The organism is Micromonospora sp. DT47, assembly GCF_049844475.1.
GTDB lineage: Bacteria > Actinomycetota > Actinomycetes > Mycobacteriales > Micromonosporaceae > Micromonospora.
On the sequence record NZ_JBNCLC010000017.1, the window covers coordinates 55,984 to 113,654 of the forward strand.

Sequence of the window (57,671 nt, forward strand, 5' to 3'; positions counted from 1 at the left end):
TCGTTGAGGCCTGATGCTGTGGGCCTGCGAGTTCGGCTCTGTTGCGTTGAGGGTTGGCATGATCGAGGCAGGCTTGAGTTGCCCTGTGTCAACCCCTGGGTCAGGCGGCCGTTGGTTGGTCTTGGTTGAGGAGGGTTTGGAGGGCGCCGTGGGCGGCTGGGTCGTAGGGGACGTTGTCCTGCCAGCAGCGCCAGATGATGTGTGCCCAGGCGCGGGCGAGGATGCGCACGGCGTGGGGGTGGTCACAGCCGCGGGCGATTGCTTTGGCGTACAGATCGGCGGCCCAGGGATTGGCGCGACGGGAGTCGCCGACGAAGTCGCACAGGGCGTCACGCAGCTGTTTGTCGGCACCCCAGCGGAATGTGACGGCTTTGACCTTGCCCGACTGTCGGGTCGAGGGCGCGACCCCGGCCAGGCAGGTCAACGATTCGCGGGTGGGGAACCGTCCGCGGGCATCGCCGATCTCGGCGAGCAGCCGGGCGGCCCGAACGCTGCCGGAGCGGGGCAGGGACGTGAAGATCGCCGCGTCGGGATGAGCGTCGAGTTGTTCGCCGATGCTGGTGGCCAGGATCTGGATTTGGGCTCCCAGGGTCCGCAGGACGGCGACCAGCGCCGTGGTGGTGCCGGCGTGGATGCCGGCGGGCTCGCCGGTGACGCCGCGGGGTGCGGCCAGCAGCCGGGCGTGCAGTACGGCTGGGTCGACGCCCCCGCTGTAGGAGACCGAGCACAGCCAGACGGCCAGCCGCTTGGGCGAGAGCCAGTCCGCGGCCTCCTGGGTGGTGAAGCGTCCCAGGAAGGTCAGGGTGATCGCCGAGTCGATGTCGGCGAACAGCGTTGCGGCGGCGGGGAACACGATCTGCAGGTGGGCCCGCAGCTGGTTGGCCGCGGCGACCCGGTGGGTGACCAGGTCCCGGCGGGCCCGCACGCTGCCGCGCAGCGCGGTGGTCTGCTCGCTGTCATAGAGCATGGGCCGCAGGCGTCGCACGTCGGTACGGACCACGTCGGCCAGGACGTAGGCGTCGAACCGGTCGTCCTTGTTCCCGGCCGATCCGTACCGGCTGCGCAGGTTCTTCACCTGCCCGGGCGGGATCACGAAGACCACCAGCCCGGCCCGCATCAGGGTGTCGACGACGGGGCCGTCGCCGCGTTCGATGCCGACCTGCTCGACCCCGGCTCGCAGCAGCCGGGCGGCCATCCGCTTCAGCCCGGCCGCGTCGTGCGGCACGGTGAACCGGTTCAAGACCTCCCCTTGATCGCCGACCACACAGACCGCGTGGTCGTCCTTGGCCCAGTCCACCCCCGCCGTGACACGCATGGCAGTGGGGTTGGGGACGATACTCACAGTTGCCTCCTCGCTGTTGCATCAGTGGGAAGACACCCGGTGGTCCCGGGACACCGCAGCCGGTCGCTCACTGATCGGCGCTCATTGGCGCATAGCCCTGTAGCCAGTCCGGGTGTCCTGGGCCGCCGGGCCTCGCAGAACTCAAGCTGGACCTCGAAGGTCGAGCAGTGATGGCGATGGCCCGGCGGGGACCAGGGGTGCACCCGAACCCTCCCACTCAGCGATCAAACGGGCGACTCGGATACAGGGATGGTGCACCAGTGAGCAGTGAAGTCATCGACCCGCTCGCGCCCGTGGCTGCCTCCGAAGTCGGCGTTCGCCGGGTTCCGGTTCCCGCCAGAGGTGATCGTGATCGCGGTCCGCTGGTATCTGCGGTTCAACCTGTCGTATCGGGACGTTGAGGAGCTGCTGCTCGAACGCGGCGTGGAGGTCGACCACGTCACCGTCTACCGGTGGGCACAGCGGTTCACCCCGCTGCTGGCCGACGCCGCCCGACTCTGCCGCCACTCGCCGGGTGACCGGTGGCATGTCGATGAGACCTACGTCAGGGTCAACGGGGTGTGGCGGTACGTGTACCGGGCGGTCGACCAGTACGGGCAGGTCATCGACGTGCTGGTCTCGGCCCGCCGGGACGCCGACGCGGCCCGACGGTTCTTCCGACAAGCACTATCGGCGTTGAAGGTGACACCCAGCGAGGTCGTCACCGACGCCGCCGCGGTCTACCCCGGCGTGCTGGATGAGCTGGTCCCGCAGGCATGGCACCACGTCGAACGGTACGCCAATAATCCGATCGAAGACGATCACGGCCAGCTGAAACACCGGTTGAGACCGATGCGCGGACTACGAACGGACAAGACAGCACAGGTGATCATCGCCGGACACGCATTCATGCAGAACCTGCGCCGCGGACACTACGAACTCGCCGTCGACGTCCCGCCGGCAACGCGCGTGTCTGCGGCGTTCACCGACCTCGCCCTGGCCATCTGACCGCGGACCCGACGCCGGTTCAACACGTCCGCCGACCTCACAACGCAACGGCGCCGTCCCGCGACCGCCCAAGCCGGAGCGACCAACCCACCCGCCGCGTAGAAGAATCCCAAGGCCAGGTGTGCGGCCAGACCGAGCCATCCAACCACCCGTGTCGTCTGCATCCGTCCATATTGCGGATTCGGCAGGCGCCCCCCACTTCACCCACGCCGCTGGGCCTACCGGCTCAGGTGCCGTCGTGTGTGGGTCAGAGGCGACCACCGGCAGCGGTGTCGGAGATGCGCTGGGCAAGGTAGATCGGCACGATCGAGAGCACGATCAGCACCGCCGCGACGACGTTGATGACCGGCGCCTGGTTGGGCCGAAAGAGGTTGTTGAAGATCCAGATGGGCAGGGTCTGGACGCCCGGACCGGCCGTGAACGTCGTCACGATGATCTCGTCGAAGGAGAGCGCGAACGCCAGCAGCCCGCCGGCGAACAGCGCAGAGCGCAGCAGCGGGAACGTCACGTAACGGAACGTCTGGAAGGTGTCCGCACCGAGGTCTGAACTCGCCTCCTCCAGGTTGCCCCCCAGCCGGCGCAGCCGGGCCAGCACGTTGTTGTAGACCACCACGACACAGAACGTCGCGTGCCCGACGATCACCGAGAGCAGCCCCTTGCCGACCCCGAGTGGCTCGATCGTCGAGCGGAAGGCGGTGTCCAGCGCGATTCCCGTGACGATCCCGGGCAGGGCGATCGGCAGCACCACGAGCAGCGACACGGCGTCGCGCCCGAAGAACCGGTAGCGCTGTACCGCGAATGCGACCAGCGTGCCGAGCAGCAGCGCGACGGCCGTCGCGCCCAGGCCGGCCTTCACCGACGTCCACAGCGCCTCGCGGGCGCCCGCGTTCTCCCAGGCCCGCACCCACCACTCGGTGGTCCAGCGCGGCGGCGGCCAGGCGAAGGTGCGGTCGGCGTTGAACGAGTTGACCAGCACGATGGCCAGCGGCACGTAGACGAAGGCCAGGCCCACCGCCATGGCTCCGCGCAGCAGCCAGCGCGCTCCGCGCGACAGCGTCACAACTCCTCCAACGCGCCGGACCGGCGCACCGCGACCAGATAGATGACCATGATGAGTACGGGGATCGTGGCGAGCGCCGCCGAAAACGGCAGGTTGTTCGCCGCGCCGATGTTGGCATACACCAGGTTGCCGATGAGCTGCGTCTTGCCGCCCACGATCTGCACCGTGATGTAGTCGCCGAGGGACAGTGAGAACGTGAAGATCGAGCCGGCGATCACCGACGGCACGATCATCGGCAGCACCACCGAGCGGAAGGTGCGCCCGCCCCGGCCGCCGAGGTCCGCCGACGCCTCCAGCAGCGAATCCGGCATCCGTTCCAGCCCGGCGTAGATGGGCAGGATCATGTACGGCAGCCACAGATAGCTCAGCACGAGGACGGTCGCGAGCAGTCCGTACCCGGGGCCGTTGCCGGCGCCCCCGAAGAGCCAATCCACCGGGCCGCCGTTGGCGAGCATCACCCGCCAGGCGTACGCCTTGACCAGGTAGCTCGCCCACAGCGGGGTGAGGATCGCGATGACCAGCAACTGGCGGCTGCGCGGGGAGGCGACCTTCGCCATGAAGAACGCCATTGGCAGCGCGATGAGCGCGTCGATGACGGTGACGGCGGCGGCGACGCCGAGGCTGCGCAGGGTGACCGTGCGGTAGACCTCTTCGGTCAGGATGGTGCGGAAGTTCGCGAACGTCGGCTCGCGGACCAGGTCGCCGGTGAAGGTGTTGACCGTCCACAGCGCGGAGACGAAGAGCACGGCCAGCGAGCCGAGGTACGCCACGAGCAGCCAGAACAGCGGCGCCGCGAGCAGCGCCGCGAGGCGTACCCCGGCGTGGCGGTGCAGCCAGGAGGAGAGCCGGCGCACCGGCCCGCGGGCGATGGTGTCTTCGCCCGCCGGCCGGTCCACCGTGGAGAGAGCGGTCACGTGTCTCAGCCCTTGATCGTGGTCCAGGCCTGGGTCCAGGCCGCGTAGTCCTTGCACTTGACGTCGGTACGGCCGTCGAGGCACTGCTCCACCGGAGTGCTCCAGAACCAGACCTTGTCGAAGTACGCCTCGTCGGCGGCGTGGAACGTGGTGCAGTGGTTCTTGTCCGCGGTCTTGTCGCAGGAGAGCTTGTTGGCCGGGGCCTCGCCGAACCACTCCGCCACCGCGGCGTTCGCCACCGGGTCGATGATGTGGTTCATCCAGAGGTAGCCGCAGTTCGGGTGCTTGGCCTTGGCGGCGATCATCCAGGTGTCGGACCAGCCGGTCGCGCCCTCGGAGGGCAGGACCGCCTCGACGGGGGCGTTATCGGCCTTGGCCAGGTTGACGATGACCTGCCACGCGGTGCCGACGACGGAGTTGCCGGACTTGAAGGCCTGCACCTCCTTGGTGTAGTCCGACCAGTACTCACCGATCAGCTCGTTCTGCTTCTTGAGCAGATCCACGGCCGCGGCGAACTGCTTGTCGTCCAGCGCGTACGGGTTCTTGATACCCAGCTCCGGCTGGTGCTTCATCAGGTAGAGCGCCGCGTCGGCGATGTAGATCGGCGAGTCGTACGCCGTCACCTTGCCCTTGAACGGCGAGTTCGGGTCGAACACCGCGCTCCAGGACGTCGGCGCCGGGGTGACCTTGTCGGTGCGGTACATGAGCACGTTCGCGCCGCGGCCGTGCGGGACGCCGTACGCCACCCCGTCGACCGAGTTCCACTGCTTGAGCTTCAGGCCGTCGAAGACGTCCTTGTAATTGGCGACCAGGTCGGTGTTGACCGGGGCGACCTCACCGCCGTAGATCAGCCGCAGCGAGGCGTCGCCGGAGGCCGAGACCACGTCGTAGTCGCCGGTCTTCATCAGCGTCACCATCTCGTCGGAGGTGCCGGCGACCTTCACGTTGACCTTGCAACCGGTCTGCTTCTCGAAGCCGGTGACCCAGTCGACCTTCGGATCCGTGGAGCCGTTCTCGACGTACCCGGCCCAGGCGACGATGTTGACCTGGCCCTCGCCGGCGCCGAGCGACGCCAGCTTGTCGATCTTCGGCGGTTTGATGCCACCGGGGCCGGAGCCGCCGGCGGCGCCGCCGCCGTCGCCGCATCCGGCCAGCACGAGCAGACCGGCCGCGGCGAGCGCGGTGAAGACTCGAGTGGTGCGCATCTGCGCTCTCCTTCTGGTTATCAATAGGGGGTGTTTCACCGGGAGTTGACCGGAACCGCAACGACGTGCTCGGCCCGCCAGGTCAGCCGGATCGGCTTGCCACGCAGGGCCGCCACGTCGACCGGGGAGGTCTGCTGGTTCTGCTGCATCGCGACGACGCGCGCCCCGGCGTCGAGGTCGACGACGAAGCGGGTGGCCGCTCCCGCGTAGATCACCTCGACGACCTGGCCCGCCGCGCTGATCTCCTCGGCCGACGCGGGCGCACCGCCGAGTCGGATCTTCTCCGGGCGTACGGAGAACACGCCGTCGCGCCCGAGCACGGCGCGGGCGGTCTCGCCCTCGAACAGGTTGGAGGTGCCCACGAAGCCGGCGACGAACGGGGTGCCCGGGCGCTCGTACACCTCGGCCGGCGTGTCGACCTGCTCGATCCGGCCCTGGTTGAACACCGCCACCCGGTCGCTCATCGTCAGCGCCTCCTGCTGGTCGTGCGTGACGAAGACGAAGGTGATGCCGACCTCGCGCTGGATCGCCTTCAACTCGACCTGCATCTCCTCGCGCAGCTTCAGGTCCAGCGCGCCGAACGGTTCGTCGAGCAGCAACACGGCCGGGCGGTTGACCAGGGCGCGGGCCAGCGCAACCCGCTGGCGCTGCCCGCCAGACAGCGCGCTGGGCCGGCGCTCGCCGTACCCCTCGAGGCGGACCGTCCGCAGCGCCGCCGCTGCGCGCTCACGGCGCTCGGCGCGCGCTACCTTGCGCACGCGCAGGCCGTACTCCACGTTCTGCTGCACCGTCATGTGCGGGAAGAGGGCGTAGTCCTGGAAGACGGTGTTGACGTCGCGGTCGAACGGGGCGAGCCGGGTGACATCACGCCCGGCGAGCAGGACGCTGCCGGCGGTCGGCAGTTCGAATCCGGCGATCATCCGCAGCACGGTCGTCTTGCCCGAGCCGGACGGCCCGAGCATGGAGAAGAACTCGCCGTCGGCGATCTCCAGGTCGATGCCGGCGACGGCCTCCACGGCGTCGAACGACTTGCGCAGACCGGTCAGGCGGATCGCGGGTTCCGACACGACGACAGGCTCCAACTCTTCAACGGATCATGGTCACGCCAGCCGCAACGGCTACGGATTCCTTAGCGGAAGAGTAGAACTTCAACGGATACCGCAGTCAAGGGGTTGTGGCCGGATCGTTGAGTTGCCGCCCTCACCGGAGACGCGACCTCGAAAAGAACGACTGGTCAAGGGTCGCGGAGCCACGGCCAGCGCGTCCGCACCGGCGGCCGGAGGACCAGGCTGCGTCGGCACGCTGGAGGCGGCCGGGGATTCGACCGGGGGCGCCGGCTCACGGGACTGTCCCGCCGTAATGCGAGCGGTTAGGCTCTCACCTCCCCGAGAGTGCCGGCCCGGCGGAGGCCCCGTGGACAGCGTCGTCATCTTCGACCCGGACACCTACACGCAGCGCGTGCCGCACGAGGAGTTCGTGCGCCTGCGTGAGGCGGCGCCGGTCTCCTGGGTCGACGAGCCCGCCGTCGGCCCGTGGCCGGCCGGCCCGGGCTTCCGGGCGGTATGGCGGCATGGCGGCACGCCGAGGTCAAGGCGGTGCTGCGCAATCCGAAGGCGTTCAGCTCGTACCTGGGCGCCACCCAGATCCGCGACCCCGCGACCCCGGCCGACCTGGCCTACGTCCGCCGGATGATGCTCAACATGGACCCGCCCGAGCACTCCCGGCTGCGCCGCCTGCTCGCCCGGGCATTCACCCTGTACCGTGCCAAAATTGTGTTGCAGACTATGAGCTGCGGATTTGTGAGCGGATCAAGCGGCCCTGTGATACTCGTTGATGAGGCCACCAAGGATGCGGCGCCGGCGGATCGGCTTGTCGATCGCGACGACCGCGCCGGGGTCGTAGTCGGGTGGATGCTGCTCCAGGCCCTGGTGTGGCCGGTGCCGGTCGAAGTGGTCCTCATAGTCGCGGAGCACCGTGCGGGCGTGCTGTTCGTTGTAGATCAACATCCGGTCGGTGCACTCGGTCCGGACGCTGCGCACGAAGCGTTCCGCGAACGCGTTCGCCCGGGGTGTGCGTGGCGGGGTCTTCACCACGTCGATGTCTTCGGCGGCGAACACGGCGTCGAAGGACGCGGTGAACTTGGCGTCGCGGTCGCGCACCAGAAACCGGAACCGTGTCACACGCTCGCCGAGGTTCATCACCAGGTTGCGGGCCTGCTGGGTAGCCCAGTCCGCGGTCGGGTGGGCGGTGACGCCGATGATGTGCACCCGCCGGGTCGTGATCTCCATGACGAACAGCACATACAACCGTCGCAGCGTGATGGTGTCGATGTGGAAGAAGTCGGTAGCCAGCAGTCCGGACGCCTGCGCGCGTAGGAACGTCCGCCAACTGGTGTCGCTCTCACGCGGGGCGGGACCGACCCTCGATCGGGCGAGGATGCGGCGGATGGTCCCGGCGCCGATGCGGTGGCCAAGGCCGACGAGTTCGCCTTGGATGCGCCGGTGTCCCCAGCCGGGGTTCTCTTTGGCTAGGCGCAGGACCAGGTCACGGACGTCGTCGCTGATCGGTGGTCGTCCGGGCCGGTTCGGGTAGGTCCAGTGCCGGCGGACCAGCCGGCGGTGCCAGGCCAGCAGGGTGACCGGGGCGACGATCCGATGCTTCCACAGTTCCCGCGGCAGCGCCCGGACCAGCGCGGACAACACCGCCCGTTCCGGCCACGACAGCCGCGGCCGACCAAGTTTTGGCACGGTACAGGGACACCTTCGTCGCCGGGACGAAGTTCGACCTGCCCGCGCACGCCCGCTGACCCGGAGGCCGGCCCCAGCGTCGTGGCCGGCCTCCGACCGACCCCCGCCGGTCGCCGCTGTCCGCGCAGCGGCGGCCGGCGGGCCTCATTCCGGCCCGCGCCAGTCACCCCGGGCCGCTACGGAAAGAACGCTGTCCCCGATAGACGATCCACGCTGTTGGGAGGACAACCAGTGGACAGCCGCGCCGAATGGGGCGCCCGCCCGCCGGAATCACGCTCCAGCGTGCCCTGGTCCAAGCGCACAGTCTTCATTGGGCCACTACTCCGCCGCGAGCGGCGGGCGGAGATCCCCGACCGGTTCCCCGATGCAGACCCCGCGCCAGGCCGGGGCTGGAGCGACATCGGCTACAACACCCAGAGAGGGATCAACTCGGTCACCGGCCTGCTTTACGAGGGCCGCGGGTGGACCGCTCTTGGCGCGCACTGCGCCGGGCACAACGAGGCCATCGGCGTCTGCATCATCGGCAAGGACCAGCCGGCAGCCAGGACGTCTCCGACGCCGCCCGCCGCGCCTTCAAGTGGCTTTACAAAGGGGGCCAACGACTGCAAGGGCAAGCGGCTCATGCTGCTCGGTCACCGCGATCGCGGGAACGCCTCCTGCCCCAGTGACGAGATCTACGCCTGGCTGCACGTGGCCTGCCCATCGTCGGATCCACCCCCGCGCCGCAGCCGAGCCCCCGACCGATGGGGGGCTGCACCAACAGCGGATTGTCCAGCGCCGCCACCTCGGCACACGCCAGTCGACGAGGGCGGCCCCATAGAGGGGAAGACACCAAGGGATCCCCGCACCCGAGACCGGTCAGGTCCGGGCGTTGAAGCGCCTGACGGTTCTTCGCTGAGCGTCGATTTCTCGGTGTGTCGGAGAGTGTCTAGGCGGTCACGCCAGGCACAATCGCAGGCCTTGGCGTGGACGAAGGTGCTCCCATCGGAGGTGCCCATTGTTGCGGGGGGACCGCGCAGATCTGCGCTCGTCCCGTTGACCGTCGCCACTCCCCCGCGGCGGTAGGCGTCTGCCCTGGCATCTGCCACCCGGTGCTCATGCCTTCATGCAAGCACGGCGACCGGACTCCGTCCGGATCCGTGATCGGGCCGGTCCGTCGGCCCGAGGCACGCCTGATTGCTTCGGGGACAGCGTCAGACCTCCCACTCCGCGGCTGGGTCATCCAGCTTCTGACGAAGGGCGACAGGGTCGTGCAGGTCCGCGAACGGGCTCTTCAGGGCGAGGGTGGTGATGCTGGAGAGGATCACTCCGACGGCGTCGGGCTTGTTGGCGAGGGCGTCGTCGAGGCGAGTGAAGAGTTCGTCGAAGTTCTTCTCGCGCTCGTCGAACGTCTTGTCGAGGTAGGTGAGGAAGAGGTCGCGTCGGGCGTTGATTTCGGCGATCTTGACCTCGGCCTCGGCCTCGATCTGGACCCTCTTGGTGGTCTCCTCCTCGTGGACCTGAATCCACTCCTTGGTCAGCTTGACGATCTCGTCCAGCAGGGTCGCTGCAGTCAGGGGTCCGGCCGCCTTGCCGACCACGTTCGCGATGATAGGGGCGCTGGTCAGGGGGTTGGTGGTCATGCTGCGTTCCTCTCGATGATGGTGAGCGACTCGTCGGAGAGGTCGCCGTTCTGGTTCAGGAGCGGGGCGGACAGGACTTGGCCGATCTCGGCCATGAGCAGGGCGGTCTGCTGGAAGAGTTCGAGGTCGCGGTCCGGGTCGAAGTCGAGCTTCGAGAGCTTCTTGAGGGACGACGTGGCACGCTGGTCGAGGCGGTCGAGGACCGATCGGAGTTCGTCGGTGCGCCGGCGCAGGCGCTTCATCAGATCGATCTGGAGGTCGATCTCGGCTTCCGCGACCTTCACGTCGACCTTGTACTTCTTGGCCTGCGTGAGGGCCTTCTCGCCTTGGATGGCGAGTGTGATGCCGCCGATCAGGAGCGCCGGGGCGATGGCGACGCCGGTGAGGACCATGCCGCCGGCCGCTACACCACCGCCGCCCGCGGCGAGCGTGCCGCCACCAAGCCAGGCCAGGGTGGCGCCTTCGGCGGCGGCCCCGGACAAGGTGGAGATTGCGGTGCCTGTTCCGGCGACCGCCAGCGCGCGCACACCGCTGAGCGCGGCCTGCTGAGCCACCACCGCCGACACAGCTGCACCCACCCCGCCCTGGAGCAGCCGGCCCTGATCCACGAGCTTGCGCAGGGCCGGAAGGTCAAGCTTGGCGACCCGGACGCCGTCCACCACGCTCCGGTTCAATCTCTTGATCTTCCGCTCGTTCGCCTCCAGCCAGGCGACCCAGTCGGCGAGGGTGGTGGTCTGCACCTCGAGTTGGCGCCGACCGTAGGTGGCGAGGTGGTCACCGGTCGCCTTCTCCTGCTTGGTGTGTCGCGCCAGTGCCGCCTCGTAGCGCGACTTGGCGCGACCGGCGATCTTCTTGGCCTCGGCCATGTCACTGGCTCCGACGGCACCGGCGGTGACCCCGCCTACGCCCGCGGCGATCAGCGCGATGGCGACTGGAATGAGTGGAAGTGGCATGGGAACCCCCGTGGTTAGGGCAGCGGGTGCTGCGTCGGCACCATGATCCGCATGACTGAGTCTAAGGCCACACCTGATTGACGCGGGGGTGTAGCTAGGTCAATGACGCGGGGGTGTGCAGTAGTTCGGCAAGTTCGGCACGGGTCTGTTGCGTTGCCCGTGTCGAGGGATCGAGGCAGGCTTGACGGGTGCAGCGGTCGAGTCCTCGTCCTCCCTGGTCGCCGCCGAAGTCGGCGTTCACCGGGTTCCGGTTCCCCGCAGAGGTGATCGTCGTCGCGGTCCGCTGGTACCTGCGGTACAACCTCTCCTACCGGGACGTGGAGGAACTCCTGGCTGAGCGTGGTGTCGAGGTTGACCACGTCAGCGTCTTCCGATGGGTGCAACGGTTCACCCCGCTGCTGGCCGACGCCGCCCGGTTCGCTCGCCACTCCCCGGGTGATCGGTGGTTCGTCGACGAGACGTATGTGAAGGTCAACGGGGTGTGGCGGTATGTCTACCGGGCGATCGACCAGCACGGGCAGGTCATCGACGTGCTCGTCTCGGCCCGCCGTGATGCCGCCGCAGCCCGGCGGTTCTTCCAGCGGGCGCTGCAGATGCTGAAGGTGACGCCTACCGAGGTGGTCACCGACGCCGCGCCGGTCTACCCCGCCGTGCTCGACGACCTGATCCCCTCGGCCTGGCACCACGTCGAGCAGCATGCCAACAATCCGATCGAGGCCGACCACAGCCAGCTCAAGCACCGGTTACGACCGATGCGCGGGCTCCGGACCGACCAGACCGCACAAGTGATCATCGCCGGACACGCATTCATCCAGAACCTCCGCCGCGGACACTACGAACTCGGGCTCGACAGTCAGCCCAAGCTCCGAGTCGCTTCGGCGTTCAGTGAACTCGCTCGGGTCGTCTGACGCGGACCCGACCCGGGCGTAACGCGCCTCCCCATCAGATAATGCAACGGCGCCCTCGGAATCGATGTTGGAAGGATCGTCGAGCAGCGGTGAGCGGAGGCGTACAGCAGGGCAAGCATGTCCGGTGAGGACGGTCATCTGGACTCTGCCAGGCGATGAGCGCCTCACCCAAATGACCTGGGCGCAGGACTCTGGCTGCTCAGGCTCCCGGATCGAATGGGTGCCGACATCATTGTATTGATCATGGTGAGCCGAACCAGTGAGATCACCCTGGCCTTCGGCACGCTGCCCACTCGCCGGGTTCACCCGAGGTCAGAACTGCTCCGGCATCGGGTTGTTGTGCTGGCGGCCGCTACGCGGCGCAGGAGATAGCGGACGGTCCCGGCGCCCCCTGCTCCCAAATTGCTCCCAATTTAAGGGGCAACAGCCGGGAAGCCCGTTACCGGTGGCTCCGGCGACGGGCTTCCTACCTGCATATATTTATGGTGGGCGATACTGGGATCGAACCAGTGACCTCTTCGGTGTGAACCAGGTCGCTGCAACGACTCTGACCTGCGGAAACGAGAACCCGCAGCCAGGGGTGGGTGCAGTTGAGTGCTGTTCGGTGCGGTTGAGTGCCGTTCGGGACCGTTCAGGGCACGCTACTGCTCCCAATCTGCCCCCCCACTCCGAAGCTGACACAGAGCTGCTGGCGGTCGGCCGTGGTCTCGGGCGAAGACGCCTCGACCCGCAGGCTCGCCTGGTGTCCCTCCCTGGTGCGCATCTGGAACAAGGCCGGCCGCGCCGGGTCGCCCGGCCGGAGGTTCCGGGTCGGTTCGCGTCACCGTCAACACCAGGTCCGCTAGTGCTCTGACCACAATCGTTGGCCGGGTTGGTTATGCGGCTCGGCTGGCGGGTTGGCCCCAGCGGCGGTGTCGTTCGCTGCGGATCTTGGCGCGGTGGCGGCGTTGGGCGGCCAGGACGTCGGGGTGGCGGGCGTTGGCGTTGCGCCAGCGCAGGTAGGCGTGCAGGCCGCGGGCCAGGACGGTGTGGTTGGGGTGGTCCGAGCCGGCGATGACGAAGGTGCGCAGCGGCCCGAAGTGCGCCTCGATCGGGTTGGCCCAGGAGGCGTAGGTCGGGGTGAAGCACAACTCGACCTTGTTCCGGGCCGCCCACTGTCGGATCGCGAAGCCCTTATGCGCGGACAGGTTGTCCAAGATGATGTAGATGGGGGCGCCGTCAGGGCGGGCGGCCCGGATCGACTTGAGTGCGGCGAGGGTGTTCGCGGCCGATTTCTGTCTGCGGACCACACCCCAGAGGGTGTCGTCGCCGATCGAGTAGCAGCCGTGGAACTGCCGCACGCCGTGCAGCTTGTGGTAGTTCGCCGGGAGCCTGCGTGGGCGGCTCTTGGGCTGCCAGCCGACGCCGCCGTGCGGGCGGATCGTCAGCGGCCCGAACTCATCGAACGCGAACGTGCGGTGTGGGAAGTGCTCGATCACGTGCTCGATACGGGCCAGCTTCTGCTCCCGCTGGGGGTCTGTGGACTCCTTCCACGTCTTCGTGCGTTGGAAGGTGATCTGGTGGCGGCGCAGCACCTGCCGCAGTCGTTCCCGCCCGATGATCACCCTCCGATCGGGGTTGTCAGCGAGGTATTCGGCGAGCTTGCGCACGCTCCAGCAGGTGAACGGCCGTCCCAGCTTGGCGGGACGGGTGTTGGCCGTCGCGACGATGAACGCCTCGTCGTCGCTACTGATTCGGCGGGGACGGCCACCCGCCCACTGAGGGTCCAGGCTGGCCATGCCCATCTCGTTGAACCGGTGGATCACCTGCCGAACGGAGTCTTCGTCGGCCTGCACGAGCCGGGCAATGACCGGCACACTGTTGCCGCCAGCTGAGGCGAGCACGACCATCGCCCGCCGCAGCCGCACGACCGAGCCGGTGCCCCGACGCACCAGACGTTGCAGCCGTTGACCCTCTTGATCACTTAATCGACGTACCCGAACCGGCTCTGCCACCCCGACAGCCTGACGGCCTCACGCCGGCCCAGCCCTTCACTCAGGCCGGCGTGTCACCAACACCGCCAACGTTTGTGGTCAGAGCACTAGCGGCGCCAGATCCATGCGTGCGCACAGGTCGAGGCCGACGGCCGTGCAGGAGGCCCCGACGGCGGACGAAGAGCCGGCTGACGCAACTGTCGACGACTCAGTCGTGGGTGCGGCAACCGGTGGACCCTCGTCGCGGTCGCAGCCGCACCGTCTTCGACGACTAGCTCCAACGTCGTTCAGTTAGGGCGTGGTGGGTGGTGTCAAGGTCCGTTGTCGAGGATGTTGATGCTGCCATTCCCCTCGTAGCGTGGAGGCCAGAGCTTGAGGAATAGAGGTTCATGGCTGAGACGAGACGCCAGTTCGATCCGGAGTTCCGGGCGGGCGCGGTGCGCATCGTGCGCGAGACGGGTAAGTCGATCGCCCAGGTCGCGCGTGACCTGGGGATCAACGACGGGACGTTGGCGAACTGGGTGAAGAAGGACCGCGAGACTCGCGGTGAGGCCGCTGCCGGGCAGTTGTCGGAGGACGAGCGAGCGGAGCTGGCCCGGCTGCGGCGGGAGAACGCGGAGCTGGCGATGGAGCGTGATGTCCTCAAGCGATCCGTGGTCCTGTGGGTCAAGGAAGCGACGGGCCGGTGAGTGTGGCCGGGTTCATCGCTTCCCAGAGGACCGAGCATGACGTGCCGCACGCGGTGGCCTGCCGGGCGTTGGGGGTGTCCGAGTCGTGGTTCTACAAATGGCGCGACCGGCCGCCAACGCCCCGCGATGACCGGCGTGCCCGGCTGGCAGCCGCGGTCACGAAGGTCTTCGACGACTCGGGCGGCACCTACGGCAGCCCGCGCATCGGGATCGAGCTGCGCGAGCAGGGCTGGCAGGTCTCCGACAACACGATCGCGCAGCTCATGGCCGAGTTCGGCCTGGCCGCCCGTATCAAGCGCCGCCGGCGGAGCCTGACCCGCCAGGGCAAACGTCCGGCCGCACCGGACCTGGTCAAGCGGGTGTTCACCGCGCCGGCGCCGGACGTCGCCTGGTGCGGCGACATGACCGAGATCCGCACCGACGAGGGCAAGCTCTATCTGGCCACCGTCATCGACCTGTACTCGCGTCGGATTCTCGGCTACGCGATGGGCGCCCACCACGACGCCGGGCTGGTCGTCGCAGCGCTGAACATGGCCGCCGTCACCCGCGGCGGCAGCGTCGAAGGGGTGATCTTTCATAGCGATAGGGGCAGCGAGTACACCTCGGCCGACTTTGCCCGGGCCTGCGCCCGATGGAAGGTACGCCAGTCGATGGGCCGGGTCGGGTCGTGCTTCGACAACGCCGTCGCCGAGGCCACCTTCTCCACCATCAAGGTCGAGTACGTGCACCGCCGCCACTTCCGCACCCGCACCGAGGCCCGCCTGAAGATCGCGACCTGGATCACCGACTTCTACAACCGGCGACGCCGGCACTCCGTCTGCGACTGGCGATCCCCCATCGACTACGAACGATCAACCACCCGCGCCCTGGAAGCCCAGGCCGCATAACGGAGCTCTCCACGATTCCAGGGGATTGACAGAGCTCCGCTGCCTTTCACTCCAAGACACGCCTTGACAGCCAACCCAACCGCCCAACTGAACGGCGTTGCGACTAGCTCACCGGTGGCTTCGTCGCGTACGCCGTCGGAACCAACCGATACTCTCGCCGCCTACACTAAAGGCGGTGTCTTTCAACCCGAGCGGATCGCAGATCCGCTCGCGCAAGGCATGTCAGCACTGCACCTGGCACGCCGCCCGTGCTGCTAGGTGCTGCTGCGGTCGGTGCGAGACCTTGACCTGATCGCTCCCGCAGTGGCCCTCAGCTCGATCGCTCCACGTCCGTTGTCTCGCCCGCAGAACCGTTCTCTGCCTGCGCCTGCATGATCATGCCGTAGTAGGGCAGGACCACCAGTCGCAGGCACAACCACCACGCGTAGACCGCTCCCGCACTCCACGACTGGGGGTCGTTGAGCAGCCCGTGCGCCAAGTGGTTGCGCAGGTTCGGGCCGAGCTGTTCGCACAGCAGAGCACGCAGTTCTAGGGTGAGATCAGGTCCCAGCAGCTGAGACGACTCCGGCATCTCAAGCAGGGTGTTGAGCCCCTTCTCCGTCTCGACGCCGTTCTCGTCCACGAAGAGCGTGAAGATCCCGTGGGCCTTCAGGTTGCCGCGCACCAGCTGCTCTACCTGGGGCACGAGCACGGAGATAGCCGACGGGAAGTCACCGGAAAGTCCATGCCATAACCCGCGAGCCCAGAGACCGACATGTCCATCAGGGACGACCGGCGATTCGTAGCAGATGTCTGCGAGGAATCCGGTGCTGAAGCGGTGTTCGAGCATCAGCACCTCCAGAGCAGGGTAGATAAGTGCCTTGACGTGGAGGTCAATCCTCCACGTGAACGACCGGACCACCTCGGCGAAGACTGCCTCGTCGGGCGGCTCGCCCACACCGAGTCCCGCCCGAGCAGCGACCCTGCGTGCATCCGTGCTGAAAGTCGAGATTCCGAGCAGACCCGACAAGCTCCCCTGCATGCGCTCTCGTTCGTCGGCCATCGCCTTTGTGGCGTCGATCAGCGGAGTGATTCCTGCGAGACTCACGAGTGCTTCGATTGCCTCCTTCCCGGACACCACCTTGCGCGCGTCCTCGACATAGCGGGTGATGTCGATCGGGTCCGACTGGATGAGCATCATCTCCTCCAGCGAGAGCTCTCGGATGTCAGCGAGCCGGTCCCGCAGCTGCTGGAGTTGCCCGTCGAGATCGCGCGCGGAGCGGTACTTCCGGGGAAGACCACGTATGGTCGCGATGGCCTTCTCGATAAACGTGCCGACAACGAGCGCGCCCCTGTCCTGGGCTAGTCGCTCGTCCGCCTCGTCGATGTACGCCTGGGCGACGCGCTCGATGCACTCATTGGCAAGGTTTGTTTCGCCCGCCCGCGAGAACCAGATACAGGCGTGGCGCTCGTACGCGCGCCTGAGCCGTTGGTTCCCCGCGACAGTAGCGGCAAGCGACACGAAGTGGTCGGCCAGATCCCGAGCGCCCGCCTGATCAACGGACCTGGCTTCACGCAGCAGGTCCGAAATCTGGGTCAGCATGAATCCCGCAGAGCCGTCCTTGGCAAGCAGAAACTCGGCCAGCTCGGTCGTCATCTCCTTGACAGTTTGGCGGCCGGCCTTGCCCCGACGCAGCGACAGCTCAAGCGCCCGTCGCCAGCCGTCACGACCCGCATCAAGCCAGGCATCGCGCTCAAGCGGCACCGAGCGATACGCATCCACCGCCTTGGACAGCAGGTCCATATTGCGCCGGTTGCCGTAGGACCATGCGATGTCAGCGACCCTGGCCTTCAGGGCCGGCTCCTCGATGAGGGGCACGAAGCGGGCCAGCAACTCGAGCTCCGGCTCGCTCAAGTCGTCCGGGACGAACGATCGGCGATTCCCGATCTGCATGGCGGGCACGTACGGCTCCGTCCAGTTGTCGGGAGCCAGCATCGGGGACGCGGCCTTCGCCAGCACGTCCAGCACGCGCGTCCTGAGGCTGTCCTCTCCTGCCTCTGCCTGCACTCCAGCCCTCAGGCGGGCGAGGTTGAGCGAAATCGTCTCCGGGGAATCGTGTCCGCGTGACAGGCCGTTCTCATCTACCAGCGCGGGGGCCCACCACGATGGGTCGATCGACTCCACCTCGACCCCTCCGTCCGAGGCTGCGCTCGTCACCTGTTTCCTCCATGCTCTCGCCTACACGGGTCCCTAGTGACTTCCCCGGATCGATCCTCCAGCAGCGCTGGCCCTGACGCACCTGGCTTCCTGGCCCGTCCTGGGTCGTCCGCCCGTGCCGCTGGTCGGGTGGTGAGAGCTCGCCGAGCGTGCCGCGTCCGGCCCTGCTGATGTGAGGTCGTTTGATCTTGGCATAACCCGGCCACTCGCGTTTGATCGCCGGCAAGGCTTTGATGAAAGCCCATTGAGTCTCGTGCTGGACTGCATGACGATCGGCGTGTGACAGACGAGTTTGCGATTTACGAGCAGGTGCTCCCGATGGGATGGATCGGCGATCGCCCGGACGATCATCGCCTCGCCAGGCAGATCGGGACGGCCATGCCGGACTCGTGGCAGCAGGTTGTCGTTGATCGGAAGCTGCGCTGTGGCGTCACCGTGACGATCGAGCGACGCGGGTTCACCGTGTACAACGTGCGCGGCTGGCCGACCGGCATGCCGAACTACGACCCTGGCTGGTATCGCACGGCCGGACGGGCCGCGGAGGCCGAGCTGCCCGCTCTCGTGCAGCGTTTGCGACTGGTGAACGCTCATTTGTCGTTGCTGCATTGCGCGGCCATGTTCCATGACAACGAGTCGCCGTCGGTCCTCCGTGTCCGGGCTAGCGACCTGTATCGGTACGAGCGCAGCGACGACGGTGTGGATGGGAGGTGGTTTGTGCGTGGTCAGGCACAGCGGCCGGTTATCGGGCCATCGGAGGGCACTCGCGACAACGCTTCGCTGGGACTAGCGGTCGCCGAGACCTCGCTCGACTGGCTTGACGCGGTCGTGGCAAACGACGCTCTAGTGGACTTCGATCGCCTGAACCAGGCGCAGGACGCACTCGGAACGCATGACTTCAGTACAGCCCTCGGGGCCTTATGGCAGATCTGTGAATCTCGACTCCACAAGCTGGCGCTCCAGGCCCAGCTCAGAGTGAACCCCCGAATCAGGGTCAGTGACCTTTGCAAGCTGCTGGAGCGGCACCAGCTTCTTGCGACTGACCTGAAGAGTCGGCTCGATTCCGTAAGAGAGGAGCGAAACGGGCTTATCCACCGTGGCGTCGAGCCCAGTACGCAAACGGCCGAAGAGTGCCTTGATCTTGCCACCGAGTTACTCAAGGCCGTCGTTCCCAACCTGGCCGCGCGCGCCCCGCACCACCTGTTTCTCCTGTAGCTGGCACCGCCCGCGCTGCAGCGCGGGCGGTCGCCTACCGCCCCCGCTGCCGCAGCTCGTCGATACCGAGCAAGTCCGCGACGATCTGCCGGACCGGCTCATGGTGCCGCCGCCTCGCGTGCACATACATTCGGGCCTGGCCGCGGATCCTCACCCGCCGGTCCCGGGGGCGAGACGAACCCGTGAACGGCACGCGTTATGACTCAGCCCTGATGACCGGCACCGATACTGGCAGCAGTCCACCCAGGACCACCACCGCGAGCCTCACCGATGCGTTACACGATGGCTTGACTTGATGGGTGACACTCCGCCGAGTGCTGGTGGAGATGAGCGTGACCGAGCAGCGGTATCGGGCCGTGTTGGAGGTTCAGGCCGGGCTTGCGGTGGCGGAGGTGGCCGACCGGTTCGGCGTGTCGGCAGGCGGTGCATCGATGGCTGCGCTGGTATGCCGAGGAGGGCTTGGACGGATTGCGGGATCGCTCGCACCGGCCCCGGGGCACCCGGCTCAGACGCCGGCCGAGGTGGAGTCGGCGATCTGCGAGCTGCGCCGCAACCATCCTCGGTGAAGTCAGCGGCGGCTGGATTTCGAGCTGGGCCCCGCAACTGTCCCGGTCCGGTCTCATCGTTGAGCACCATCTACCGAGTGCTGGCCAGGCACCGACTGATCGATCCGGTGGCTCCCTGCAGGGCAGAAAGATTGACGCCGAGTTACTCTCGAAAGATTGCCGGGATTGAGCCGGTGTTCGGTACTGATGAGAGAAGGGCCGGAGGTTGATTTACGAGAGAGCCCTGCACGGCGGTGTAGTAGACGGTCAGCTTCCACACCGTCGACCGTCTCCATGTCAGCCGCAGTTAGGTGGGAATATGCACAATTGCGCGAATCGAGTCGACGACGACAAATAGCGCTGGCAAATCGATCTCCGACTCGCTTAGCTCATCAATGTCGGCTAGAGCTCGAGCGATCGATTCCATCTTTGCATCTTCCCACGCGGCCACGTCCCCTCGTGGATCGCTAGATGGCAGGGCTGAGAGAAGCACATCCACGGCAAGGGCGGCGAGCACCGCATACAGGTCAAAACGCAGCGCCATCCGCGCGAGTGCCTGCCAGCGGTCCTCCCGCGGCAAGAGAGAAATTTGCGACTGCAAGCGGTTAATGCGGAAACGCTCGGACAGTACAAAATACACCCTTGCAGCCGCCCAAATGCCACGCCCCGTATACCTGGCGATTTCAACAATGTCAAGTAACGCAAAGCCATGAATGACGTGGGCGGCCGCCTTGGCGAACCGGAGGGGTAACCCCTTCTGCCTCAGCGAGTCGGCGTGGGCGGCGATTGACTCCCGCTCGCTGCCGTAAAACAGGTCGCTCAACTCGGATAGTAGACTGGTCACGTCCTGGCGCAAACGGGTAATCTCGGCAGGTACGTCTATCGGCCAGCGGCGATAACTGATCATCCATCGCACGGCGCGGTCCAGCAAGTATCGGCTCTCGATGTAAATGGACGTCTGCACCTTGGTCGGTATTTGGCCGTCCAGCCCCTCCACCGCGGCCCACAGTCCCGGGATGTTGAACACCTCGCGCGAGGCCACGTACGCTCGCATGACGTCAGCGGGCGTTGCGCCGGTCTCCTCAACGGTCCTGTAGACAAAGGATACGCCGCCTCGGCTTACAATCTCATTGACCAGCGCGGTCGTGACGGTCTCGCGGCGGAGTCGATGTTGGCCCATGCTGTGGGCAAACCGCTCCCGCAGCGGGGTTGGGAAGTAGTCGGCCAGCACCTCTTCCGTCCATTCTTCGTCGGCCAGCCCCTCGGCCAAGATCTCCCGCCTCAGGACGATCTTGACGTACGCGAGCACCACGGCGAACTCCGGCGCGGTGAGCCCGGACTCGGTCCGGATCGCGAGTTCCTCGTCCGGAGGGAGCGCCTCCAGCGCGCGGTCGAGGTGCCCGGAGCGCTCCAGCTCGTTGATCATGCGCCGGTGCACCGGCAGCAACGCCATCGCTTGTGCTTGCTCGAGAGTCAGCGCGCGGGCCTGGTCGTAGTTGTCCCGCAGCACCAGCTCGGCGACCTCGTCGGTCATCTGGGCGAGCAGTTCGTCCCGGGCCGGGACGGTCAGCTCGCCGTCGGCGACCGCCGTGTTGAGCAGGATCTTGATGTTCACCTCGTGGTCGGAGCAGTCCACGCCGGCCGCGTTGTCGATGAAGTCGGTGTAGATCCGTCCGCCCGCCAGGGCGTACTCGATCCGGCCGAGCTGGGTGAAGCCCAGGTTGCCGCCCTCGCCGACCACCCGGCAGCGCAGGCTCTTGCCGTCCACCCGGATGGCGTCGTTGGACTTGTCCCCGACCTCGGCGTTGGTCTGCGTCGACGCCTTCACGTAGGTGCCGATGCCGCCGTTCCAGAACAGGTCGACCGGCGCGGTGAGGATCGCCTTCATCAGCTCCTGCGGGGAGAGCTGCTCCACCTCGTCGTCCAGGCCGAGCGCCGTCCGCACCTGGGGGCTGATCGGGATCGACTTGGCGGTACGCGGGTACACGCCGCCGCCGGCCGAGATCTGCTCACGGTTGTAGTCCTCCCAGGACGACCGGGGCAGGTCGAACAGCCGCTTCCGCTCGGCGTACGAGGTGGCGGCGTCCGGCTCGGGGTCGAGGAAGATGTGCCGGTGGTCGAAGGCGGCCACCAGCCGGATGTGCTCCGACAGGAGCATGCCGTTGCCGAACACGTCACCGGACATGTCGCCGACGCCGACCACGGTGAAGTCCTGGGTCTGGGTGTCGTGGCCCAGCTCGCGGAAGTGCCGCTTGACCGACTCCCAGGCACCGCGGGCGGTGATGCCCATCTTCTTGTGGTCGTACCCGGCGGAGCCGCCGGAGGCGAACGCGTCGCCCAGCCAGAACTGGTGCGCCGCCGAGATCTCGTTGGCGATGTCGGAGAACGTGGCGGTGCCCTTGTCCGCCGCGACCACCAGGTACGGGTCGTCGGCGTCGTGCCGGACCACGTCCTCTGGCGGGACGATCTCGCCGGAGACGATGTTGTCGGTGACGTCGAGCAGCGCCGAGACGAACTGTTTGTAGCAGGCGACCGCCTCGTCGCGGTCCCCCGGCTTCTGCTTGAGCACGAAGCCGCCCTTGGCGCCCACCGGCACGATCACGGCGTTCTTGACCATCTGCGCCTTGACCAGACCCAGCACCTCGGTGCGGAAGTCCCCCCGCCGGTCGGACCAGCGCAGCCCGCCCCGGGCCACCGGCCCGAACCGCAGGTGCACGCCCTCGAACCGCGCCGAGTAGACGAAGACCTCGAACTTGGGCCGCGGCGCCGGCAGCTCCGGGATAGCCTGCGGGTCCAGCTTGAACGCCACGTACGACTTGGGCCGCCCGCCGACCGGCTTCTGGTAGAGGCTGGTGCGCAGGGTGGCCTGGATCAACGTCAGGTACGACCGCAGGATCCGGTCCTGGTCGAGGCTGGCTACCTCGTCCAGCGCCTCCCCGATCGCGGCCACCAGTTCCGCGCTGCGCTGCCGGCGCTCGTCCAGGCTGGCCGTCCCCGGGGCGAACCGGGTCTCGAAGAGGTCCACCAGCAGGCGGGTCACGGCCGGGTAGGCGATGAACGTCTGCTCCATGTAGTCCTGGGAGAAGATCGTCCCCGCCTGCCGCAGGTACTTCGCGTACGCGCGCAGCACCACCACCTGCCGCCAGGTGAGACCGGCGCGCAGCACCAGTGCGTTGAAGCCGTCCACCTCGGCCTCGCCCCGCCAGGCGGCGGCGAAGGCGTTCTCCACGTGCGGGCGTACGTCGGCCAGATCCTGGTGCCCCTCCGGCAGGCGCAGCCCGAAGTCGTAGAGGAAGACGCGGCCATCGACGCGTTCCACCTCGTACGGAAGCGCGTCGACCACCCAGACGCCGAGCGAGTGCATCACCGGCATCACCGCGGTGAGCATCATCGGCTCGCCATACCGGTAGACCTTGAACCGCACGCCCATCGCCTCAGCCTGGTCCTCGCCGTCCTGGCTGGGCAGGCGGGGAGCCATCTGTTTACGGAACAGGTGCATCTCCATCTGGCCGGGCTCCTCCAGCAGCTCCAGCTTGGCCAGGTCCTTCATCGCCTCGTACGGCGTGTGCCCGTCCTTGTAGCCCTCCGGGAAGGCGTCGGCGTACCGGCTGAACAGGTGCTTGGCCTGCTCGTCGCCGAGCTTGCGCTCCAGCACCAGCCGGTAGTCGTCGTCCCAGAGCCGGGTGGCGTCCGCCAACTCCTCGGCGAGCAGGTCGGCGTCGACCTCACCGGGCGGCTGGGTCGGGTCGGTCCGGACGATGAAGTGCACCCGGGCCAGCATGGATTCCGTGACCCGGGTGGTGTAGTCGACTCCGACGCCGTTCAGCTCCCGGAGCAGGATGTCCTGTATGCGCAGCCGGTTCTGGGTGGTGAACCGGTCCCGGGGCAGGTAGATCAGGCAGGAGATGAACCGCCCGTACGCGTCCCGGCGCAGGAAGACCCGCAGCTGCCGGCGACCGGCCATCCGCAGCACGCCGACCGCGGCGTGGTACAGGTCGTCGGTCTTGATCTGGAACAGCTCGTCCCGGGGGTAGGTCTCCAGGATCTGCAGCAGGTCCTTACCGGAGTGGCTGCGCTGGGACAGGCCGGAGCGGCCCAGCACCTCGGCGACCTTGCGCCGGACCACCGGCAGCTCCCGGACACTGGTCCGGTACGCCGCGGTGGAGAAGAGCCCCAGGAAGCGGCACTCCCCGACCACGTCGCCGGCCTCGTTGAAGATCTTGAACCCGATGTAGTCCAGGTACGCCGACCGGTGCACGGTCGCCCGGGAGTTCGCCTTAGTGATGATCAGCAGCCGCTTCTCCATCACCTTCTCGTGCGCCTCGGGCGTCATCGACGACAACGTCCGGGCCTCCGGCGAGTCCGAGCGGAGGATACCCAGCCCCGTGCCAAGGACCGCCTCCAGCGCCTGGCCGCCGTCCGCGCCATCGGCGTCGACCAGCCGGTACTCCCGGTAGCCGAGGAAGGTGAAGTGGTCGCGGGCCAGCCAGCGCAGCAGCTCCACCGAGTCGGTGATGTCCTTCTCCGGCACCGGCGGCCGGTTGTCCGAGGTCCGGGCGGCGGCCAGCTCGTCGGCCAGCGCCAGGGCGCGCTGGCGCATCTTCGGCCAGTCCTCCACGGCCTCACGCACGTCGGTCAGGACCCGCTGCAGCTCCTTGCGGAGCTCCTCCCGCTCGGCCGGGTCGCGGACCGGGTCGATCTCGATCCGCATCCAGCTCTCGACCAGGTCACCGGCGATCGCGTCGTCCGGCTCCACGTCGGCGGAGACCTCGGTCAGCCGCCCGAGCGGCTCCCGCCGCACCACGACCAGCGGGTGCACCAGCAGGTGCACGTCGAGGTGGTGGGCGTTGAGCAGCGCGGTCACCGAGTCGACCAGGAACGGCATGTCGTCGGTGACGATCTCGATCACGGAGTGGTGCTGCTCGGCGTCCGGCTCGTGGATACGCAGCTTCAGCTCGCCCGGCACCCGCTGCTGGGCCAGCGCGCGGTGCGCCCGGGCCGCGTCCAGCATCTCCTCGGCGGTGAACCCGATCAGCTCCTCGTCCGGCGCGAAACGCCAGAAACGACCCACCAGGGTCGCCGCGTCGTGATCGTCGCCAGCCAGCGCCACCGCCTGGGCCACCAGGCGCTCCGCGTTGGGTACCGGCTCGTCGAGCTCGGCGTCCTCCGTGTCGCCCAGCGCCGGTGTGGGCAGGCCCAGGTCGTAGAGGGTGTCGAGACCCGAACCGGCCATTCCGGTCACGCCTGTGTCGCGGGGACCGAAACCGTCCGCGTCGGTCGCCGTGTCGAAGCTGTCGTCCCGGCTGGTGTCAGCCTGGATGGCGGGTCCCGGTTTGATGGCCGGACGCCGATCCATCGGTCTCCCCTCAATCCGTCACGTTCTGGGTCGCCGCCCGCTGAATCAACTCCTTCAGCCGAAGGGGTCGTATCCCCCCGGCCGGGCGTAGCCAAAACACCGAGCAGCTCACCACAACCTCATCTAGGGCCGTGACTTCCTACCGCTCCCACTCAAGACGCACCACAATGGATGACTCCGCGCCAGCTTTAGCCAGCGCACCAACCAATGTGCCCGTCTCACCAGTGATCTTTAACCCGAACTCAACACCGACGCGCTTCGGCGTGTCCGGAAGCCCTGCACGAACCGACTCGATCACCCATTTGCTGACTCTGGCCACTTGTTCCTGCAGGTCGCACCATGCCACTTTCTGCCCACGCCAAGCTATATCACCCTCGACCGGCACCTCAATTTCCACGTAGAGAATTTCACCATCGGGCAGCGCTACCTCGACCAAATCCCCGGCACTCATCGATTCATGACCTCTCTTTGCAATGACGTATTTGCCCTACCCGCAAGAGTGCGAATTTCGCGCAGGAGCACGATAAGCTTTGGTAAGTCCCTCCTGGAGTTGTCCAGCTCTCCTAGCAGCCTATTTGCCCGCGCAATCATTTCAGCGTTGGCAGTTTCCCACTCCAGCACACGGTCGTGGGCGGACTTTCCGAGGTCGCTGGAAGAAAGGACTTCGACGGTAACAGCCGCTACCACCCTATACAGCTGCCTCTGAAGCGCCATCCGCGCTCGGGCCTGCCAACCGTCGTCATGTGGCAAGGCCGAAATAACCCGGCGCAGCCAGCCTGCTCTGAACCGCGACGAGAGTGCTAGGTAGACATCCGCAACCTCAGCGATATCCCTCCCCGTTCTAGCCGTCACATCAACAATGTCGAGCACTCCGAACTCCACCTTTGCACGTGCTATCCGCTCAGCGAGCTCCGATGGCAGTCCCGCCTCCACGCGCGTTGCTATATCAGCACGCAGTCTATTTCCTGCGCCGGGCATGGAGTCCAATAAAAGCAACAGGCGTGTCACCGTTGGGCCGAGGCTATGCACCTCGCTCGCCACATCAATAGGCAAGTGTCTGGAGGCTAGAAGCCAACGCACAGACCAGTCAAGGAGTTCGCGCAACTCAAGAAGCGATACCCTCCGGGCTTCCTCGGAGATGCCCTCCAGCGCATCAATGGACTGCCACAACTCGGTAAGCCCAAAGGCATCGCGTGCGGTGACGTAAGCACGCAGGACTTCGGCGGCACTCGCCTTCGTCTCCTCCATTGCACGGAAGAAAAACGTGATACCAGCACGGTTGACAGCTTCGTTTGTCAGCTCGGTCGCCACGATTTCACGACGCATCGGGTGATCCGCGATCAACTGAGCGAGCTGCGAGCGAAGCGGGAGAGGGAAGTACTGACTAAGAACCACACTGGTCCAGTCTTCCTCTGGAAGTGTTGAGCCAAGGATCTCCCGAGCAACCATAATCTTGACATGGGCAAGCAGAACGGATAACTCCGGCATAGTTAAGCCAAGTCCCACCGAGGCCCGTTCAGCTAACTCTGCGTCGTCCGCCATACCCTCCACGGAGCGGTCGATTTGCCCCCGTCGCTCGAGGTCGGTCACCATTCGTCGATGCACGGGCAGCATCATCCGGCTCCGAAACGCAGATGCATTTAGGGCAACCACTTGATCCCTGCTGTCACGGAGCACCATCGCAGCGATCTCGCCGGCGACACCCGCCAGGAGTACTCCGCGCTCGTCGCGCGTCAGCGCTTCCTCCTTTACGGCGGTACTCAGCAATATTCTAACGTTGACCTCTCTATCGAAGAAGCCCACACCGCCGGAACCATCGACGAAATCGGCGGTTACGCTGCCGCCCCGCCTTGCGTACTCGACCCTTCCACGCGGCGTCAATCCCTGGGTACCCGCCTCGCAAACAACTTTGCAGGCGACATCCCTGCCATCGACGTGTAGATGTTCGTTACCCACGTCTCCGCCAAGAGTCTCGCTAGACCCCTTAACATATGTCCCGATACCTCCATACCATAAAAGGTCGACTCGCGCCCTGAGGATCGCCCGTATCATCTCTGCTGGCGAAATTTCCTCCGTCGACCGGCCCTTCTCGGTAGACGACTCCTCGCCTATGGGCGACGCGATACCCAAGGCCTCCCGGGCCTCAAACGAGAGGGGTATGGAGTTCGAACTCTGCGGCCACACCCCGCCCCCTTTGGAAATGAGGTTGCGATTATAGTCCGTCCACGATGAGTGTGGTAGATCAAAAAGCCGCTTGCGCTCAAGGTAAGACACTTCAGCATTGGGGGACGGGTCAAGAAAGATATGCCTATGATCAAATGCGGCGATCAGCCGAATATGCTTAGACAAAAGCATACCGTTGCCGAAGACATCTCCCGACATGTCGCCGACTCCCACTGCGGTGAAGTCTTGGGCTTGAGAGTCGATGCCCGCGACTTTCAGGCGTAGCTTGACGCTCTCCCAAGCTCCTCGTGCTGTGATGCCTAGAGCCTTGTAGTCGTATCCACCCGACCCACCTGCTGAGAAGGCAGCTCCTAACCACGTAGCGTACGTCGCCCCCATGATGTTGGCGGTATCACCAAAGGACGTTACACCCCTCCCAGGAGAAAGGGGCCGACGAGCGGCTGGGAATACATTCCGTACCGCTGCGTCTCCCCCTATAGTCGACGCTAAAATTTCGTCTGCGACGCTCCCGAAGATGAGGGGGTTGTAGCTGGCAAGCCGTGCGATCAGCGCATACGCTCGATCCGCCACGTCTTGCGCAGTATAAGGGCGATCCGCAATATCTTGTGGGGCGTAGGTAGGGTCGGTCAGACCGGCCACCCTACTAAGAACAGTCACGACATGAGCGGCTTGGGCGCTATCCAACTCACCTAGGAGTCGGACTACCTCATCTGCTGCCCGATGTGCACTCGGGTGCGCCATGATGACGGCTGCCACGAGCCTCTCGCCCACTCGGTCCGGAATGAGCGGGCTCCAATATCGACCCTCATCTCCGGGATACAGATGAGCTAACGTTGTCGCAAGGTGCTCTGCGGCACAGGGCAGATGTTCTCCTTCGCCCGGTAACCGGGCTATTGCTTTTTCTGCTGATAGCGCATCCGCGTTGGGATATAATGTGGGAAGCGCCAATAAACGGTCGCTAAGCCTGTCGACTTCGGAAAATTGAACACCCGCCTTCGCAGCGGCCGCACGGCGCCAGTACTCCCGCTCGTGCTCAAGCAGGGTATCTAGCGGATCACCAGCAGCAAAGGCTTTGTCACTTTCGTTCAGCACACGTACGAGTGCCGCCGCATGGAGGTCCAGTGCTCGCCGGTGACCCTTGGCCACGGTCTTTAGCGCCTCAGGTATGGCTCGGTTCTCTGCCTGATCGTCTGCCAGCACGTGAAAGCGAAAACTACGATAGGCTGCTAGCGCTATACGTACAGGGTCCTCGCTGCCGATGTCGCTCAGCGCTAACGCCCTTGGCTCAATAACGTCTGCGACTGAGGGCGCTGCTGCCAGCGTCTTCCACCATTTCCCGGCGGTTCTCGCGAGCAACAGGACTCGTACATATTGACCATTGCTTCGGTTGAGTAAACCAATTAGGCGCTTGACGGCGTCGACACTCGTTTCTGCATAGTCTATAGCGCAAAAGACGGAGTTGCCGGCCCGTAGCATAGTAGGTAGCGAATGAATGAATGACGCCACATCTTCATCGTTCCGCGCGACCCCGGCTATCCACCCGTGACCAAACAGCGTAGCCGCCAATTCCAGCGATAGACGTGTCTTGCCTACCCCTCCGGGAGCGCACAGTAGCCGCACCGGCCGAATGTCCGGCTCATCGCTCAAGCACCACTGGCTGAGCAGTTTTTTGAACTCTGGCGATGGCACGAACGGCACCACATGATTGCGGGGGTTCAACCACCATGACGGACGACGGGCCTGCCTGTGATCAGTTACTTCAACTGGGTCGCCGTCGCGGAAAACGTCTCGAGTGAACTCCTGGCGACGGGTCGCCGCGTCGCGCCATCTGCTGCCTAGGGGGTGCGCTGCCCTATTAGCCGCTATGACAGCTGGAAGTTCGTGGGTCAATGAGTCAACTCCGATGACCCATCCCCCGACTACTTGTCGCCGTTGGGGGTCGATCTTTGCCTTCACGAGAGCCGTTACACGGCCCGTAGCCATGTCGAGGACTGGCCCGCCACTCATCCCGCTGCTAAGGTCGTCGCCGCCTACACGCCAGCAGTCTCCGTCCCGCCCGACGAACTCCAAGTGGACTTCAGATAGGGTCGGCGTATCGTAATCGGCGTCCGATGCACGTGGGACAACCCAGCGATTAAAACCGAGCGCCATGACAGTAGCGCCGCGCTGGGGGGGGGTTTCGGCTAACCACACCGAGGGATGATCGGATTTATCGGCCAATTCGAGCAAAGCGAGATCTGGAAGCAAATGATAGCGATGGCCTCCAGAATCCGGTGGAATCACAATGGGCTCGGGTTTAATCGGGTAATCGGCGCCGGCCCACCGGATCACGATATCGCTTCCACACGCCCGCACCACGTGGCCGCAGGTCAGGACGCGGCCTGGAGCCACAAAGAATCCAGTTCCGAACGACGCCTCACGATCGCCGGTGCCGCAGATTTGTACGACGCATTCGCGAAGCAGACCTATCACGTCAGCCATACGTCCGGCCTCTGCACAGGCAACCAGCTAAAGTCGGGCACGTGTCGCCTCCCAGCTGCTCCAGGCCGTGATCAAATTTCCCCGGCCAGCTTCTTGCGTTGACGTCGCGTCCGTACCTACTGCCTAGCGGAGATGTGAGCAGCCGTCAATGCGCCTGCGAATGTTTGATCGCGCGGCCATGCAAGGCCGCCTGACTGGCCGAGGTTCTGCGCCCGCATCGTATGAACCTTCGGGTAGCGCACTGGTAGTCCTGACTTTTTAACGGGCAGAAGGGGACTCACTCACCGCCCAGCCACTGCTGAGGCGGCGCTCAAGGCGGCCTAATACTCCAACGTCACTTGATCTTTGGGCCTGACCCGCTTTGACGGCGGCCGATCAAGCACCGGAGTCATTTACATGAGCCACGGGGCACGCTCGGTGCCGACAACCCCCGCCGCGGTCGCCGAGGGTCGCCCCGTAGCTGGGTGCGGTGATCGCGTCAGGCGCGGAGCCTCGCCATCACGACTACGCGCCAGGGTTGACAACCTTTGTTGTCGAGCGGACCCTGAAGGTGAGCTACCTGGCGAGAGGAGTCGCACCATGCGGGATCTGACACCGGACGAGCACCAGGAGCTGCGGCGGGAGCTTGGTGCTGTTGCCGCCGATTGGGCGCGGCGGCTGACGGCCGCCGGCCCCGATGCCCGGGCCATAGGCGACCACGAGTCGGGGGACGAGCAGCGGATGCTGGCCGCCCACCTGGCGCGCATGGCGGCAGGCGAACAGATGCGCCGCCTGCTCGCTGACCTCGTGTCCGACAGCGCGGAGGAAGCGGTGCAGTGCGGTGCCGGCTATCCCGAGCTAGGCGCGGCGGTAGGTGCCAGCCGGCAAGCGGCACGAAAGCGTTGGCCCCACCTGTCGATCTCGAAGAAGCGTGCCGGCGGGTGGAAGCAGCCGCCCGGGGGCCTCGGTTCCCAGGCCGGCGAGAGTTACCTGGGATACCCGAAGGGAGTAGCCTAGTATTCCAACTGACTTGATCTTTCGGCCGGCGTTGTGTCCGAATCTGCGCTGATAGTGGGAGCGCCGGGCTCGGGCTTGGGATGTTCGTCGCCAGATCGACCAGTGCAGGGTGTGCGCAGGTGGTAGCGGTGTGGCGAGGACGAGGGCGTTGAGGAGTCGGCGGATTTCGGCGACGGTCAACGCGATGATCTCCGGATCGGCGTCAGACGGCACTGTTGCGTTTCCAGATCGCTGGGCGCGGTGATGCTCAGGTCTGGGCTGGGATCAGATCGCCCGGGCGAGCTCGGTGAACGCCGCGGCCACCCGCAGAGCGGGCGGGGCGTCGATACCGAGTTCGTAGTGGCCGCGGCGGAGGTTCTGCATGAAGGCGTGCCCGGCGATGACCACTTGGGCCGTCCGGTCGCTGCGTAGCCCGCGCATCGGCCGCAGTCGGTGTTTAAGCTGGCTGTGATCGGCCTCGATCGGGTTGTTGGCGTACTGCTCCACGTGATGCCACGCCTGCGGGATCAGCTCGTCCAGCACGCCGGGGTAGACCGCAGCGGCGTCGGTGACCACCTCGGTGGGGGTTACCTTCAACACCGACAGCGCCCGCCGGAAAATCCGCCGGGCCGCGCCGGCGTTACGGCGGGCCGAGACGAGCACGTCGATGACCTGCCCATACTGGTCTATCGCGCGGTAGACGTACCGCCACACACCGTTGACCTTGACATACGTCTCGTCGATGAACCATCGGTCACCCGGTGAGTGACGGCAGAACCGTGCCCCGTCGGCCAGCAATGGAGTGAACCGCTGCACCCACCGGTAGACCGTGACGTGGTCTACCTCGATGCCGCGTTCGGCCAGCAGTTCCTCTACGTCGCGATAGGACAGGTTGAACCGCAGGTACCAGCGGACCGCGACGATGATTACCTCTGGCGGGAATCGGAACCCCGCGAACGCAGACTTCGGCGGCAGCCACGGACGAGGACGGGTGGACGACTTCACAGCCCAAGTCTGCCTCGATCTTGCCAACGCTCAACGCAACAGAGTCCTCCCGAGCCCTCGCGGATGTGCAGCCGAGTTCCCGGCGCCCATCGCAAGGCACGGATGATCGTGCGGTCGGCGATTCGGCCACTGCTGTCGATGGCAGCCAGGCCGTACACCATCGTGCCGGCGCGCGGCGACGGCAGGACCGGCAGCGGCAACGGCGGGCGGCGAGGAGCACCACCACGTGACCGACGGTGGCCCGGCTCCCCGTCGGCCAGCCTGACGGGAGGGATGACTGGAGCCACGGAACGATCAGCCACGACAATCGCCCCCGATCGAGACAGGGTCGATCGAGGGAGTCGCTGCGCTGAGATTGGCGTGGTCAAGCGTGCTTGACCACCAGTACGCGAAACACAGCATGGATGCTGCAATTTGGTGTCCGAGGGGCGACACGCACTGAAGCCCCACGGATGACGATGAGCGTGACTCTGAAGCTCGCACGGGTCTAGCCGCGAGGGTGGCCTCTTCGGGTCCCCGAAGAGGCCACCGAGCAGGACGCCCTGGTCAGGGCGGCGCCACTGAGACCAATCTTCCAGATAGACGGACGACCCGGCAAGGCATTCGGCGCGCTGCACAGCCCCGTCGACCTCACCGCGATCATTCCCGCGCCGCGCCTGATATTGAGCGGACCGGAGCGCGTGGCCGACGGCGATCGTCTCACCCACCGCAGCCAATCGCCGGGCGAGGGCCAACGTGCGTCACGCCACCCGGCGGTAGACCGGAATCTCGTCTATCGGGACCCTTCGGTGCACCTCGACGGGCCCACTGTGCCGCTCGCCCGTGAAGTAGTCCTCCCACTCCCCCGGTGGCAGCCACACGGGCCATGTCGTGACGCCGGGTTCGGTGACCGGGGCGACGAGCAGGTCGTCGCCGAGCTGCCATTGCTGCGGCCAGTCCCAGACCCGCTTGTCGTCCGGGTGGTCGAAGAAGAGCGGCCGCATCAGTGGTTTGCCGGTCTGGACCGACCGCTGCGCCTGCTCCACCAGGTACGGCACGAGCTCCTCACGCAGCCGGGCGAAGCGCCGGAAGACCTCCAGCACCCGCGGCTCATTGGTGCGCTCGGCGATGTTCCAGGGCGTACGGTCCACCGAGGGGTCGCGATGGTGGTTGAACTCGGAATGGTACTGCATGATCGGGGCGAAACAGGCCGCTGCGGCGGAGCGTAGGTACAGCTCGGCGTCGGGGATGTCGCCGGAGAAGCCGGCCAGGTCCCAGCCCCAGAAGAAGATGCCGCCGACACCGGCGGTCAGTCCGGCGGTGATCGACGCCCGGTAGGCCTCCCATGTGGAGTCCTCGTCGCCGGCCCAGTGTGCGGGGAAGGCGGCGGATCCGGTGAAGCCAGCCCGGCTGAACGTCACGCCGTCAATGCCGGCCGAGCGCATGAGGTCGTGGTAGGCCGCTGCGTAGCGTACGGGGAAGAGGTTGTTGCTCTCGTCGCCGCGTGATCCGTCGAAGTAGCGCAGGTCGTGGCCCCAGGGGTGCTCGCCGCCGTCGGTCTTGAAGCCGTCGACGCCGAGCTCCTCGACCAGGTAGCGGCGCTTCTCCAGCCACCACCGTCGGGCCTCCGGGTTGGTCCAGTCCGGCAGGAGTGCGCCGGGAAACCACCAGCCGCGGTTGTGGTGCGGTGACCCGTCCGCCTCCCGGACCGCGTAGCCGCGCTCGGCCATAGTGGCCAGGTCGGCGGCGATCTGGCCGTCCTCGCCCCGGTCGGTCGGGACCAGCGGGATCTGCCAGAGCAGCACCTTCACGCCGGCCTCGTGGAGCTCGTCGATCATCGCCTTCGGGTCGGGCCAGGCCCCGTCGGCTGGGAACTCGAAGTCGGCGAGGCGGTGCGGTGCGCCGTCGGGATGCACCTGGTAGCGCGCGTCGCGGAAGGCCACGAAGGTCGACTCGTCGCTCCAGGCCTCGATGACGACGGCGCCGACCGGGATGTCCTCGGCGAGACTGCGGCGCACCTCGGCCAGCACGCGGGCCTGGGTGTTCCACTCGTTCCCGCTCATCCACGGCCGGAACACCCAGGCCGGCGGTACCGGTGGCTGCCCGGTGTCGGAGAGGAAGTCACGCACGACGGCGGCGGGCTCGCCGGTGTAGAGCCGCAACGGCAGCGCGGGCTTCGCGGGGTCGATCTCGGCCTCGACGAGGATGCGGTCCGGCCGGGAGGCGCCGACGTCGTACCAGGTCCGCCGGCTGGTCACGACGTGGAAGCCCCAGCCCGCCTCTCCCCCGACGACCACCGCGAACGGCATGGGCAGGTAGGTGCGGTGTCCCTGCCGCTTGTACTGCTCGAACACCGTCGCGTCCAGCACCTGGCCGCGCTGGTCGAGCGCGTGGTACCGCTCACCGAAACCCACCACGTGTTCGCCGTCGGCCAACCGCAGCGCGAACCGCACCCGCCGGGGTCCGTCGCTGCCGGTCAACCACTCGACGCTGCCCGGGTCGAGGACGCCCGCGGCGCCGGGGTCGCGCACGTCGAGCCGCCCGCCGTCGCGCTGCCAGACCAGCGTTCGCACGGGAAAGATCCCCGTCCGGACCTCACGGCCCGCCGCGGTCCGGCCGACGATGGCGTACCCGTCGTCCCGGCCCGCCGTCGCCCGAACGACCCACGGCGTGCGACCGCCGGTGTCCGGGACGGCCGAGGCGGCAGAGGCGAGGTGACCTGCCGAGCCGATCGGCGGCGCGGCGGGCGCACCGAAGTCGAGTGTTACCGTCGCGGGGTCGACCCGCTCCGCGAGCACCTGCGTGCCGTCGCCGAACTCGAACCGGACCTCGGTCACCTGCGGGTCGGTGAGCACCCGGATCTCGTACTCCTCGCCCCGCAGCGGGTGCACCGGCACCCGCTGGTCGAGGTCGTACCGGTAGGGGTGCCCGGTGCCGGCCGGGCGGTGGCTGATCAGGGACTCAATCACAGTCCGACCTCCAGAGCGAGCGTGACGAACATGGCGTGCGACCACAGCAGGGGCGTGGCGACGCGCCCCCATCGCTCGGTCCACTCGGCGATGTACTCGGGGTATTGGGTATTGCCGCTGACCTGCTCGGGCAGGTGGCCGTCGGGGGTGGCCTGGGCGGCGATCCAGTCCAGTCGGCGAAGGGCCTCTTCCGGTCGGCCGGTGCGCGCCTCGTGCCAGCCCAACCAGGCGGTGAGGATCAGCCACTCCCCGCCGCCGTAGAAGGTGTCCCCCAGGTACCGGTAGACGCCGCCGCGCAGCAGCTCGCCGCGTACCTGCTGATAGGTGCGTTGGGCGACCGGGCCATGCGGGTCGACCACTTCGAAGGGGGTGAGGCAGGCCAGGAGGCTGCCATCGACGGCAGTGCCACCAAGCCATTTGGTGAGGTGTCCGTCGGCTATGCCCTCGCTCGCGAGAAGCGCTTCGAGGGCGCTGACGCTGGCTGTGGCAGCGCGGGCGCGTTCGGCGTCGAGCAACGGCTTTCCGTGCTCGTTACGAGCGTGGAGCACGGCACGGAGCCCGGCCAGCACCGAGCCAACGGTGGCCACGTGCCGGTGCTCGGCGTGCTCCTCCCACCAGTCGTAGCAGGGTCGGTCGCCGAATGCGACGAGATAGTCCACGCTGGACGCGATTGCTGGACGGTACGCATCCAGCGGCCGTCCGTGCCGTGCCGTGTGCGCCATGAGGACCCACAGCCACGTGCCGTACCCGTCCAGCTGGAAGTTCCACCAAGGTTCGTCACCATCGCCGCCATCAAGGGTGTAGCGGGTCGGGAGCATCTCGTCGGCGCTGATCTCCTCGCCGCGGCCGGCGCGGGCCACGAGGTCGGAGATCCGCCCGGCCCGGGCATCGATCACCGCGGCGCACCAACGCAGGAACCGGTCGGCGCTGTCCACCCGATCGGCCCGGCTCATCGCGTCAGCGATGAACGCGCCGTCGCGCAGCCAGCTGTACTGGTAGACGGGATAGTTCGGGCTGGCCGGGTAGGCACCGGACGGATGCTGGTTGGCCTCGATGAGGGTGAGGCTGGACTCGACCAGCGTGCGCAGGTCGGACCGTGCGGCGGTCGGCACGGGGGCTCCTCCAGGAGGGGTCGGTAGGTGGGGTGCCGGGGTGCGGGTGCGGCCGCGTGCGGAACGGCCGCACCCCGCTCGTGTCGACTACTTGATGAGGGCGCTGACGGCGGCAGCCGCCTCGTCGAGAGCCTGCTGCGGCGTAGCCTGGCCGGAGGCCGCCTTCTCCAGCGCCTGGGTGACGATGTCCTGCATCTTCGACTGCTGCGCATCGATTACCGGCGGAAGCGCAATGTCCGACAGCGCGTCGAAGACCGCCTTACGATTGGCCGGGGGTGTCTTCTTCAGGTAGCTGTCGAACGCGGCCTGGTCGTTGACCGCCGGCAGTTCCCAGTTGGAGGCGAGCCGGGTCTCCACGGCCTTTTCAGAGGTGCCGAGGAACCGGGCCCACTTCCAGGCCGCGGTGGCCTTCTTGCTCTTCGCGGATACCGCCGTGGCGTTCATGAACACTGCGTTCGCCTTCTGAGTGTTACCGGCCTCGGTGACGATGTCGAAGTCCAGACCGGCGGTGCCGGCGAGCTTCGAGATCTGCCAGATGCCGTTGTGCCACATGGCGAGCTTGCCGGAGGTGAACAGGGCGGTGTCGTAGTCGGCCTTGCCGCCGATCTCGGCGACGGTGGGCTGCACCGTGCCGGGCTTGCCGAGCAGCCACTGTGCCGCCTCGAGGCCCTTAGCGTCGTTGAACGTCGCCTTCTTGCCGTCCTCGGAGAGGAACGAGCCGCCGTTCTGCGCGAGCGCCTTGTAGAACTCGTGGAAGGTGACCGGCTGGTAGTCGCCGTAGACGCCCTTGGCCTTGTTGGTCAGCTTCGCCGCCGCCGCCTGCTCGTCGGCCCAGGTCCAGTCCGCCGTGGGGTAGGCGACGCCCGCGGCGTCGAAGAGCTTCTTGTTGTAGAACAGCACCACGTCGGAGAACGTCGACGGCACCGCGTAGAGCTTGCCCTTGAATTGGAATGCCTCGCGCGCCTTCGGGTAGAGCCGGTTCGCGTCGTAGTCCTTGTCGGCCTTGGCCTTCTCGTCGAGCGGCAGCAGCGCGCCGGCCCGGGCGTACGTCACGAAGTTCTCGTAGTTGAGGTCGAAGGTGTCCGGTGCGTTGCCGCCGGCGATCGCCGTCTGCAGCTTCGTGAAGTAGTCGTCGTACGCGGCTGTCTGCACCTGCACGGTGAGGCCTGGGTTCTGCTTCTCGAACTCGGCCTTGATCGCGTCGAGGTCCTTCAGGTGGTCCGGGGCGGCGGAGAAGGTGAAGTAGGTGATGGTGCCGCTGGCGTCGTCGTCGGCGCCTCCGCCGGAGGCGCCCTGCCCGCATGCGGCGAGCAGGCTCACCGCGGTGAAGGCTCCGGCGGCGGCTGTCAGGAAGCGTCTTCTGGTGGTCATCGGATCTCTCCTCGGTGTGGGGGTGCGGGGAGTCAGGACTTGATTCCGGTGAAGGTGATGCCGCGCACGACGTAGCGCTGGGCAACGACGTAGAGCGCGAGGATCGGGAGGACGGACATGCTCGAGCCGGCCATGACCACGTTCCAGGCGGTGCTGTACCGGCCCTGCAGCAGGGACAGGCCGACCGGCAGGGTCATGTGCGCCTCTGTCTGTGCGATGACCAGCGGCCACAGGAACGCGTTCCAACTGGACATGAAGGCGAAGACGGCGAAGGTGGCCAGCGCCGGGGCCACCAGCGGCAGCAGCACCTGGGCGAAGACCCGCAGGTGCCCGGCCCCGTCGACGTACGCGGCCTCGTCCAGCTCCTTCGGCAGTGCCATGAAGGCTTGCCGGAGCATGAACACCCCGAAGCTGGAGACGACGGTGGGAAGCAGCAGCCCGGCGTAGCTGTCGACCAGCCCGAGGTGGCGCATCTCGATGAACAGCGGGACGATGATCACCTGCATCGGGATCATCATCGTGGCGAGGTAGAGCACGAACACCGCATTGCTGCCTCGGAACCGAAGCCGGCTGAAGGCGTAGGCGGCGGTCGCGCTGGTCAGGAGTTGCAGCAGCGTGGACACCACCGCGACGCCGACGCTGTTGGCGGCGAAGCGCCAGAACGAAAAGGCCTCGCTCAGCCGCCCGTACGGCTCCACCGTCGGCGGGTCGGGCACCAGGGGCGCGTCGACGCGGGCGAGCTGAGCGTCGCCCGTGAGCGAGGTGATCAGCATCCACGCGAACGGGCCGATCATCGCCACCGCGCCGAGCGTCAGCGCGACATACCGCAGGACATTCTTACTCATAGTGCACCCACCTGCGCTGCAGTCGGAGCTGGACGAGGGTGACCAGGAGGATCACCGCGAAGAGCACCATGCTCATCGCCGAGGCGTAACCCACCCGCCCGTACGAGAAGGCGTTCTTGACGATTTGCTCGACCACGACGCTGGACGCGCCGCCCGGACCGCCCTCGGTCATCACCCACACCTGGTCGAAGACCTGGAAGCCGTTGATCAAACTGATCACGGTGACGAAGAACACGGACGGGGAGAGCATCGGCAGGGTGATGCTGCGCAGTTTGCGCCACCAACCGGCGCCGTCGAGAGCGGCGGCCTCCAACAAATCACGCGGAATGGCCTGCAGGCCTGCCAGCAGGATCACCGCGACGAAGCCGATGTCCTTCCATACGGAGGCGAGCACCACCGAGGGCATGGCCCAGTCCGGGTCGGTCCACCACCCGGGTCCTGCGACGCCGACCGCGCCGAGGATCCGGTTGACCAGCCCGTCGGCCGGGTTGAGGAGCCACTTCCACAGCAGTGACACCGCGACCCAGCTGCTGATCACCGGTAGGAAGAAGGTGGCCCGGTAAAGCGTCATCGCGGGGAGCTTGGCGTCCAGCAGCAGGGCCACGGCGAGCCCGCCGACCAGCACCAGAGGCAGGTAGCCGGCCAGGTAGGCCAGGGTGTGGCCGAGGGCGGCGTGGAACTCGGCGTCGCTCAGCAACTCGCTGTAGTTGTCCAGCCCGACGAAGGTCGGCACCCCGATGAGGTTCCAGTCCTGCAGGCTCACCCAGGCGGTGCCGAGCATCGGGCCGATCCAGAAGCCCAGCAGCAGAAGCAGGCTGGGGGCGAGGAAGCCGGCCGCCGCGACGGCCGTGCGCAGACTGCGGCGGGCGGCGCCAGGTGGGCGCCTGCGCTGCACCGGCGCTTGAGCCGGGCGTGATGGCCGGGCAGTGGTGGGGGCAGGCGGTGCGGTCACTGGGTCACCTCGGCACCGGGAAAGGCCGCCAGCCGCGCGCGGATGGCGTCGGTGTGCGGCTCGGCGTTCATCGTGAACGGCGCTCGAAGCACCAGAGCGGCGGCACCCAGGGCCCATTTCGTGTCGTCCCACGGGTCGACGTGCACGTTGACCCCGTCGACAAGGGGCGGAAACATGCCGGCGCGCAGGGCGGTGAGGAACCCATCCGCCAGGTGCGTCCAGGCCAGAGTTCCTTCCCCGCTGACCAGGACCGCCTGGGGGTCGAGCACGGTGGCCAGCCCGGCAGCGACGGTGCCGAGGCGTGCTCCGGCGGCACGGAAGACCTCCTGCGCCCCGGCGTGCCCGCCGTCTGCTGCGGCGCGCAGGTCGGCCAGACCGGCGTCCGGGCCGATCGCGCCCACCTTTCGCGCCTGGTGGACGAGCGCGCTGTCACAAACGTAGGTCTCCAGGCAACCGCGTCTGCCGCAGTGGCAGGGCGGGCCTTCGGGATCTACCGGCAGGTGCCCTAGTTCACCCGCGGCACCATGTCCGCCGCGACGCAGGTCACCTCCGGAAACGACGGCTGCGCCGACGCCCTGCCCGAGGGTGATGGTGAGGAAGTCCTCGTACGGCCGGCCCAGCCCGTACAGGTGCTCATACGCCGCCAAGGTGTTGACGTCGTTGTCCACAAGCACCGGCACGCCGAGGAGCTGGCTGAGGTAGTCACGCAGCGGCATGTGTCGCCAGCCCAGCAGTGGGGCCTCCACCAAGCCGGTGCGGCTGTCGACGAAACCGGGCACACCGAGCCCGATCCCGAGCAGCGGTGCGTCATCGACGGCGGCCACATGCGGCGCGAGCAGCTCGGACAGGGCGCCGAACGGGTTGACGGCGGCCTCATCGAACGGTGCGGAGAACGTCTGGAGGAGGGTCCCGTCCAGGTCGGCCCGCACGCCCGTGAGCCGACCCGCGGCGACCTTGACCCCGATCGCATGCGCGGCCCGTCCCACCACCGCGAGCAGCTCGGCGGGTCGGCCGCCCTGCGGAATACCGTCGTCGACCTTACGGATAACCCCGGCCTCGATCAACGAGCGGGTGACCGCAGTGACGGTCGGCGGACTGAGGCCGAGCCGCCGGGCAACCTCGGCGCGTGAAATCGGTCCGTGTCGGCCAATCAAGGCAAGCACGGCGACCCGGTTGACATCCCGCAGACGGGGTCCCGACGTCGCAGCCGTCATGAAGCACTTCCTTCCACCGCTAAATTCGGTGCCTGAAGGAAGGGTCTGAATTTTCTCGGAGGATGTCAAGCCCCGTGATCAGAACGAGATGGAGAAGCTGCGTGCCGGAAGGCCCGGCGGTTACCGGGGGCGCGGAGGCGGCTGAACAGCTGAGCAACGGGACGACAGCGGCCGGGGACCGCTTATGACGCCGCCAGCCCTCCTCCGCCTCATCCCCGGCGGACGAAAGGCGGGTGACCGCCGGCACAGCCAGCGGGACGTGTACTACAGGGCGGCAGAGTCCTTGCAGGCAACACCTGAGCGTGGACAGCGACATGACAGCTTCGGGACCGCAGAAGAGGTCACTGAGCGAAGTCTGTTGCCGGTCCAGCGGCGGTCTTTCCCGACGTAGGTCCTCGGCGTTCATCTGACGCACGAGGCTCGTCGTCATCGACGGCGTGTCGCGTTGGCCGCGAGGTGTTCTCGCGGTGCCAGGTGAAGTAGGCAGCGCTACGGGTGGTGTGGGCGCTTGCTCGCCGCCCTGCCAGCAGTGCCAGCCGTTCATCTAGCCCCGGCAGATGTCCCGGCTCGTCGGCGACGATCACGCGCCCGGTGGGGTCAACGGCGATGTATCCAGCCTCGAACGACGCAGGTCGCGAGCACAAGAACCGGTCAAGGTATCTCGGCTGTCGATCACCGTCCCTGCAGGCCGCCCGTAAGCGCCTACGGCTCTAGTTGAGTGCTGTTCGATGCAGTTCAGCACCGGTCGGGGCCCTCCACTGCCCCCAGCCGGCTACCCCAGTCCGGTGGTAATCGTCCCGCGATTGCTCGGCCTGTTGGCGGGGCGCCGGGCGGGACCGTTCCCGCTACACGGCGAGAACCATAACTCGCTCATGGGTCAGGTCCTCCATCGCCGAACGCACACCCTCTCGGCCGACGCCGGACTCCTTGACCCCGCCGTAAGGCATCTGGTCGGCGCGGTAGCTGGGCACGTCACCGACGATGATGCCACCGACCTCCAGCTCGGCCTGCGCCCGCATGGCGACGCGGATGTCGTGGGTGAAGATGCCCGCTTGCAGCCCGTACCGTGAGTCGTTGACGGCGGCGAACGCGGCGTCGACTCCGTCGATGGTGGTGACGGTGAGCACTGGGCCGAAGATTTCCTCCTTGGACACCTTGACATGCGGCGGCACATCGGCGAGCACGGTCGGAGCAAAGGCGCTGTTGTCCCGCACGCCACCGGTCAAAAGCGTCGCGCCGGCTGCCACCGCCTCCCCCACCCACGCCTCGACCCGCTCGGCGGCGACGACGTCGATCAGCGGGCCGACGTCGGTGGTCTCGTCCCACGGGTCACCGACCCGAAGTGCCCGCACGGCGGCGACGAGCCGATCGGCGAATGGGCCGGCCAGCGTCCGGTCGACGAAGACCCGCTGAACGGAGATGCACGACTGGCCGGCTTGGTAGTTGGCGAAAGTCGCGATACGCGAGGCGGCCCAGTCAAGGTCGGCGTCGCTGGCCCAGTCCGCGCAGACCACCGCCGCCGCGTTGCCGCCGAGTTCGAGGGTGACGTGCTTGCGCGGGACCGCGTCGCGAATCCCCCAGCCGACCGGCCCCGAGCCGGTGAAGGACACCACCGGAAGCCGCGGGTCGGCGACCAGGTCGCCGGCGCGTTCGTTGGGCACGACGACGACCGAGACCATGCCCGACGAAAGCTCGGTTTCGGCGAACAGCTCCCCCAGCAGCAGCGCCGACAGGGGCGTCTTCGGGGCCGGTTTGACGACGATCGGCGCGCCGACGGCGACGGCCGGGGCCAGCTTGTGCGCGACGAGGTTCAGTGGGAAGTTGAACGGCGCCACGCCCAGGACCGGTCCGCGCGGCACCCGCTGGATCATCGCGATCCGCCCGACCCCGCCGGGATCGGTGTCGAGCCGCTGTAGCTCGCCGCTCCAGCGCCGGGCCTCCTCACTGGCCAGCCGGAAGACGGAGGCGGCTCGGGTGACCTCGACCCGGGCCCACTTCAACGGCTTGCCGGACTCGGCGGTGATCAGCCGGGCGATCTCGTCGGCGCGCTCGGTGAGCCGGCGCTGGACGTGATCGAGCGCGGCGGCCCGGACGTGCGCCGGCAGCGCGGCCGCCTCCCGGCGGACCGCGTCGGCGGCGGCGACGGCCTCCTCTATCTGCTGCGGCGTGGCCAGGCCGACCCGGCCGGCCAGCCGCCCGTCCCAGGGGTGGACGACGTCAAGGATGTCGTCGGATCCGACCGGCTTCCCGGCTATCCAGTTGGGCTGCACCTGCTGCACTGGTTCTCCTGTCATCTCAGGTGTCATGCGGTGATGCCCTGCGTCGGGCTGCGGGTGTGCACCGACTGGGCCGGCGGGCTGAGCAGCCCCGTGGGTGCCAGAGCCGCTGCCCGAACGCCCAGGACGTGTAGCCCTGAGCGGGTATCCACTCGTCTGACAAGCACCGAGCATGGGCCAGACCGGGAGTCGCTGGAAGGGGCGATCCGGCGAATTCCTGAATTGACCCGTCGGGGGGACGTGCCCGGTATCGGCCCGTCCCTACGTTGGCAGCAGCGGGTTACCGCGTCGGCGCCTGCCGGCGTACGCGGGGCCGCGCTCCGTCCCGCGTCAGAGGCCCTCGTAAGAAGCGGAGTGAAGCATGACGACCAGCCAGAATGCGCCCGACGCGAACCTCGAGCACGACGCCTTGTCCATCATCGAACTCTTCCCCCAGGACGAGGACTGGTCGCTGCAGACCATGCGACTGCTCGCCCAGGTGGCAGTCGGCGGTGCGGACCTGTTCGAGTGTGCCCGTACCGCGGCACGTATCGGTGACACCACCACCGACGGCGAGGTCTGGCAACGCGAGTGGGTGCGCACCGCCGAGGAGACCGGCGCGTTCGCCCAGCGCGAGCTCGACGCCGGCCACCGCAACACCGCGATGAAAGCGTTCTTCCGCTCGTGCAGCTACTACCGGCACTCCGAGTTCTTCCTGCGCTCCTCTGATCCACGGCGTGAGCAGGCCTACGTCAACGGCACGAAGAACTTCCAGAAGGCCGTCGAGCTCAGTGACGGCGTCCTCGAGCGGATCCACGTCCCCTTCGAGAACACCACGATGGACGGCTACATCATGCGGCCCGACAACTCCGGGGAGAAGCGGCCGACGGTGCTGTTCCTCGGCGGTGCGGACTCCTGGGCCGAGGAGCTGATTTTCCTCGGCGGCAACCAGTTCCCCGACCGCGGTATCAACGTCGTCGTCGTCGACACGCCCGGTCGTGGAAGCTCGCTGCGGTTCAAGAAGATGTACAGCCGGCCGGACTACGAGGTGCCGGTCGCGGCGGTGCTCGACTACCTCGCCACCCGCTCCGACGTCGACATGGACCGCCTCGGACTCGCCGGCGTCAGCTTCGGCGGGTACTACGCGCCGCGCGCAGCCGCCTTCGAGCCGCGGGTGAAGGCGGTCGCCGCCTGGTGCGGCACCTGGAGCATCCTCCGCGACTTCTACGAGTTCTACCCGCCCCTGCAGGAGCAGCTGCAGTGGCTGTCGGGCTCGAAGGATGACGCCGAGGCCCGCGAGAAGCTCGCGAAGTTCACGCTCGACGGTGTGGCGGACAAGATCAACGTACCGGTCTACGTCATGCACGGCACCCGCGACATCATCATGGACATCAAGGGCGCCGAACAGTTCATCGAGGCGCTCACGGTCGAGGACGTCACCACCGACATCTACGACGGCGCCGGGTCCCTGCACTGCAGCTACGACTACGCGGCAGTCGCCGTGGCTCGGCTCACCGACTGGTTCGCCGACCGGCTCTGATCGGACACTGCGGGACAGTTGACGGCCCCGGGCGCGGCACCTCTGTGCCGTTGCCCGGGGCCGTTTCACTGTTCGGCGCTTCGCGCCGGGCCTCTCGGCACCCACGCCCGCCGGGCGGATCTTCAGGCCAGGCTCGCGCCGCCGTCCACGCGGATGTTCTGCCCAGTGACGAAGGCGGCGTCTGCACCCAGCAGGAACGCGACGACCGTGGCGATGTCGTCCGGCACGGCGAGTCGCCCCAGCGGCGCGCGGGCGACCCGCTCGGCGAGCTCCTCGTCGCTGAACAGTCCGGTGTTCATCCCGGTGTCGGTGAACCCCGGCGACACCGCGTTGACCCGCACACCACGGGCGCCCAACTCACGGGCGGCGGCGCGCACCAGGCCCAGCGTGCCTGCCTTGCCGGCGACGTAGTGGGCCTGCCGCGGCGGGCCACCGACCTCCGCGACCGTGGAGGACAGGCAGACGATCGCCCCACCGGGCGCCATCTGCCGGGCGACGGCCTGCAGACAGAGAAACGTGGCGGTGAGGTGTACCTCCACCGCGGTCCGCCACTGCTGCGAAGTCAGATCCAGAACGCCGGCGTGGTGGGCCGTCCCGGCCGCGAGAACCGCGCCGTCGAGCCGGCCGAGGTGCAGCAGCGTGTCCTCGACCAGCGCAGCGCAGTCATCCTCCCGGGTGACGTCGACAGGTCGGACGTGCACCCGCGCACCCAGTGCCCTCGCCTCAGCCGCGACCACGGCGAGCCGGTCGGCATCGAGGTCCGCCAAGGCCAGGTCCGCCCCCCGCCCGGCGAGGAGCAGTGCGCAGCTGCGGCCGATGCCACCGGCGGCCCCGGTCACCACGACGACACGGCCACCGCGAGGCGACCGGAGACGCCCGTCGTGCGGTGGCTCAGACACAGAGGTAGCCCCCGTCGACGTAGATGATCTGACCGGTGAGGTACGACGACGCCGCCGACGCGAGGAACACGGCGGCTCCGGCCAACTCATCCGGCCTGCTGAAGCGGCCCATCGGGATATGGGCGAGCAGTGCCTGGTAGCGCTCGAGGTCCTCGGTCAGCGGCTCGGTCATCTCGGTGGCAATCATGCCGGGCCCGATGGCGTTGAGGCGGATGCCGGCGCCGGCCCACTCGAGGGCGAGGCTACGCGTCAGCGACGCGATCCCGCCCTTGCTGGCGGCGTACGAGGCCGCCCAGGCGTTCCCCACCACGCTGTTGAGCGAGGCCACGTTGATGATCGACCCGCCCCGGCCCAGCTTCACCATCCGCCGTGCCGCCGCCTGACTGAGGAAAAAGGCGGACTTGAGGTTCATGTCCTGGACCGCGTCCCATTGCCCCTCGGTCATCTCCAGTGCCGGGACGCGGCGGGTGCCACCGGCGGCGTTGACAAGGATGTCGACGGCCCCAAGTGCGTCGACGGCGTCACCCATGAGTCGTTCGCAGGTGGCCACGTCAGTCACGTCGCCAATCAGGGTCTCGACCCGGATGCCGCCCGCCGCTGCACGGGCGGTGGCCTCGGCGAGGGCCGTCTCGTCCCTTCCCGCCAGTGCGATGTCGGCGCCCGCCTCGGCGAGGGCGGACGCGATGGCGGCCCCGATGCCCCGCGAGGCGCCCGTAACCAACGCCTTGCGCCCGGCGAGCGGGCGGAAGCGGCGTACCGCGCGGAACAGGTCCGGATTCGGTAGCGCCCCGATTTTGTAGAGCGCGTCGACGGGGTTGACATGGACGATCTCTCCGCCGAGCAGCCCGTCCGGGGCGATCGGGAACTGGGCGAGCGAGGTCGTCCGGAACGTCGTGCCCGTCGGCTCGAAGTCACGCCACGGGCCGCCGTGGGTGCGCTCGGTGACGATCTCCACGAAGACCGCCTCGTCGGAGACGTGATAGGTCTCCGACTCGTTGGCGAAGTCCGGGAACGAGGCGAACATGCCGGAGTAGAACTGTCCGATCTCCTCCTTGCCCCGCAGGTCGACGTCGTAGGCCGGGATCCGGTAGATGCAGTCGTCGGTGAAGGTGGCCAGGACCGCCGCGACGTCGTGGCGGTCCTCGGCGCGCAGGTGGTCCTTGACCAGGTCCAGAGGCGTCTTGGACACGTCAGCGTCGACCTCCGTCGGTGTTGATGACGACGCCGGTGACGACGCGAGCCGCCACCGGGTCGGCAAGGTACAGGTAGGCGCCCGCGTGGTCGGCGGGCGACGGCACCACGCCCAGCACGTTCCCGTCGGCGATCATCTGGTCGCGCCCGGCCCGCTGATCCGCGGGTGTCGGCGTACCGAGGGTCTCGGAGCCGGCGAAGCGGGTCGCGGTGGTGCCACCCGGGGACACGCCGTTGACCCGGACCTCGGGTGCCAGGTCCGCGGACAGGTGGGAGATCACCCCGCGGACCGCCCACTTGGAGCTGCCGTAGAGCACCCCGCCCCCGGTGTTGTGGAAGGCCGACTCCGAGACCGTGAGCGTCACCGAGCCGGAGCTGCGCGAGAGCCACGGGTAGGCCGCGTTGACGGCGAGCATCGCGCTGAGCACGTTCGTCGACCACAGCTCCCGGCCGGCCTCGGTGAGGGCCTCGGCGGTGAGTTCGCGCACGCTGGCGAAACTGTCGTGCACGCCCACACAGCAGGTGAGCTGGCCATGCGCCCGCCCGCCTGCTCCCGCCTCGGCGACCGCCCTGGCCAGGAGCGCCGGGTCGGTCGCGTCGCCGACCACGACCTGCACCCCGTGGGGGTGATCGTGCAGCAGCCGTTCGGCGTTCTCGGCGGAACGCTCCACCACGGTGACTGCGGCGCCCTCGGCGAGGTAGGCCTCGACGACGGCCCGTCCTATTCCGAAGCCGCCACCGGTGACGACCGCGGCGACGGTCGCGAGGCGGCCGCTCATCCTCCGGGCTTCTCGGCCAACATCTGGGTGATGACGTCGGGCGACTGATAGCTCAGGCAGTCGAGGGCGACCGCGTCGAGCTGGATCCGGCTGCCGCGGCGCGGCGACCAGATGTCCAGTCGCACGCCGTTGCGGCTGCGTACCTGGGTGACGACCACATCGGCGAACTCGTTCGAGACGACGATGGGCCCGGGCATGCTCTCTTCCGGCATCCGGCCGAGCAGTGTCCCTTCCGCCGGCCAGTCGCCCACCTGGAAGAGGTTGGCAACGCTCCCCGGCTGTTCGGCGGGTACGTTCTCCTCGGACATGGTTCCTCCGCGTTCTCGCTCAGATGAAGATCGACATGTTGTGCGCGTTGATCAGCGACTGGTCGATCGCGGCCCACCGGTGCACGATCTGCCAGCTGTCGTCGGCCTTGCGGATGCGGTCCTTGCGCTGGGTGGAGAAGATGCTCGGGTTGGGGTCGTCGCCGCGGCTGCGGTAGATGAGGCAGTTCGAGTGCACGAGGTACTCGTCCGCGGTGTCGGTCCGCTCGACCAGTACGTTCGTCACGTAGTGCCGGGTCCGTGACGGCGGCTGCTCCGACCACGCGAAGTCCGTCTCCAGGCGCTCGACCCGGAACTCCAGCGTCCGCTTGGTGTCGTCGAAGATCCGTGAGGTCGGTGACAGCTCCCACTCAGCCAGCTTTTCGCGTGTCACGCGCACCGGTACCTCGTACCGGGCGTCCTCCGCGAAGGCGGTCAACCAGTCACGGAACCGCCGCTCGTCCAGTGCCAGCGACTCCAGGTGCAGGAAGTCGCGGACGGACTCCTGCACCTCCCGGTCGGCGAGATCCATCTGGAGTGCCACGTCACTCACCCTCCATGTAGCGCGCCCAGGTCGCCCAGAGGTTGCGGAAGTTGTCCTCGGTGACGTACGGCTCGACGGCGTACCCGGGGCCGGGGAAGTCCGTCAGCGGCTCTCGCTCGAGCCCCTGGATGTAGGGGAAGTCCACGTCGCGGGCGAGGGTGCTGCCCGTCATCTTGGTGACCTTCGTCCAGTTCTCGAAGTCGTCCTGTTCGAAGGTGCCGGCCTGACCGAAGGCCAGGGTGTACGCCTGGTAGGCGGCCTTCTTGTACTCGTCCGAGGCGTCCTTGGGCACCAGGCACCACGACCACATCTCCATCCGCCCGGGGCCGACCGGGTGGTAGAGCCGCATCGTGCAGAACCGCACGCCCGGGTCACCGGGCTGCAGGCTCAGCGGCTGGATCAGGAAGGACAGGTTCGGGAACACCGAACCCACGGCGGTCCTGGTCTTGGAGAAGACCTCGAGCTGCTCCGGGCTGAGGCTCTCGTGCATCTGCTTGACGAGGTCGTCGGGGTAGCCGAAGAACGGCTGCATCCCCGGCGTGTGCCCGAGGCCGATGCCGTGTCCCTTGCCGGGGATGTGCACCGCCCAGCCCTTCGAGTGCGTCGAGCCGGAGGACGGGAAGTAGCCCAGGTGGAACCCGAACTGGTGCGCCACCGGGGTGTGGTAGCCGTCGCCGGAGAAGTTCTCGGTGCAGATCTTCCAGTCGGTCTCGGCCACCCAGTGGTCCGGCGGGCCGTGCACCTCGCTGCCGTTCACACCCTGCTTGAGGTAGATGTCCAGGTAGAACTGGAACCCGCCCAGATAGTCCTCAAGGCTCTCCGCCTCCGGGTCTAGCGTGCCGAAGATCAGGCCGGCGTAGCTGTCGACGCGCACCTTGACCAGGCCGAACTGCTTGCGGTCGAGCTTCTTGGCGTACGCCTCGTTGAAGTACGGAACGCCGATGAGCTCGCCTGAGTTCTTGTACACCCAACCGTGGTAGGAGCAGCGGAAGTGCGACGCGTTGCCCATCTCGGACTTGCACATCATGTTGCCGCGATGGCGGCACATGTTGAGGTGTGCGTGCACCTCGCCCTTCTCGTCCCGCGCCACGATGATGTTGTTGTTGGCGATGTAGCGCGTGACGTAGTCGCCGGGCTTCGGGATCTCCGACTCGTGCGCGAGGAAGCACCAGGCCTTGCCGAACACCCGCGTCAGCTCGCGTTCGAAAACCTCCCGATCGTTGAAGATGCGCGCGGGGACCCGCCCGGCGGGCACTCCCTCGCGCATCTCGCGGATCATCGTGTCCAGGTCCTGCGACATCTTTGTCAGCTCCGGGTCGTGTGAGTCGTGCCGAAGCGCTCGGCCACCTGGTCGATCACCTGCTTGTACCGGGCGATGTGGTCCTTGGTGTCCTGGACGTGCTTCTCCGGCACCAGGTCCTCCGTGTACGGCGGGCGGCACTTGCCGACGTGGATGTAATCCGCCTCGTTGACCCGGATCTTCTCCAGCGGGATGTTGTACTTCGCGAACTCCATGAAGTCCTGACCGACCAGGAACGGCTCGTGCGCCCAGCGCAGACGCTCGGTCAGCCACTTGGCGTCCTCGATGCGGTTGTCCCGCAGCGCGTCCCGCAGCGCGAGCACCGGGGCGGGGCCGCAGGCGGTGGTTGACGACCAGGCCATGCCGACGAGCTCCTCGCCGTACATCTCCCAGGCCGGCAGCCAGTCCGTCTCGATCGGCATCAGGGGGAAGTGCTTGCCGGTGTGGGCCATGTCGTTGTGGTAGCGGAAGCCGACCGACGCACCGCCGGCGTACTTCACGGCGACGACCTGGGGAAGCTCGATGAGGGTCTTGTAGACGCTGCGGGGGATGATTCCGCCGAACGCCGCGGTGTTGTCGTAGACGACGATCGCGAGCGCGGGGACGGCTTCGGCGACGTCGCGGTAGAAGCGCTCCATCACCGGCGCGACCATGTTGCCCCACATCGGCCGGCCGAGCAGCGTGCCGGTGATGCCCAGCTCCGCGAGGAACTTCATCCGCGACACGGTGTCGCGGGTGTTCAGCGTGGTCGTGCCGATGAACACCGGGAAGTCCGGGTTGACGTCACGGACGGTCTCGGCGACGCAGCCGGCGAAGTCCTGCCACTCCTTCAGCGTCAGGGTGGCGCACTCACCGAGGGTGCCGTTCAGGGCGATCGCGTCGACGCCGTCGGCGATCAGCGTTCTGATCATCCGCTCGGTTTCGGCCAGGTCGACGGTGTCCACGGCGTCCACGCGCTCCGCGCCGGGAAGGGCCGGGGTGGGCGGGTAGGACATCACACCGCGCATGTCCGGGCCGGTGACCTTGGGAAGCTTGCTCATGTTGGCGTCCTTCTTCATCGGTTGGTTCGGTTCACATCCGGGCGGCCACGACGGCGGTTCCGGTAAGCCAGGCAGGCACGGGCTCGTAGACGAGCGTCTCGAAGGGGCTGGCTGCCGCACCCGCTGCGACGAGCCATGTCCTGATCTCGTGGGCTCCGTTTCCGGCGAGATCGATCTCGTCCCGGCTGTAGGCGGTCAACCGCTCGGGGTCGCCCGCCTCGAGACGCGCCAGGAAGTCCCGGTCGAAGTCCTCGTTGATCGTTCCGGACTCCGGCATGCCCACCCAGTGGGAGAGGCCGCCGGTGGCGACCACGACCACTCGCTGGTACTCGTTCTGCGCCTCGACCGCGGCGCGCACCATCCGCCCGAAGTCGTAGCAACGGCGCGCGGTGGGCCATGGCGGGTTCACGCCGTTGACGATGATCGGCACCAGCGGGTACCGGGACTCCGGGTCGAGGTGCTTGAGGGGCACGCAGAAGTTCTCGTCGAACGCCATCCCGCCCTCGACCAGGCTCGGGTCGAACTCCGACTCCAGCGCGAACTCGTAGAGGTGGCGACCGAGCGGCCCGGCGCCCGGGTACTGGTGCTGGTGGACGTTGAGGAACTGGCCCATCTCCGGCGTCACTGGACCGAGGTAGCTGTCGGCGGTGCAGACGGCGAAGGCCGGCAGGTTGGCGAGGAAGAAGTTCGTGAAGTGCTCCACCGAGACCACGACGAGGGCGTCCGGCTCGAGCGCGGCGATACGGTCGCGCACGTCGGCGAACGCGTCCTCGACGGCCTTGCGCTGGGCGGGGTCGGCGCGCTCGGGGAAGCCGGTGATGCCCGGCGAGTGAGACGTGGCGAATACTCCGACGACGCGGCCGGTGCCTGTGGCGGTGCTGGGCATGGTCACACCTCTCCGCGAATACGGGTGTAGTACTCGGCGCGGTCCACGCCGATCTGCAGTGCGCAGAAGTACAGGAGGTATGGGTTGGCGCCCCGCTCGTGGAGCGTCTTGAAGTCGAGCGTGCGCATGGCGTCGCGCTCGACCCCCTCGATGCCGTAGCTGTCGAGGACGGCGTCGGGCTCGTTCTGGAACCTGGTCGCGAGCGCGATGTCCTTGCGGATGTCCCACAACATCTGCTGCAGCTGGAACAACCGTCACACCTCCGATCCGCGCTTCCTGGTCGGTGCCGAGGCGGTCCTGCCTCGACCTGGACCGTATGAGCGCGAAGGAGGGCGACGCAGTACCCCTACGGGTCAATTCATCCCGCGAGCCTGCCCACCTGTCCGATCCGCGGGTCACGATCGCTGCGTCGGCCCGCCGGCTGAGGAGTTCACCCGGTCCGACGTCCGAGCCTGGTGGGTCGCCGACCAGCCCGAGGAGGGCGCACGGGCCGGCTCCACCACCCGTACGACGGCACTTCGTCGGCAGTTTCGCCGCTCATCCCGGCCGACCAGATTCGAGCGGGCGTCGACCGCCGCGTAGATCGTCCGTGATCACTTTGGTGTGCACGTCGACGTACGCCTGCTCGGACACCCTGACCATGTCGCCCGACGGCTCGAGGAGCGCCGCGACGAGGTGGCTGCGGGGATCGACGCCGAGAACGGCAACCGGTGCGCTGGGCACAGGTCGACGGGGTGGGTGACCGGCGACGTGGCATCCTACCCGGCAGAGCAGATGCACTTGCCGGGTGAAGGAGTCAGGCCGCGGCCGTGAGGGGCTTGACGCGGCGATGACCGACCTGACCGACGAGCGGGTGCTCGTCGGTCAGCAGCACAGCTCTCAGGGCAGCCGACGCGCACAGGCGCGGGCCGTCGGCGTCAGTCCACGTCGCCCCAGGGCACCTGGTCCTCGATCGCCTTCCGGTAGCGCGCGAGCTGCCGGGGAGCGTTGACGCAGAGCGCACCGCGGATCTTGCCGTCGCGCCCGAAGAGCGCCACGAGCCGCCGGTCACTGCTCTCGACGACACGCACGTCACTGGCGGCGTTGGAACGGCCGACGAAGCGCATTCTGGCCTCGAACTGATCGGACCAGAAGTAGGGCACCACGGCGCAGGCGTCGCCTCCGCCGAGCAGCGTGCCGGCGGCGTGCCGCCCCTGGATGACCGCGTTGTTCCACTGCTCCACGCGCATGGTCTCGTCGAAGAGCGGGTTGTACCAGGTGGCCACGTCACCGGCAGCCACCACATCGGGCACGGTGGTGCGCAGAGCCTCGTCGCAGCGCACTCCGTCGCCGAGGCCGAGCCCGCTGCCGGCCAGCCAGTCCGTGGCCGGCGCCGCGCCAACGCCGGCGACGACGAGGTCGGCGGAGAGCACCGTCCCGTCGCGCAGCCGGACCTTGCTGTTGCCGGCACTCCTCTCGATCTCGTCGACGGCGACTCCGCACCGGACGTCCACGCCGCGCTGCGCGTGGTAGTGGCGGAACCAATGGCCGACTTCGTCGCCGAGGACGCGCGCCAGGGGCACGGGCGCGAGCTCGACCACGGTGACCTCCAGGCCCATCTCACGGGCCGTCGCCGCCACCTCAAGCCCGATGAAACCAGCCCCGATGACGACCAGACTCCTCGCCTCGAGCAGCTCCTGCCGCAGCGCGACCGCGTCCTCGAGCGACCGGAGCGAACGCACGGCCCGCTCGGCTGCCGGGGGTCCACAGGTCACCGTGCGGGCCCGCGAACCGGTCGCAAGCACCACCCCGTCATAGGGGACGCGGCCACCGCCCTCGAGAACGACGGCGCGGTCACGGGTATCGAGGCCGATGGCGGCCCGGCCCAGGCGCAGGGTGACGCCCTGGCCGTCGTACCAGCCCGGGTCGCGCAACAGCAGCTTGTCGGGCTCGACGCCTTCGCGCAGGGCCTCCTTGGACAGCGGTGGGCGGTCGTACGGGAGCACGTCCTCGGCACCGACGAGCGCGATGTCGCCGGCGTACCCGTGTTCGCGGAGCGCCTCGACCGCGTGCACCGCTGCGAGCGACGCCCCGACGACGACCACCCTGTCCATGTCCCCGTCCTCAGTCCTCAAGCTTGAGGGCCTTGGCGGGACAGGCCCGCACGGCAGCCTCGGTCTTGGTGCGCAGGCCCTCGGGCGGGCTCTCCAGCAGCAGGAGCACCTTGCCGGCGTCCTCGTCGAGGTCGAACTCCTCGGGCGCCTCCATCATGCAGCAGGCGTAGCCCTGGCATGCGTCGAGGTCGACGATAACCTTCATCGTTTGTCCAACTCCTCGTGTGGGTGGTCGGTGGGCGTCAGTGGCCGCCCGCCAGGTGGGTCATTTCCGGGCGTGCGGTGGCCAGCCGTGCCGCACGCGGGGTGTTGCGGCTGAGCAGGCCCCGGACGACACCGTCGGTGACCACAGCGCTGATGCCCGGGATGTCACCGATCGCCAAGGCGCCGAGCGCATCGTCTGCGGTCGAGCCCCACGGGGCATCCATGACCACGAGATCGGCGGCAGCCCCCTGCCGAACGAAGCCGGAGGGCAGGCCCCAGGTACGGGCGTTGTTCCCGGAAGCGGCCGCCCAGATCTGCGCCGGATCGATCCCACTGAACGACGACAGCTCGGCGACGGTCTTGATCACGCCGAGCGGCATCACACCGGTGCCCGTCGGCGTGTCCGATCCGATCACGATCCGGTGGAAGCGGCCCTCCTCGTACGCCTTGCGCAGGATCCGAACCGAGGACTTCAGGTTGCCCGCTTGGACGAGCTGAAGCGCCATCTCCGTCTGCTCGATGATCACGTCGACGCCGGCCTGGTCGAGGGACGTCGGCCCACCGTTCACGTGCCCGCAGACGTCGGGGGCGAGCTTGAGCAGATGCTCCGGAGTGATCGGCTTGCTCCCCGGGATGCTAGCGCCCCCGGAGTGGCACATCACGGTGATGCCGTGCTGCTGCGCCCAGCGCACCTGGTCGACACCGTCGGAGGGGTCCTCATAGCGGCCGAAGCCGAACTTGGCGAGGTGGACACCCGCGTCCTGCAGGTCGGCGAAGTCCTTCTCGGTGAGCGCCGGCTCGAGCACGACCGCTCCCGCGTGGACCCGCATGCCACCGGGGCGGAAGTTGTCGAAGCAGGTCTTCGCGGCGATCGCCAGCGCTTTGACGCCGACGGCGCTGTGCGGGCGGCCCGGAGCGTGGATCTCTCCCGGTGAGATCACGCTGGTGATGCCGCCGTGGACGTAGCTGGCGAGGAAGTCGACCGTCTTCTGTCGAGGCGTGTAGTCGCCGAGCACCACGTGGCAGTGCGAGTCGATCAGCCCCGGTGCGAGCGTGCTGCCCTGCGCGTCGATGACCACGTCGGCGGCCTCGACCATGTCCGCGAGGTCGCTCCGCCGGCCCACGGCGGTGATCACACCGTCCTCGGTGATGACGGTGTCGACGTCGGCGATGACGGGCGACTCGAAGTCACCGGAGAGCACTGTGCCGGCGTTGGTGATCGCGAGTGTGCTCACTGCTCGCCCTTCGCCTTCGCCTCGTCCACGCTCATGCCGCCGACGCGGGCATTGAGCCGGCCGCGGTTGGCGACGGCGGCGATGATCACCAGCTCGTCGGGCAGCGGGGCGTCGGGGATCCGGACCTCGAGGGCGTCGTAGTGGCTGCGCACCCAGATCTCGTCTTTGTAGGCCAGCGGCACGTCGATGACCACTCCAGGCGTCCCCGGCTTGGTGACCGAGGTGATCCACGCCTCGCCACCGCCGATGGCGTCCCGGAAGGCATTTCCGAACACCGAGGTGAGAGCGGCGTTCACGTGCTCCTGCTCGCCGGCGGCGCCGACGAGACCGCCCTTGCCGTAGCTCGCCACCGGGGCGTCCAGCAGGCGCGCCGCCTCGGCGCCGATCATGGTGCCGATCTCCTGCGACGCCTCGACGAGGGCGTTGAGGTTCTGGACGTAGCCCTGCCCGGCGTACGGGTTGGTCACGACGGCGCAGACGGCGACCTTGCGTAGCGGCGGCCCGTCGTCGTGGGCGCCGGCCGCGAGTCGAACCTCCTCGATCTGGGAGAACACCTTGCGGATCGTCAGGGCGTCGCCGGTCACGTCGTTCCTCCGTCTTCTCGGGCGGCCCGGAGCTCGGGCTGTTGTCAGGTGTGCTGAGGCTAGGTCGGGACGTTGCGGTGGATCGTCCCCCCGTCGGGTCAATTCACCCGTCACTGTCGAGGAAGGACGCCAGCGCTGGGTTCGACGCCGGTCACGCCCACCACCTCGCGCCACACGTCGAACCCGTGCTGGAAGGCCACGACGCCGGCCTCCGGCAGCGCGATCTCGATGGCCTCGAGGATCTCCTGCGGGCTGACGCCGATGCGCAGCGCGGTCCGGATGTGGCTGGCGATGTGATGCCGCTCGGCCTTGAGGACGGTGAGGCTGAGGACGAACAGCAGCTCCTTGGTTCTGTGGTCCAGCGTGCGCTGCGAGAGGTACGCCGCGGACACCAGGTCGTCTGCTGCCTTGAGCACCGGCAGATCGACCTCCGCCATCGCCTTGTGGTAGGGCAGCACGTACCCGCGGCGTCGCACCATGTCGTCCACGTACGCCTGTTTGTCGCCATCGGCCACGACCGGTCGTTCCTGCTGCACCTCAGCCCACCCCCAGCAGGTCGCGCACCCGGGCGGCATCGTGCCTCAGGTCGTCCGGCCGTCCGTTGAACGTCACCCGGCCCTTGCTCATCACGGCGACCTGGTCCGCGACCCGGAGGGCGAGTGCGAGGTTCTGCTCGACGAGCATCACCGTCACGCCCTCTGCCGCGAGCGACTGGATGACGTCACCGACGAGGTTGACGATCGACGGGGCGAGACCGTCGGACGGCTCGTCCATGATGAGCAGGCGTGGGTTCGTGACCAGCGCGCGGCCGATGCTCAGCATCTCCTGCTCGCCACCGGAGAGCTGCCCGGCCCAGTTGCGGCGGCGTTCCTCCAGTCGCGGGAACAGTCGGTAGATCTCCTGCGGGGTCCACCGCCCGTCGCGGGCGTGCGCGGCGGCGATGCGCAGGTTCTCGTCGACGGTGAGCGGTGCGAACACGCGGCGACCCTGCGGCACCAGTGCCAGACCGCTGCGGGCAACGGCGTGCGTGGGCAGACCGAGTAGCTGCTTGCCGTCGAAGCTGATCGACCCGGTGCCTCGAAGCATCCCCATGAGGGTGTGCACGAGCGTGCTCTTGCCGACGCCGTTGCGCCCGAGCAGCACCAGCACGCCCCCCTCGTCGACGGTCAGGTCGACGCCGTCGAGGACCCGGGTTCCGGGGTACCCGCCGGCGACGTCCTCCAAGACCAGCAGGCTCATCGCAGCGTCCCTCCCTGCGTCAGATCTGAAGATTCGGGGGTGGCACCGAGGTAGGTCTGCTGTACCAGCTCCGAGGCGCGGACCTCATCCGGTGTACCGCTCTCGATCACCGCGCCAAGGTGCATCACGGTGACGCGGTCGGCGACGGAGAACACCACGTCGAGGTCGTGTTCGATGATCAGCACCGTGATCTCGCGGGGAAGTCCGGAGATCAGCTGCACGAACCGCTCCGTCTCCGCCGCGGACATGCCGGCGGTGGGTTCGTCGAGCATCAGCACCCTGGGGTTCACGCCGAGGGCGAGGGCCACCTCCAGCTGACGGCGCTCGCCGTGCGACAGCGAGCCGGCGAGGACGCCGGCGCGGTCGGCCAGGCCCACCTGCTCGAGCGACCGACGGGCGGCCTCGACCGCCAGCCGGGTGCTGCGGCCGAAGGGGCGGCTTGCGCGACCATGGGTGCGCTGGGTGCTGAGCAGCACGTTGTCCAGGAGCGTCATGGCCGTGAAGACGCTCGAGTGCTGGAAGGTCTTCACCAGCCCACGACGGGCACGCTGGTGGTCGCGAAGCCGTGTCACGTCCTCGCCGAAGAGCGAGACCGCGCCGGCCGTCGGGCGCAGGGTGCCGGCGACGAGCGCGAACAGCGTCGACTTGCCGGCGCCGTTCGGCCCGATCACCGCAAGCCGCTGCCCATCGGCTACCTCCAACGTGACGTCGTCGACGGCGACCACGGAGCCGTAGCTCTTGGTCAGTGCCGACACGGCGAGGGCGGGTGACGTGCCGTCGCTCATGCGTTCACCGTCCTGGGTGACTCGTCGGCGCCCGTGTCAACCGGCGCCGGGTGGTCCTCGTCGTCGGGCACGATCGCGCCGGGCCGTCCGCGGCGGCCCTTGCCGATCCCGGCCAAACCGCGTGGAAGGAGATAGACAGCGATCAGGAACAGGATGCCGAGCACCAACGGACCGTGGCCGCCGAGGTCCTGGCTCACCACGTTCGTCATCAGGGCGACGGCCGCGGCACCCACACAGGCGCCCCACATGGACTGGAGGCCGCCGATGACCACCGCGAGCAGGAGCAGGCCGGCGACGTGGAAGGAGAGGGCGTCCGGGGCGACGAACCGCGGCAGCTGGGCCACGGCGATCCAACCGGAGGCACCGGCGACAGCACCGGAGAGCACCCAGGCCCCGTACTTGTACCAGGACGTCGGATACCCGAGGCTACGCATCCGGGGCTCGTTGTCGCGGATACCGCGCAGAGCGGCGCCGAACGGTGACCGGACGACGGCGAGCACGAGACCGCCGAAGGCCAAGAACACCGCGAGGGCCAGCCAGTAGACGTAGCCGCTCAGCACCACGGGTCCGGAACCGAACAGCGTGAAGGGTTGACCGGCGGACAAACCGTCGCTGCCGTGGGTGACACCGCGCCACTGCAGCGCGAGCACGTGCAGCAGCTCACCGATCGCCAGCGACAGCATCAGGAAGTAGGTCTTTGAGGCGCGTACCGCAATCCACCCGGACAGCGCGGCCACACCCGCGCCGGCGGCCACCGCCGCTACCAACTGCAGGAGCGCGTCGCTGGTCACGTTGCGCGAGAGCAGCGCCACCGCGTAGCTGGCAACACCGGCGTACGCCGCGTGGGCAAGGGTCAGTAGTCCGGCGTGCCCGGCGACGAGGCTGATGGACATCGCCAGCAGCGCATAGGACAGCACACTGGTCAGCACGACCACGGCGTAGACGCTGGCCCCGATCATCGGTAGCAGTGCCAGGGCGACCAGGACCACCGCGACGGTGGCCGGCAGCAGCCGGGCCCGCAGCGCGGCGGTCATCGGGACACCGCCGTCGCGGATGGGATCAGGCCCTGGGGCCGGAAGGTCAGCACCAGCACCATCGCCGCGAACAT

49 protein-coding genes and 2 pseudogenes (2 of these 51 only partly in view) are annotated in these 57,671 nt (G+C 67.7%); 9 read left to right on the plus strand and 42 right to left on the minus strand.

What is annotated here, in order from left to right:
* Positions 1-7 carry the 3' end of a hypothetical protein gene (locus tag ACLQ2U_RS23055; RefSeq protein WP_425752818.1) on the plus strand. Its footprint begins 755 nt before the window's first position, so 7 of the gene's 762 nt are visible here — the last part of the coding sequence; its start codon lies off the left edge, out of view; its stop codon occupies positions 5-7.
* Between the two features lie 93 nt (positions 8-100).
* On the opposite strand, the gene ACLQ2U_RS23060 is transcribed toward ACLQ2U_RS23055, so the two are convergent.
* Positions 101-1,342: an IS110 family transposase gene (locus ACLQ2U_RS23060; RefSeq protein ID WP_425752819.1), complete on the minus strand. Its 1,242-nt coding sequence runs from the start codon at positions 1,340-1,342 to the stop codon at positions 101-103.
* A gap of 297 nt (positions 1,343-1,639) precedes the next feature.
* On the opposite strand from ACLQ2U_RS23060, the gene ACLQ2U_RS23065 reads away from it, so the two are divergent.
* The gene (locus ACLQ2U_RS23065) at positions 1,640-2,329 is read left to right on the plus strand and encodes an IS6 family transposase (protein WP_425752875.1); all 690 of its coding nucleotides are present in this window, start codon (positions 1,640-1,642) and stop codon (positions 2,327-2,329) included.
* 247 nt (positions 2,330-2,576) lie between these two features.
* Here ACLQ2U_RS23065 and ACLQ2U_RS23070 read toward each other — a convergent pair whose 3' ends face one another.
* From ACLQ2U_RS23070 to ACLQ2U_RS23100, 7 genes are all read right to left on the minus strand, one after another.
* The gene (locus tag ACLQ2U_RS23070) at positions 2,577-3,389 is read right to left on the minus strand and encodes an ABC transporter permease (RefSeq protein WP_425752820.1); all 813 of its coding nucleotides are present in this window, start codon (positions 3,387-3,389) and stop codon (positions 2,577-2,579) included.
* Positions 3,386-4,303, minus strand: a complete 918-nt coding sequence (locus ACLQ2U_RS23075) for an ABC transporter permease (RefSeq protein WP_425752821.1) — start codon at positions 4,301-4,303, stop codon at positions 3,386-3,388. The genes ACLQ2U_RS23070 and ACLQ2U_RS23075 overlap by 4 nt, the downstream gene beginning before the upstream one ends.
* Positions 4,304-4,308: 5 nt before the next feature.
* A complete protein-coding gene (locus tag ACLQ2U_RS23080) occupies positions 4,309-5,508 on the minus strand; it encodes an ABC transporter substrate-binding protein (RefSeq protein ID WP_425752822.1) in 1,200 nt (399 codons plus the stop codon).
* 35 nt (positions 5,509-5,543) lie between these two features.
* Positions 5,544-6,575 (minus strand): ABC transporter ATP-binding protein, encoded by a 1,032-nt coding sequence (locus ACLQ2U_RS23085; protein WP_425752823.1) that lies wholly within the window; start codon positions 6,573-6,575, stop codon positions 5,544-5,546.
* 741 nt (positions 6,576-7,316) lie between these two features.
* A complete protein-coding gene (locus ACLQ2U_RS23090; protein WP_425752824.1) occupies positions 7,317-8,255 on the minus strand; it encodes an integrase core domain-containing protein in 939 nt (312 codons plus the stop codon).
* A 1,193-nt stretch (positions 8,256-9,448) separates the two neighbouring features.
* Positions 9,449-9,877: a hypothetical protein gene (locus ACLQ2U_RS23095; RefSeq protein ID WP_425752825.1), complete on the minus strand. Its 429-nt coding sequence runs from the start codon at positions 9,875-9,877 to the stop codon at positions 9,449-9,451.
* On the minus strand, positions 9,874-10,743 hold the full coding sequence (locus tag ACLQ2U_RS23100) for a hypothetical protein (RefSeq protein ID WP_425752826.1): 870 nt from the start codon (positions 10,741-10,743) through the stop codon (positions 9,874-9,876). The genes ACLQ2U_RS23095 and ACLQ2U_RS23100 overlap by 4 nt, the downstream gene beginning before the upstream one ends.
* Positions 10,744-11,018: 275 nt before the next feature.
* Here ACLQ2U_RS23100 and ACLQ2U_RS23105 point away from each other — a divergent pair, with 275 nt between their 5' ends.
* Entirely contained in the window at positions 11,019-11,738 is a 720-nt protein-coding gene (locus tag ACLQ2U_RS23105) for an IS6 family transposase (protein ID WP_425752827.1), read from the plus strand.
* Positions 11,739-12,613: 875 nt separating this feature from the next.
* On the opposite strand, the gene ACLQ2U_RS23110 is transcribed toward ACLQ2U_RS23105, so the two are convergent.
* A complete protein-coding gene (locus ACLQ2U_RS23110) occupies positions 12,614-13,732 on the minus strand; it encodes an IS630 family transposase (protein WP_425752828.1) in 1,119 nt (372 codons plus the stop codon).
* A 368-nt stretch (positions 13,733-14,100) separates the two neighbouring features.
* On the opposite strand from ACLQ2U_RS23110, the gene ACLQ2U_RS23115 reads away from it, so the two are divergent.
* Both ACLQ2U_RS23115 and ACLQ2U_RS23120 read left to right on the plus strand, forming a co-directional pair.
* On the plus strand, positions 14,101-14,400 hold the full coding sequence (locus ACLQ2U_RS23115; RefSeq protein WP_130334535.1) for a transposase: 300 nt from the start codon (positions 14,101-14,103) through the stop codon (positions 14,398-14,400).
* Positions 14,397-15,287 (plus strand): IS3 family transposase, encoded by an 891-nt coding sequence (locus ACLQ2U_RS23120; protein ID WP_425752829.1) that lies wholly within the window; start codon positions 14,397-14,399, stop codon positions 15,285-15,287. Before ACLQ2U_RS23115 ends, ACLQ2U_RS23120 begins: the two co-directional genes overlap by 4 nt.
* 310 nt (positions 15,288-15,597) lie before the next feature.
* Here the strand turns inward: ACLQ2U_RS23120 and ACLQ2U_RS23125 are convergent, their stop codons facing one another.
* Positions 15,598-17,484: a DUF4209 domain-containing protein gene (locus tag ACLQ2U_RS23125; RefSeq protein ID WP_425752830.1), complete on the minus strand. Its 1,887-nt coding sequence runs from the start codon at positions 17,482-17,484 to the stop codon at positions 15,598-15,600.
* A gap of 279 nt (positions 17,485-17,763) precedes the next feature.
* Here ACLQ2U_RS23125 and ACLQ2U_RS23130 point away from each other — a divergent pair, with 279 nt between their 5' ends.
* Both ACLQ2U_RS23130 and ACLQ2U_RS23135 read left to right on the plus strand, forming a co-directional pair.
* A complete protein-coding gene (locus tag ACLQ2U_RS23130; protein WP_425752831.1) occupies positions 17,764-18,696 on the plus strand; it encodes a hypothetical protein in 933 nt (310 codons plus the stop codon).
* 423 nt (positions 18,697-19,119) lie between these two features.
* Positions 19,120-19,431 (plus strand): hypothetical protein, encoded by a 312-nt coding sequence (locus tag ACLQ2U_RS23135; protein ID WP_425752832.1) that lies wholly within the window; start codon positions 19,120-19,122, stop codon positions 19,429-19,431.
* A 117-nt stretch (positions 19,432-19,548) separates the two neighbouring features.
* On the opposite strand, the gene ACLQ2U_RS23140 is transcribed toward ACLQ2U_RS23135, so the two are convergent.
* From ACLQ2U_RS23140 to ACLQ2U_RS23155, 4 genes and pseudogenes are all read right to left on the minus strand, one after another.
* Positions 19,549-24,597: an NAD-glutamate dehydrogenase gene (locus tag ACLQ2U_RS23140; protein ID WP_425752833.1), complete on the minus strand. Its 5,049-nt coding sequence runs from the start codon at positions 24,595-24,597 to the stop codon at positions 19,549-19,551.
* Positions 24,598-24,736: 139 nt separating this feature from the next.
* Complete coding sequence (locus ACLQ2U_RS23145) at positions 24,737-25,048, minus strand: CU044_2847 family protein (RefSeq protein WP_425752834.1); 312 nt, start codon at positions 25,046-25,048, stop codon at positions 24,737-24,739.
* Entirely contained in the window at positions 25,045-27,351 is a 2,307-nt protein-coding gene (locus ACLQ2U_RS23150; protein WP_425752876.1) for an NAD-glutamate dehydrogenase domain-containing protein, read from the minus strand. The genes ACLQ2U_RS23145 and ACLQ2U_RS23150 overlap by 4 nt, the downstream gene beginning before the upstream one ends.
* Before the next feature lie 1,398 nt (positions 27,352-28,749).
* Positions 28,750-29,262, minus strand: a pseudogene (locus tag ACLQ2U_RS23155) (trypsin-like peptidase domain-containing protein); the annotation flags it as partial.
* Between the two features lie 579 nt (positions 29,263-29,841).
* Here ACLQ2U_RS23155 and ACLQ2U_RS23160 point away from each other — a divergent pair.
* Positions 29,842-30,258: a hypothetical protein gene (locus ACLQ2U_RS23160; RefSeq protein ID WP_425752880.1), complete on the plus strand. Its 417-nt coding sequence runs from the start codon at positions 29,842-29,844 to the stop codon at positions 30,256-30,258.
* Between the two features lie 42 nt (positions 30,259-30,300).
* On the opposite strand, the pseudogene ACLQ2U_RS23165 reads toward ACLQ2U_RS23160, so the two are convergent.
* The 9 genes and pseudogenes from ACLQ2U_RS23165 to ACLQ2U_RS23205 form a co-directional block, all read right to left on the minus strand.
* A pseudogene (locus ACLQ2U_RS23165) lies at positions 30,301-30,462 on the minus strand (IS701 family transposase); the annotation flags it as partial.
* A gap of 60 nt (positions 30,463-30,522) precedes the next feature.
* Complete coding sequence (locus tag ACLQ2U_RS23170; protein ID WP_425752877.1) at positions 30,523-31,212, minus strand: IS6 family transposase; 690 nt, start codon at positions 31,210-31,212, stop codon at positions 30,523-30,525.
* 770 nt (positions 31,213-31,982) lie between these two features.
* Positions 31,983-34,190, minus strand: a complete 2,208-nt coding sequence (locus tag ACLQ2U_RS23175) for a TIM-barrel domain-containing protein (protein WP_425752835.1) — start codon at positions 34,188-34,190, stop codon at positions 31,983-31,985.
* On the minus strand, positions 34,187-35,302 hold the full coding sequence (locus ACLQ2U_RS23180; RefSeq protein ID WP_425752836.1) for a glycoside hydrolase family 15 protein: 1,116 nt from the start codon (positions 35,300-35,302) through the stop codon (positions 34,187-34,189). The genes ACLQ2U_RS23175 and ACLQ2U_RS23180 overlap by 4 nt, the downstream gene beginning before the upstream one ends.
* An 87-nt stretch (positions 35,303-35,389) precedes the next feature.
* Positions 35,390-36,673, minus strand: a complete 1,284-nt coding sequence (locus tag ACLQ2U_RS23185; protein ID WP_425752837.1) for an ABC transporter substrate-binding protein — start codon at positions 36,671-36,673, stop codon at positions 35,390-35,392.
* Positions 36,674-36,705: 32 nt separating this feature from the next.
* Entirely contained in the window at positions 36,706-37,518 is an 813-nt protein-coding gene (locus ACLQ2U_RS23190; RefSeq protein WP_425752838.1) for a carbohydrate ABC transporter permease, read from the minus strand.
* On the minus strand, positions 37,511-38,413 hold the full coding sequence (locus tag ACLQ2U_RS23195) for a carbohydrate ABC transporter permease (protein WP_425752839.1): 903 nt from the start codon (positions 38,411-38,413) through the stop codon (positions 37,511-37,513). Before ACLQ2U_RS23195 ends, ACLQ2U_RS23190 begins: the two co-directional genes overlap by 8 nt.
* A 53-nt stretch (positions 38,414-38,466) precedes the next feature.
* The gene (locus tag ACLQ2U_RS23200) at positions 38,467-39,684 is read right to left on the minus strand and encodes an ROK family transcriptional regulator (protein ID WP_425752840.1); all 1,218 of its coding nucleotides are present in this window, start codon (positions 39,682-39,684) and stop codon (positions 38,467-38,469) included.
* 845 nt (positions 39,685-40,529) lie between these two features.
* Positions 40,530-41,954 carry an aldehyde dehydrogenase family protein gene (locus tag ACLQ2U_RS23205; protein WP_425752878.1) on the minus strand — a complete coding sequence of 475 codons (1,425 nt, stop codon included), beginning with the start codon at positions 41,952-41,954 and terminating at the stop codon, positions 40,530-40,532.
* 367 nt (positions 41,955-42,321) lie between these two features.
* Between ACLQ2U_RS23205 and ACLQ2U_RS23210 the strand changes: the two genes are divergently transcribed.
* Positions 42,322-43,479, plus strand: coding sequence for an alpha/beta hydrolase family protein (locus tag ACLQ2U_RS23210; protein ID WP_210777036.1), 1,158 nt, complete (start codon positions 42,322-42,324; stop codon positions 43,477-43,479).
* A 122-nt stretch (positions 43,480-43,601) separates the two neighbouring features.
* Here ACLQ2U_RS23210 and ACLQ2U_RS23215 read toward each other — a convergent pair whose 3' ends face one another.
* From ACLQ2U_RS23215 to ACLQ2U_RS23305, 19 genes are all read right to left on the minus strand, one after another.
* On the minus strand, positions 43,602-44,321 hold the full coding sequence (locus ACLQ2U_RS23215) for an SDR family NAD(P)-dependent oxidoreductase (protein ID WP_425752841.1): 720 nt from the start codon (positions 44,319-44,321) through the stop codon (positions 43,602-43,604).
* A gap of 49 nt (positions 44,322-44,370) precedes the next feature.
* Complete coding sequence (locus ACLQ2U_RS23220) at positions 44,371-45,567, minus strand: glucose 1-dehydrogenase (RefSeq protein WP_425752842.1); 1,197 nt, start codon at positions 45,565-45,567, stop codon at positions 44,371-44,373.
* Between the two features lies 1 nt (position 45,568).
* Positions 45,569-46,348 carry an SDR family NAD(P)-dependent oxidoreductase gene (locus ACLQ2U_RS23225; protein ID WP_425752843.1) on the minus strand — a complete coding sequence of 260 codons (780 nt, stop codon included), beginning with the start codon at positions 46,346-46,348 and terminating at the stop codon, positions 45,569-45,571.
* Entirely contained in the window at positions 46,345-46,656 is a 312-nt protein-coding gene (locus ACLQ2U_RS23230) for a hypothetical protein (RefSeq protein ID WP_393440772.1), read from the minus strand. Before ACLQ2U_RS23230 ends, ACLQ2U_RS23225 begins: the two co-directional genes overlap by 4 nt.
* A 19-nt stretch (positions 46,657-46,675) precedes the next feature.
* Positions 46,676-47,197 (minus strand): aromatic-ring-hydroxylating dioxygenase subunit beta, encoded by a 522-nt coding sequence (locus ACLQ2U_RS23235; protein WP_393362309.1) that lies wholly within the window; start codon positions 47,195-47,197, stop codon positions 46,676-46,678.
* 1 nt (position 47,198) lies between these two features.
* Positions 47,199-48,497, minus strand: coding sequence for an aromatic ring-hydroxylating oxygenase subunit alpha (locus ACLQ2U_RS23240; RefSeq protein ID WP_425752844.1), 1,299 nt, complete (start codon positions 48,495-48,497; stop codon positions 47,199-47,201).
* 5 nt (positions 48,498-48,502) lie between these two features.
* Complete coding sequence (locus tag ACLQ2U_RS23245; protein WP_210777029.1) at positions 48,503-49,537, minus strand: dihydrodipicolinate synthase family protein; 1,035 nt, start codon at positions 49,535-49,537, stop codon at positions 48,503-48,505.
* A 31-nt stretch (positions 49,538-49,568) separates the two neighbouring features.
* The gene (locus ACLQ2U_RS23250; protein ID WP_210777028.1) at positions 49,569-50,423 is read right to left on the minus strand and encodes a hypothetical protein; all 855 of its coding nucleotides are present in this window, start codon (positions 50,421-50,423) and stop codon (positions 49,569-49,571) included.
* Positions 50,424-50,425: 2 nt separating this feature from the next.
* Complete coding sequence (locus ACLQ2U_RS23255) at positions 50,426-50,674, minus strand: hypothetical protein (RefSeq protein WP_425752845.1); 249 nt, start codon at positions 50,672-50,674, stop codon at positions 50,426-50,428.
* 286 nt (positions 50,675-50,960) lie between these two features.
* On the minus strand, positions 50,961-51,146 hold the full coding sequence (locus ACLQ2U_RS23260) for a hypothetical protein (protein ID WP_425752846.1): 186 nt from the start codon (positions 51,144-51,146) through the stop codon (positions 50,961-50,963).
* Between the two features lie 194 nt (positions 51,147-51,340).
* Positions 51,341-52,516, minus strand: a complete 1,176-nt coding sequence (locus ACLQ2U_RS23265; RefSeq protein WP_425752847.1) for an NAD(P)/FAD-dependent oxidoreductase — start codon at positions 52,514-52,516, stop codon at positions 51,341-51,343.
* 10 nt (positions 52,517-52,526) lie between these two features.
* Positions 52,527-52,721 (minus strand): ferredoxin, encoded by a 195-nt coding sequence (locus ACLQ2U_RS23270; protein WP_425752848.1) that lies wholly within the window; start codon positions 52,719-52,721, stop codon positions 52,527-52,529.
* Between the two features lie 37 nt (positions 52,722-52,758).
* Entirely contained in the window at positions 52,759-53,955 is a 1,197-nt protein-coding gene (locus ACLQ2U_RS23275) for an amidohydrolase family protein (RefSeq protein WP_425752849.1), read from the minus strand.
* The gene (locus tag ACLQ2U_RS23280; protein ID WP_425752850.1) at positions 53,952-54,539 is read right to left on the minus strand and encodes an amino acid synthesis family protein; all 588 of its coding nucleotides are present in this window, start codon (positions 54,537-54,539) and stop codon (positions 53,952-53,954) included. Before ACLQ2U_RS23280 ends, ACLQ2U_RS23275 begins: the two co-directional genes overlap by 4 nt.
* 110 nt (positions 54,540-54,649) lie before the next feature.
* The gene (locus ACLQ2U_RS23285; RefSeq protein WP_393440784.1) at positions 54,650-55,075 is read right to left on the minus strand and encodes a carboxymuconolactone decarboxylase family protein; all 426 of its coding nucleotides are present in this window, start codon (positions 55,073-55,075) and stop codon (positions 54,650-54,652) included.
* Position 55,076: 1 nt separating this feature from the next.
* On the minus strand, positions 55,077-55,778 hold the full coding sequence (locus ACLQ2U_RS23290) for an ABC transporter ATP-binding protein (RefSeq protein WP_210777021.1): 702 nt from the start codon (positions 55,776-55,778) through the stop codon (positions 55,077-55,079).
* Complete coding sequence (locus ACLQ2U_RS23295; protein ID WP_210777020.1) at positions 55,775-56,563, minus strand: ABC transporter ATP-binding protein; 789 nt, start codon at positions 56,561-56,563, stop codon at positions 55,775-55,777. The genes ACLQ2U_RS23290 and ACLQ2U_RS23295 overlap by 4 nt, the downstream gene beginning before the upstream one ends.
* Positions 56,560-57,597, minus strand: coding sequence for a branched-chain amino acid ABC transporter permease (locus ACLQ2U_RS23300; protein WP_425752851.1), 1,038 nt, complete (start codon positions 57,595-57,597; stop codon positions 56,560-56,562). Before ACLQ2U_RS23300 ends, ACLQ2U_RS23295 begins: the two co-directional genes overlap by 4 nt.
* Positions 57,594-57,671 carry the end of a branched-chain amino acid ABC transporter permease gene (locus ACLQ2U_RS23305; RefSeq protein ID WP_425752852.1) on the minus strand. 813 nt of this gene lie beyond the right edge of the window, so the window shows 78 of its 891 coding nt (coding positions 814-891); its start codon lies off the right edge, out of view; the stop codon is at positions 57,594-57,596. Before ACLQ2U_RS23305 ends, ACLQ2U_RS23300 begins: the two co-directional genes overlap by 4 nt.

Bases quoted from the DNA above. Each gene is read 5' to 3' on its own strand.
- ACLQ2U_RS23295 (WP_210777020.1), bottom strand. From the start codon at position 56,563: ATGAGCGACGGCACGTCACCCGCCCTCGCCGTGTCGGCACTGACCAAG.
- ACLQ2U_RS23200 (WP_425752840.1), bottom strand. From the start codon at position 39,684: ATGACGGCTGCGACGTCGGGACCCCGTCTGCGGGATGTCAACCGGGTC.
- ACLQ2U_RS23160 (WP_425752880.1), top strand. From the start codon at position 29,842: ATGCGGGATCTGACACCGGACGAGCACCAGGAGCTGCGGCGGGAGCTT.
- ACLQ2U_RS23300 (WP_425752851.1), bottom strand. From the start codon at position 57,597: ATGACCGCCGCGCTGCGGGCCCGGCTGCTGCCGGCCACCGTCGCGGTG.
- ACLQ2U_RS23225 (WP_425752843.1), bottom strand. From the start codon at position 46,348: ATGAGCGGCCGCCTCGCGACCGTCGCCGCGGTCGTCACCGGTGGCGGC.
- ACLQ2U_RS23230 (WP_393440772.1), bottom strand. From the start codon at position 46,656: ATGTCCGAGGAGAACGTACCCGCCGAACAGCCGGGGAGCGTTGCCAAC.
- ACLQ2U_RS23115 (WP_130334535.1), top strand. From the start codon at position 14,101: ATGGCTGAGACGAGACGCCAGTTCGATCCGGAGTTCCGGGCGGGCGCG.
- ACLQ2U_RS23270 (WP_425752848.1), bottom strand. From the start codon at position 52,721: ATGAAGGTTATCGTCGACCTCGACGCATGCCAGGGCTACGCCTGCTGC.
- ACLQ2U_RS23095 (WP_425752825.1), bottom strand. From the start codon at position 9,877: ATGACCACCAACCCCCTGACCAGCGCCCCTATCATCGCGAACGTGGTC.
- ACLQ2U_RS23210 (WP_210777036.1), top strand. From the start codon at position 42,322: ATGACGACCAGCCAGAATGCGCCCGACGCGAACCTCGAGCACGACGCC.
- ACLQ2U_RS23265 (WP_425752847.1), bottom strand. From the start codon at position 52,516: ATGGACAGGGTGGTCGTCGTCGGGGCGTCGCTCGCAGCGGTGCACGCG.
- ACLQ2U_RS23190 (WP_425752838.1), bottom strand. From the start codon at position 37,518: ATGAGTAAGAATGTCCTGCGGTATGTCGCGCTGACGCTCGGCGCGGTG.
- ACLQ2U_RS23140 (WP_425752833.1), bottom strand. From the start codon at position 24,597: ATGGATCGGCGTCCGGCCATCAAACCGGGACCCGCCATCCAGGCTGAC.
- ACLQ2U_RS23145 (WP_425752834.1), bottom strand. From the start codon at position 25,048: ATGAGTGCCGGGGATTTGGTCGAGGTAGCGCTGCCCGATGGTGAAATT.
- ACLQ2U_RS23245 (WP_210777029.1), bottom strand. From the start codon at position 49,537: ATGAGCAAGCTTCCCAAGGTCACCGGCCCGGACATGCGCGGTGTGATG.
- ACLQ2U_RS23240 (WP_425752844.1), bottom strand. From the start codon at position 48,497: ATGTCGCAGGACCTGGACACGATGATCCGCGAGATGCGCGAGGGAGTG.
- ACLQ2U_RS23250 (WP_210777028.1), bottom strand. From the start codon at position 50,423: ATGCCCAGCACCGCCACAGGCACCGGCCGCGTCGTCGGAGTATTCGCC.
- ACLQ2U_RS23080 (WP_425752822.1), bottom strand. From the start codon at position 5,508: ATGCGCACCACTCGAGTCTTCACCGCGCTCGCCGCGGCCGGTCTGCTC.
- ACLQ2U_RS23100 (WP_425752826.1), bottom strand. From the start codon at position 10,743: ATGGCCGAGGCCAAGAAGATCGCCGGTCGCGCCAAGTCGCGCTACGAG.
- ACLQ2U_RS23185 (WP_425752837.1), bottom strand. From the start codon at position 36,673: ATGACCACCAGAAGACGCTTCCTGACAGCCGCCGCCGGAGCCTTCACC.
- ACLQ2U_RS23290 (WP_210777021.1), bottom strand. From the start codon at position 55,778: ATGAGCCTGCTGGTCTTGGAGGACGTCGCCGGCGGGTACCCCGGAACC.